This is a genomic window from Hallella seregens ATCC 51272 (assembly GCF_000518545.1).
Lineage (GTDB): Bacteria > Bacteroidota > Bacteroidia > Bacteroidales > Bacteroidaceae > Prevotella > Prevotella seregens.
Genome location: NZ_JADU01000010.1, coordinates 57,672 through 115,342 on the forward strand (window position 1 = coordinate 57,672; position 57,671 = coordinate 115,342).

Below are 57,671 nucleotides of genomic sequence, written 5' to 3' on the forward strand. Positions count from 1 at the left end.
GAGGGAAGCCGGCACGGTTCAGAGCCTCTGCCAAACGGAGATACACCATGGCACATCTGTAGATGCGCACATTGCGTCCGCTATACTTCTGGCATTCTATGAGTTTGTCTACTTTTGCACCGCTTACCGCTACGTTTACAGACCTTTCCGTATAAAAATCTGAATAGCGAAGGTCGCCACTCTTATCGTCTACCAGATTGTCGGGTGCGTATACGATTTCATTGGCAGAGTTGACATGGCAATACTTCTGCACTCCCGACAAATTTCTCAATGCCTGCGAAGATACAATGGAAGCCTGATAATTGTTACTTTCCCTTGCATTAAAATAATTCTGCAAATGGCTATAGTTGCCCTCTGATGGTATGGAGTCGCCAGGAATCACCGTGATAACCTCTGAATCGTCGGCTATGCTCTCTGTATAGAAACAATGGGTTCTCCATGTACCTAATGTGGTTTTCCACTTGGTATCGCCTTTCATCCATGAGACTTGGTAACCTCCTATTGGATAGGCCGAGTTCGCCCCGTTGCGAGTGGAAATGTATTTATAGTAGCACCATGCTGCCTGACGATAGTTGCCGGCCCAGAGATTCAAGTCTCCCATCAATACGTAGATTGGGAAGAAGAAGAGACGTGAATCATTGCTACGGATTGTACCATAGCTGGGGCGCTCCACATCTGCGTAAGGTGCGATGTCGTTGATGAAATACTCACAGATGCCTTTGATGTCTTTCATCTCATACTGCTTGTCGTTGTCGTCCTTGGTCAAGACAGGCTCCGTAACGAGTGGCACCTTGCCGTAGTTGAGCACCAACTGCAAATATGTCCAAGCCCGGAATGCCTTTACTGCGGCATACTCCTTGCGGAAGATATATTCGTTTCTGTTGTTCTTCAAAGCAGTGTCCGCATTGGCAAGGAAATAGTTGCAGTTGTTGATGACCATATAATAGTCGCGGGGCGAGTTGTATTGATTGTCGGTCGAGACATTGAAGTTGGAAATCTCTCTCAAATCGGCAGAAGTGTTGCTACGCACATCCACCAGGTCGCCACGCAATTCTCCCAAGAGGACAGTGCGGTCTGCCAAGGCCTGTATCTTGTTCATGATGCCGATTACGGAATAAAGGGTATCAGAAGCGTTGTTGAGGTGCTCCTTGTCGGAATAGATCACACGATCCGACTTCTGGTCGAGCAAGTCACCGCATGAAACAAGCACTTGTCCCAGCCCTCCACACAATACCATTAGGATGATATATAATATCTTTTTCATATCGTTTGCTTTTTAAAGTTTTCTATATGCTTGTGCAACGGTTAGAGATTGATTTTGACACCAGCCACAATATTGCAGCTCTGCGGCAACTGGCCAAGGTCTATGCCCTGACCGACGACACTGTTTGTCATCGTAAATTCAGGATCGCTTCCAAGATATTTGGTCAGCGTGAACAGATTGTTGGCCTGCACCCAGAACTGGAATCCTTGAAGCAAGGTCGAGTTGACCGGCAAGGTGTAGCTCAATGTCACGGTCTTCAGTCGGATGTAGCTTCCATCCTCGATCCATCTGTCGCTGAAACGAGAGTTGCCCATCGGGTCTTGGAAAGTTGCCTTTGGCATTTTGGTCACCTGGCCTTCGTTCTGCCAGCGGTTGGTCATGGCCAAGGTCTGGTTCATGAACCTGCAGCCCGATTCAAGCTGTTGGCGCATGTAGTTGTACACGTCATTGCCCAAGCTGTAGTTGAAGTTCATGTCGAGGCGGAAACGCTTGTAGGCAAACGATGTGAAGATGTTACCATAGATGTCAGGGTTGGGGTCACCGATAATATCACGGTCGTTCTCATTGATGACATGGTTTTTGTCCTTGTCCACAAACTTCATGTCGCCGGCACCAAAGTAGTTTTTGTCTATTCCGTTGCTTCCCATTACATAAAGTCCATCGGACTTGGCCTCCTCGCTTGTGCTGTACACACCTGCGGTACGGTAACCATAGAACAGGTTGGCAGCACTGCCCACCTGTGTACGAATGGTTGCTCCATACACCGTGTTATCGAGATGAGTTTGTCCTTCCGACAAGGACACAATTTCATTCTTGTAGTGTCCTACACTTGCCCCCAGTTCCCAACTGAAGTCTTTCGCATTGACGAGCTTGCCCTTTGCCGTGACATCAAAGCCGTTGTTCTTGAGAGAGCCGCTATTGCACCAGTTCTTCTCTATACCAGAAACATAGTTGAGCGACTGATAAGTCAATATGTCTTCGGTGCGGCTGTTGAAATAATTGAAGCGGAGATTCAGACGGTTGTTGAACAAGTTGGTCTCCAACCCGATGTTCCAGCGCCTGGTGGTTTCCCACTTCAGGTGGTTGTTGCCGATATTCTCAAAGGTCAATCCTGACACACTCTGCAAATACTTGGTGGAAGAGAAGAAGCTACGGGCAGCATAATAATCTATATCGTCATTACCACTCACGTCATAACCTGCGCTCAACTTCAAGTAATTGACTGCCGACACGTTGGCAAACCACGTTTCATTGCTGATGACCCATGATGCCTGAATACCAGGGAAGATGCCCCATGCAGCGTTGAAAGCCTTCAATGCACCGTCTGCGTCCTTGCCAAAGCGTGAGGAAGCCTCGGCCGTCAAGTTGCCTTGCAGATAGTAACGCTGCAAGTAATTGTATTCTGCTTGCGCATACCAGGCAATGGAAGTCCAGTTGTCATTGGCACCAGTGGTCTTGATATTCAATAAAGAGCTGGAGATAAACGGAGTCTTATCGTTACCGGTGTTATATCCCAACTGAGTGTTGAGCGTATAGCTTTCCCAATTGATACGCGCCCCGGCAAAAGCATAGATGGCGTGGGGGCCATATCTGTTGTTCCAATCCAAACGCGTATCGCTCATCACAGAGTTCTGCTTGGAAAACAGCGAACGCACCTCGTTCTCACGAAAGCCTCCCACACTGCTTACATAGTAATTGGGTACACCACTAATAGGAATATAAAACTTCTCATTGGTGTTCACCAAATTGTAGCTGAAATGCTCGCTCAGACAGAGATGCTTGTTGAATTGGAACTTAGGCGTAACAGCCAAGTTTACCATTGAGTTCTCCCAACGGTTCTTGTTCTCTGCATCAGCATACTCATTGATGGCATAAGGATTGCCCAGCTTGTAGTTGTAATTCTTATAGCCCGATAAAGCCTCATCAAGGTAAGATTCTGCATCCACATCCAAATAGCTGTGGCTCAAGATACCATTGGCGTAAGCATAAGGGCTGAGCATAGGACTCTTGACATATGCCAGGAAAGCCGGTGAGGTTGGAGTTCCCTCATTATAACCCTCCGGTGCTCCGTCATTACGGATGTTTCGAGTCTGATTGGCAAAAGAAGCATCGAAACGCATGCTGAATTTTTCGGTGAGATGGATGTCTGCATTGAACCGTATGTTCAGTCGATTGAGATTGTTACACTTCAATGTGGTCTGGTTGCTGATATATCCAAGACTCAAGTTATAGTCGGCAACATTGTCACCACCCTCTACATTGATGTTGTAGTTCTGGGTTAGTGCCGTGCGGTACACGCCTTTCTTCCAGTCAGTATTGTTGTGATACTGTGGATAATAGTAATAAGACGGGTCATCGTTAAGGAATTTGAAACTCGTCATCATGGTGTTGGTCGTCGAGAGCATGTCGGAAGCATAGCTCTTGTACTGTGTGGCATTCATCATGTCATAGAACTTGGGCTGCATCACGACACCTGCCGACAGACTGGCAGTGATACGCGTTGCCATACTATGACTACGCCGGGTCTCGATGATGATGACTCCGTTGGCTCCCTTTGCACCATAGAGAGCCGTTCCATTGCGGAGAACGGTTACTTTCTCTATATCGGTCGGCGAAATGTTGTTGAGAATATTGTTGTAGAAACCATCATGGAGCATCATGCGTCCATACTGTTGCTCTATGATGACACCATCAACGACAACCAAGGGTTGTGCATTGACATTGAGGGAGTTCAGACCGTTTATAAACATCACGCTTCCCGTGCCTGCATTGCCATTACGGGCTACCGTATGTACTTCTGCACCCATGCGCTTCTGGATTTCGTCCTCTACACTCACCGCATTGGAATACTGGAAACCCGAGGCCGCCTGTTGTCCCGTAACGTTGGTTCCAAAAATGTATTCTGAGGAGAAAGCAGAAGAATAGAGCTTGATGTCACGCTGACTGTCACCACGCAACAATCCTATCTTGACCAGATTGTAGTCTGGGGCCGTCACCTGCAAGGTTGATGCAAACTCTGGAACGTTGAGTTCATACTCACCTTTGTCATTGGTAAGCACGCTGTATCCCTGCATCTCACCCACACTCACCAAGGCACCGGAAACTGGCAAGTTGGTTGCGGAGCTGAGCACACGTCCCTTAACCTTTCGTGTGGGATATTGCTTGGCTGTTTTCAGAGACTTCGTATCTTTGGAGTTGACGGTCTCCGCCTCTTGCGCCATCATTGTATTGGTGCCGATCATTAAGGCCGACAAACCAAACAGTATATATCTTTTCATTGTATAAACATATTAAGTGAAATCAATAGGTTACCTTGTACTCCTTGGCTTCACTCACCGGAGCGTCATGCGGTTTCACGATGATGCAGTCGATACGCATCGTGGTCTGGTACTTGGATGTCTGATTTGTCGGCACATCCGTGTAAATTTTCACCTTTGCCTGATAATCACTTAGTCCCCATGAAGCAGTCTTGAACTTATAGTTGCTCTTGATCTTGATGGTATCGATCACATCAGCCTTAGTTGTGAAACTTGCGTTGCGTTCCCATTTGGTTACACCACTTTGCTGATAGCCCACCTGCGCCCTGAACTTTACAGGAAGGCGTTGGTCTTCCGTAGCAAGGGTGTCGTAGGCCAGTGCCGGAACGAAGATAGCATAAATGTCGTACGCCACATTGGACAGCACGTCAGGTATCTTGAATGTCACCGAAGGCTGAGCACCCAAGGCATCTGGGGAAATCTCTACAAAAAGGTTGCCTGACACCTGCCCATAGAATGGATTATTGCTCAATACAGAGCGGACAGTCATCGGATCAATGGCATTGTACAGTGTATCCTGGTATAATGTCTGCTCAGCTTCACAACTAATGGTCTTCAAGAATGTGTCAAACTTACTGATACGGAAATTTGAAGCCTTGCGTATATGTCCATTGCTTAAGGATATGTCCTTTGTGCCCTCGAATATTCCTCCAGAAGCAAAGGGCTTATAGAAGACATCACCCATGTGGGACTCTATAGACAACAGCTTACGCATCTCTGCATAGGTTGACACCGCAGAGTCCTGGAAAGCTATGTCACTCTGGCCACTACGATTGAAGAAAGCTGACCTGACGATGGCCAAACGCGCATTTGTAAACTGCAAAGAATCGCGGTCGTCCACCCTAGTGTCATAATTGAAATAAGGCGTATACTCCTCTACCAGTCTATTCCATTCCGCATTGGTAGGTGCAAGCACCCAATAAGTAGAGTCTTCACTGTTGATGTAGCCATAGAGCGTATAGAAGGCATTGTTATATACCGTAACGGAATCCAGATATTGGGTCTTGCCGTCAACAATGCCTCCAGGCACACTTTGACTTGCGTCAAACTCGTAGACTCCGAAACTCTTAACGAACTTATTGATACTGTCCAGCTCTTCGTCCGTTGCCAGATATTCTGCAATGTTAGGGGCATACGACAGCGCATTGCCTATTGTATAAAGAATGCCATTGTTGTAAAGTACATTCTTGGTCTCAAAGTTTCCCCCTCCTATTGATGTTGGGGTAAACATCTGGTACTTTCCATTCATCATCCTCAAGGAATCATTGGTGGTCGTAGACACAGACTTCTTGTAGAGTGCAATGTGGTTTTGCAGCACTTGCTTGATGACCGTATTCTCTTCATCTTTCACGCCAGCAGCCTTCTGCTTGTTGTACACGTTCACAAGACTGTCGGCCGTACTCTCACTCAAGCCACTGTTGGTCAGGGCAAACACGGTGTAGGTCTGGCTTCCGTCGAGCTTGGCGTCATATCCGCAAGCCTTGATTACCTTGGCAAAATGGCTCAAGTCTGGTTTGCTCTCTATGGCTTGCCAAAGGGTGGTATTGATGACACCATCCTTTGCCTCGCTGTAATGCTCATCCCACTTGTCGGAGCAGGATGCGCAAGACAGAGCCGCCAAGATAACGACCGCTGCTTGCTGTTTATATGATTTCTTCATTTTCATGTGTATAGAATATAGTGATGATTCTATGTCATATTTCTTTCCGTTTTTCTATGCCTGCATCAGGTTTAGAGGGGGTCTTCCATATTGCTGTCGGAAACTCCGTAGACGCTCTTCGGAACCAGTTCGAGATAGTCGAGGTCGAACTCGGTCTGGCCTGTTGACACACAGCGTATGCGCAAGTAGTGATCCTCATGGGGGTTGATGTGAACCGTACACAGGACACGGCGCAAGGTATTTTGCACTGTCACAAACTGACGGTATGTGCTGGCTCCGGCTCCATCGTAACGGTAACCGCCCATGGCCCCCCGATAGTATCCCTTGTTCTTCAGGTTTTTATAGTCGGAAGACTTGTCTGCATCACTCATGCTGGCGTAATCCTGCACCCAGTCTGATCCCAAGAGAGAGGCATCGGTCAAGAGTTTGGTCATATCCAAAGGAATGCCTTGAGGCTTGCCGTCGAAGTAAATCTGGGCTATGCCACGTGTGCTCTCGGCGGCATATCCCAAGCGAATCTGCCAGTCACCTTCGTACGGAACAGGAGGTATCTTGAAAGTAATGTCAAAATTGCCAAAGAGGTTGAACTCATCACCCTCGTAAGAGTCGTAATAGTCGTGAGGACGACGGTAGACAAAATAGCCTGTACTCTTCACATTCTTCAGATAGCCATTAGGAAAATAGTAGTTGCGACCATACTTTCCCGTCTCATCATAGTCTGGATCCTGCTGCTTCACGTTACCGTTCTGGCGAATGCCATTGGTCTCAATCTCGGGGAAGATAGTAGCAAAGTCCATGCGGATACGGCAGTTCTGAACAATGTCTCGAGTGGTCTCGTCGAAGGCAAGAATGTCGTCCACATAGAAATACCAGCCGTTGATAGCCTGATTGGAATACTCGTTCTCCACACTCTGCTGCACCATGGCTCCACGAATCTTGTACTCATCGTCACGACGACGGTTGATGTAATACTGCTTTGTCTGGTCAGCATCAGCATATTTCAGCATGGTGAGCTTCTCAACTTTCAGCATGGTATGTGGCAACAGCGTCTCATACCAGTCGACAGGATTCATCAAGTTCGTCATGATGCCTATGTCGTTGAGCGGAGTAAGGTAGTTCCAGCCCTGCATCTTGCGGTCGAGAATGTGATACTGAACAAAACGGCGAAGCGGGTTAATGCTGTCTGTCAAATGGTCATAGCCATGGCCTTCTTTGTTGACATCATCAGGATACATCACGTCGTAGATTTCGCAAGCTTTATGATAAAGGGCTTGCAGGCTGTTGATGCCATACTTTTTGTACAATACTTCATTGGTAGGAACAAACGCCGTATAACCAAACATCTTGGTATCCGGAACCGTAGCGGTTTCCTTGTTCACGTGCGAAGTGTACTTGTAGCGTGCATACTGGTCTGAATTATAGCTCGCGTCACGATAGTTTTCTTTCATCATTGTAGCCAAACCCGTCGCATTGAGAGCCTCGGTAAAAAGGCTGATGTTCTTGTTCTCCTCCATTACGTCGGGCAACATGCGGTTGCTGTTCTCCAGCACCTCGCTCACAGGCTGCATGATACCGTTCTGCACGGAATCATCCTGCAGTTCAAAGATGATATGGGAGGTTCGATTTAGGAACACCACGGCATTGCTGTCATTGTCCAGGCCATGGCTCACCTCAATGTAGCGGCGATTCATATTTGGACTAGCGATAACGCCTGTGTTCATATCGGAAGTGGCGTACATATTACTGATAAGATGGGTACGCGCGATGGTGTCGCAATCTGCCTTGGAAAGTTCCGAGACAGAAGACAAGCCCCGCCTGCTTAGGTAGCGGCTAATGGCTTCGTTGGTGGGTGGAAAACAGGTGTAAGCGCCGTATGCCGACATCTGTTTCATCATGCCTGCACGCTCTATAATGCTTGCGAACTCACTGAAATCCTTGTGGCTTTTAAGGTAATCGCTCACCATCTCACCCGTGAAAGTATAATAGTTGGAGGTGTCCGGCTCGTCAGAACAACCGGTGATAGTCATTCCCGTCAATCCAAGCCCCAAAAGGAATGCAAGCCCATATTTTATCTTTCCGTTCATAATCCTCATGTTTTAATTATTTTGTGGTAGAGTAAGATGAGTCATCAGAACCAGAGCCGTAGACCGGATTCTGCACCAAATTGCCGTTCACCTTAATTTCTTCACTGTTGTATGGCCAGTAGAGTGCATCCATCTTGGCCAGTTTGCTCTGAACGACGCCAGCGTTATCCGATCCTTTCTGTTGCACCTTGTTGACCAAGAAACTGGTTTTGCCATCCCTGCGGGACTTGCGCACAAGGTCGTACCACCGCTTGCCCTCGAACATCAGTTCGCGCTGACGCTCCAACAAGACAAGTTGTTCCATCTGCGATTTGCTGGAATAATCATTGTAAGAGATGTCTGTATAGTTGGTTGCCTTGGAAGAACGCTTCTCTATGACATTCACCAACTCGTAGGCAGCCTTGAGCAGAGAGTCGTTCTTGGTTTTCGCCTCGTCGGTCTGTGGGTCATCGCTCACCATTTGAACCAATGCCTCCGCCTTCAAGAGCATGATGTCGGCAGTGCGGTAGATAATCCATGGCGCATAGCAGTTGCTTTCTGTAAAATGGTTGCCGGTTACCTTTACATCAGATGCCGAGTTCGTAGACACTACAATGTCTTGATTGGAATACTTGCCTATACCATAGATAGAAGTGGTCACCTTTTCAATATTCTCATAATAACGCAGGTCATCCTTGTCCTTAAAGACCTTGAACAGTTCGTCTGGCACATCTGTGGCTATAAAGTTGGCAGGTTTGATGATTCCTGGGAAAGTGGTCATGTTACCGTACAGATAGCTGACACTTCCATTGGACGGCTTGTTCTTATCACTGTCAAAAAGCAGCTCAAAAATATTTTCCATAGACCCACTGGGGCCATAGATTCTATAATAGGTGTAACCATTATACCTCTCGCCAGTCCTGTCACTAAACAAAGGGTAGCCCTCAAAAAGCTTGCTGTTGCTGCCGTAGGAACTGCCCGAAGAATTCTTGGAATCCTTGAATTCTCTGGTTTTGCTTTCCAATACGATGTCGGCATACTTGACTGCACCGGCATAGTCCTGTTTCCAGAGATACATCTCACAAAGCACGGCATCAATACAGTCGCGGGTGATTCGGCCACGCTGGTAAAGCGGTTTGGTCTCTTCGTACTTGCTCACAGCATAAGGACGCACACTCTCCAAATCGGCAATCAGATTGCCGAGTATCTGGTCGAACGATGTTGCTGGCAAGTTCATCTTTTGGGTGTCATCCACAAAAGCCGTGGTGGTGTAAGGCACATCACGGAACGTACGGATGAGGTAGAAATACATCAAGTCTCGAATGGCGGAAACCTCAGCACGGGTTGCATTCAAGTCACTCTCCGAATAATTAGGATCTTTCTCTGCCACTTGCGGCGCATAGAGCAACACCAGGTTGCAGCGGTTGATGATGTCGTAGAACTCGCCCCATGTCGTGTAAGTATTCTTGGCATTGATATTCTCCTTAAAAATGTTGGACAGTGCCTCGTTGTTGGCAATGTTCGTACCTCCCACCATGTTGTCGGAACGCGACTCGCCCCAGATAATCATTCTATCGATGATGGTTTGCGACCGCATGTCGGCATAACAACCCATCACAATGTTCTCAACGTCGCTCTTGTTGGTCCAGAACTGATCCTGAACTATCTCGTTGAGCGGCTGGATGGTTAGGAAGTCGGAGCACGAGCTGAAGCCGAAGCTCAACATTCCTGCCATACTTATCGTCAATATGTTGTTTTTCAAATTCATAGTTGTTCCTTTAAAAATCGACGGTTACGCCTAATGTATAAGACTTGGCACGTGGGGTTTGACCTCTGTCTATTGATGCACCATAACTTCCATAGCTCACTTCTGGGTCGGCACCCGTGTATTTGGTCAGGCAAAAAAGGTTGTTGGCACTCAAGTAGAATCGCATTCCGCGTATGCCGAGTGTCTTGCTTATCCTTTTCTGGTCGAAAGCATAAGACAACTGCAGGTAGTTGAGACGCAAGAATGAGCCTTCTTCCACAAAGCGGTCGCTCACGAGTGTATTGTAGTTGGAGGTGGAACCATACATGGCCCTTGGAATAGAAGTCATGTCGCCCTCCTTGCGCCAACGATAGTTTACGGCTTGGCTCTGGTTATTGTTGTTGACCATTGCCTCTGCGTCCAGACGAGTCAGATTCAGAATCTTGTTGCCGATGCGATAGTTAAACTGCGCATTGAGCTTCCAGCGGTTGTAGTTGAAGTTAAAACCGAAACCACCTGTCAGTTTTGGCAAGGAGCTGCCCAAATAAACAATATCAAGCGCATCGACGTTTCCGTCATGATTCACATCCTCGTAGATGGCATCACCTCCCTTTAACTTGTAGTTCTTGGCCGTACTCCCATTGGAATAGTTGTACATCATGCGTACCGGCTTGCCCTTGTCGTCGTATATGACCGCTCCATCGTTTGCAAGTGCAATTGGGGCCGTCTTGCCAGAAGCGAGAAACGCTTGTTGCTCCTCGGTGGTCATATTGGCAAAAGTATTATACTGGTACTGATACACACCCTTGCTGCGGAACCCGTAAATGGCTCCGAACGGATTGTGTATCTGCACACGCTGCAAAGTCTCACGGTTGCCATAAGCAAAGGTCGAGTTCAATGTCTCCAGAATCTGTGGATCCATTTCAAGAATCTCATTTTTGTTGTTGCCAAGGGTTGCGTTCATGTCAATCCAGAACTTCTTGCCGATAGTAACAAGTTTGTTGGTGTTGATATTCAACTCCCAACCTGTGTTGCGCATCGAACCGACATTCTTGTATGCCAGCGTATAATAACCGGAATTGGAAGGTATGCGTACATTGTTCATCAACATATCACTGGTGGTCTCATTGTACCAATCGACTGCAACGGTCAACTTATCGTGCCAGAAGCCAAAGTCCATACCCACGTTGTATGACTTTTTCTTCTCCCATCGCAAGTCTGTCAGTTTCAAGTTGCTTGGCCGCATGGTGGAAGCATCCAGGTAGGTGCTGCCGGTCACATACTTGCTGACATACAGATAGTCGGAGCCAGGCTGGTTACCAACAACACCCCAACTTGGACGAATACTCAACATGGACAACCAGTCACTTGTACCTTTCATCCAAGGCTCGTCCACAACATTCCACCGCAAGGATACTGCAGGAAAATATCCCCAACGGCGATCGGGGCCAAACTTTGTCGTCCCATCTGCACGTACGGAGAAGTCAAACATGTAACGCCCCTTGTAAGTGTAGTGGGTTGAGAATGTATAGAACATCGAGCGCCACTGACTAAAATTGGAATTCATACCTGTAATAATACCACCAGACTCCGGGTTGACAATACCACCTGACGGGAGACCACTCCCATCCGTTGACTGTCCATTGGAGCTGCCCGATGTCAATTCAAAACGTGCCATCGCCATTAAGGAATGATCCTTGTTTTTGAAAGCAGGGATGAAAGTAAGAGTTTGTTTAGTGTTGAAAGCCGTACTCTTATTGCTACTGGCATTGGCAGAGTTCACACCATTTGTCCATGAGGTCGTAACCAGCTCGTTGGGATAGAACTTGTCCACGTACTCATTAAAGATGTTCATGTAGACGCGTCCTTGCCAGTTTAGCTGCGTATGATCCTCATCCATGCCCAAGAGGTGATAGTTTAGTTCAAACTCTGGGGTGATGTCATAAGTACGGTCGTCAAACTTGGCAAGATTGGCACTTGCCACAGGGTTTACGTACACTTTCTGGTCGTCATTGAAAACTGACGATGCCGACTGCAACATCGTGTAATATTTGTCCGTATCGACTCCAGTCACAGGTTCCTGTTCGTAGATGCCCATATTAGGCATCTTCTTGTACGCGATAGACAAGAGATCATCATAGTTTTTCTTGTTTTTTGTGTAAGTCATCGCGAAGTTGGTCGAGATTTTAATACGGTCGCTAACATAGTAGTCCAAAGCCACACGGGTAGCAAAACGATTCAGCTGCTGCTTGATGATGGAACCTGTTTCATGGTCGAAACCGCCGGCAATACGGAAAGTGGCCTTCTCTCCACCACCGGTCACAGACAAATAGTGGTTCTGGCGCAGACCGAATTGTGTCACTGCATCTACCCAGTCGGTATTGTTGTTATACTGCTCGTATTCTGAGAATGTGGGGTCATAGTTCAATTCTGGAATATTCGAGGTTTTGTCGCTTTGTTCAGGGTTGAAGTAACTTTCCTTCAATAACATGGTGTAGTCATTACCGTTCAGCAACTTATAACCCTTGGGTTGGTAAGTACCCGTAAGACGCAGTGAATAAGTGAGCTGCGGCTTACCACGGGTGCCGCGCTTTGTTGTAATCTCTATGACACCGTTGGCACCTTGCGAGCCATAAATGGCTGTAGCTGCCGCATCTTTTAACACTGTGATGCTGGAAATATCCTCTGGGTTAATGTTCAACAACTGTGAAAACTGCTCGTCGTTGGCATTCTTCACGTCAAAGCTGGTCATGTCCACATTCCAAGTATTGCCATTCACCACAATCAACGGGTTGTCACTGGTCAACGTACTTACCGACGAGGAGCCACGCAACCGCATGCTGGTTCCTGCACCCAAGTTACCAGAAACAGAAACGATGTCCAATCCCGAGATACGACCTTGCAAAGCCTCGTCTACAGTATTCAAACCCAATCCCTCGAACTCCTTGGCGGAAATCGTTTGGGCTGCATAGGAAAGCTCTCGCTCCGGAATGGCAAGACCACCCGAATTGATACGCTTCTTGGCAGTAATCGTAACCTCTTCCAACTGAAGATCAGAAGTAAGCTCTATAGTATACTCTGCCTTGTTGATAGGCATGGACACTGTCTTGTACCCTATATAGCTGAAACGAATCTTATTCTTGGCATTGCGCACCTTCATCGAGAAGTTACCATTGACATCAGTCATCGTAGACTCCACGATACGACCGTTTCCGTCAATCTCACAGACAGACGCACCTGCGATAGCCCCCAACTCATCGTTCACCACACCATGCACAGCTGTGATTTGCTGGGCTGACATTCCTAAGGCGGCTGCACAAAAGATTGCCAATATCTTATATCTTAATTTATCCTTCATATATTACCTCCTCCTCTGTTTTGCATTGGTTCCACTTTTCAGTCCCGCTACCTCTTTCCAACTGGTCTTTTGCGCAGTGTTGTAAAGCAATGCACCATCTATCAGGTGAACCACTACGTCGGAAGCATTGTAAATCTCATCATTGTCCGTATCCTTATTCTTGATCCAATACTCACGACCCTGAATATTGTAGAGTCCAGAAGTCTTGACTAATTTTCGGACTTCACCCAGCTGGTCTGTAACTGTCAGACCTGAATCATCTGAAGTTACAGTCACACTATAGAATCGCTTATTAGCTGGATTGTTGGTAAAAGTTTCATATTTTGTTGCAATATTGTTTGGCCCCCCAATAATCACAGAGTTGTCTTGAATATGATATTTCAAGAAGTTGATGATACGGGTGGACAATGCGGTTTTTGCTTTCTTGAACTTGGTATTGTCACCTCCGAAATCATCCACCTTAAGAGCTTCTATGTCTGACCAATATGGCAGATACCCCTGCTCATGCAATGCCTCTATTGACTCGTTGGTAGGCACATAGACCGTATAGTTGTAGGCATCAAACAGGCTGATATTCATGTCTGCGCAAGTATAAGCACCACTTTTGGCCTTCATCAAAGCATCCGAAGAAGAGACAGAACCTGAACCACTCATCAATTCATAGAACTTAGTGTATTCCGGGTGAGCCCTCAATATCGCATAAGTCGATTTCTGGCTGGTCATAGGCATCTGTTCGTTGAGTATGTACGACTTTCCATTGCCATCCGGCCCCATGTCTGTAATACTTTGAATTTTCACACTTCTTCCCTGCTCCTCTTGTAAGCCTCCCGCTACGGTCATCATGCTTGCATCGCCAGGGTTAGTCACTTTCAGGAAGCCACCGCTCTTGGTTTTGTAGAAGACCTTTCCATCTTCCACATCACCCACGACAATAAGGTTGTTGATCAAGTCTACCAACCGGTTCTGAACCTGATTATCCGTGGCATCGGACAAGCTCTCTCCTGGTAAAATGGTCTGGTTCGCCAAATCATACTTGTAACGATGCGCTTTGACTGTCTTGGTATTGTCATCATAGTAGAACTGGTAGAGTATCTGAGTCGTATTACCATACGAGCATGGATCTACATAGTTCAGCATTGCCATATTGGTAGGGATGAAGAAACTGTATTTAGAGTCCATGGAGTTGAGATATGGCTCAAATGAGTTATTGGGGATTCCGGAGATGCCCCAGTAGATGACGTTCATCGTCTTTTCATTGACCAAGGCAGGGAAAGACACCGATGAGTAGTCTGCCGGAGCAAACACCTTATTAGATAGGTACACGACTCCGTTGCAGCCCATGAAACAACTGTCCACGTTGGCCGGCTTGATGCCGATTGACACTTTCGTGGTGTTGTCCACAATATTGTCGAACTTGGATGGCACTGTCTCCGAGAATGAGTTGACCATGCCGATGTTGACCAATTTCACCAACACCTTGGTAGGAACGTTTTCCCAAGAACCGTACATCTCCTGAAGCACCTTGCCGCCTGCATTCCACCAAGTGTCAAGTGCTTTGTTGGACGGCACGACTATGGCACCACAGTCATAGTGCAAGTCCTTATCGGAAGAACCTGAAGTATAATACTGGTTCCATCCGGGATCAAAGAGAAGTTTCGATTCTACGACATTACCTTTCGGGTCTATGCCGACTTCTCCCTGTGCCTGTGAGCCATAGTAGCCCGTGTTGCCTGAGGATGCAAAATATTTCAGGGTGAACACAGAGTCTGAATTGTTGTAGAGGCGGTTATACTCCTTAGTGGCAGCCTCATCGTAATAGGGCGCAGAAAACCGAGAGAGCATTTTTGCAAACGTGCTCATATTGGCGTGGCTATTGATAATCTGAGCCATATTGTCCGACGGGGTCATCACTCCGTCCACCTTATGTATATAGCCATTCTTACAGGTGATGTCGCTCTCCGTAACTTTCTTGCCGTTTACCCATGAATCGGCGATGGAGTTGGACTCATGATTGGTAAGCATGTCGAGATCTCCTGAAGTAATCTTATTGGTTTGCATGTACGCCGGCAGAAAATGGATCATGGGTTTGCTGGTATTGTCACGTAGCAGGATGATGCCTCTCGCATTGCCCTTGTATTGGCTCCAGTATTCTGTATTTGGCATCTTGTCTGGCAAAATGCGCGATACGGAGTCCAATACAGACACGGCAGTCTCACGACGCATGCACAATCCTTCCTGAGGAGGATTCCCACTCAAGTTGCTCAGCAATTCTATCAAGTAGGCATTGTTGATCATCGAACCATTCAACAGGATTTTCTTCTGCCCCGTCGACAGGTCTTCATACTTGCGTACCCCCCAGCTATTGGTCCTGAAGAATTCCTCAAAAGCCGCATCGTCGGCGATGAACAGCGTCTTACTACCCGTTTGGCTCAATACAGGCGCTTGCCCCAAATCGTCAATCAGTTGTATCGTATAGGTGTAATTGCCATAGTTCTGGAGCTGCTCATAAATAGAATTGCCCAACCACAATGGTTGTCCCTCCAATACATCCTGCGTACAAGACTGGGTCAATCCCGAACCAACTAACAGGAGTATAGCCACTGCGGCAGAGGCTCCTCTCTTTCTATTCTTAGGATTTTTGTTTCTCATAAACAAACACTTATATTTTCACATTTATAATCTTTCCCTATCGGTTACTCTACGAGTATCTTCACGGCCGAACTGCTATGCCCATTGGATGCTCGGAGAACATACACGCCCTTAGAGATATTGCAAGGCACATGGTAGTCGCCATCGCGCATGAAACTCTGTGAATAGATTGCCTTGCCGGCAACAGAATACATCACTACAGGTATCTGATATCTTCCTGCTGCCTTGATGCTGAGTGGAATGTTATCACCGGGACTAACCACGGTTTTATCCAATACCAATTCAAACTTCGTTGCTTCGTTGGCAACAATGTTGTCTATTCCCGTAGACTTTTTGAAAGTAGGATCGGTCAGACTGCTGTTGTAAGCATACCACTTCATCTGCGCCTTGGCAGGCTGATATACATTTTCTCCCATCTTCAGGCGGTAATCGAAATGGTGCTTTCTGGTCTCATCGTTCACATATATATAATCTGTATTGCATACTACAGCTATCACCACGTCGTTAGCCGGCTGCTCCTGCAAGGTCATGACCACATCCCCTTCTCCCTCCACTGGCTGGGAATAGTATCTCTTTCCTCTCTTTGAACGATAGCACAACATGCAGACCATATTGGAGTCCAATGGCTTGAAATGGATACTGACTGTGTTGCCTTTCTTGCCCTCCACATGTAAAGGAATCTGGTTGGCCCCACTCCATCCCGGCGTTGTGCGATATTCCGGATAATACCACCCTACGCTGTCTGTCTCGTTACACTTGTACATATTGGCATAAGGAGTAGCCTGCCACACTTTCACACTTTTCCAATAAGGCGCCCATTCCTGCTTGATGTTTACCAACCAGTTGTCGTTGAGCAGTTTGAGACATGCATTAGCCCACACACCGACATCAAGCATGGCTTGCCTTGCACGATATTCCAAGATAAGATGGCGCATCTGATTCTCGCCAAGCGAGTCGGCCATTCCCTCGAGAACCCTACTCTTGCAATAACGCCAAATCCATGGAATGCTTCCCTTGCCGAGGATCTCACTCACGAAATGCGGGAAAAGCTCACCATACTGCACACCTCCCAAAAGGTTGCGCCAAGTACAAACCTGCTGACTTCCGTTATACATATTGACACCTTCGGCACTTGGTCCTCCAAAAGAATCGTCGAGCAACCAACCCGAGTAGCATCCTATCGGCATGAACGGAGCTATCATGTTTCCTGCACTCAAGTAACCCATACTCGTGGGGATGGTTCCTGTTTTCCTGACCTCAGCCTCGGCCTGAAGCCATGTGTTACCCGCTTCTTGGTACCAAGCAGACTGTTTGCATCCCTCAAGGTCGGCAAAAATGGCATGTATGCCTTCATGTACACAGGCGTTCTGTTGAAACGTCTGGTCTGTCACGGAACTCCCATAATACTTGTCATAAGTAAAAGCTGGATCAAAACAAGCTATCGGGTAATAGCTGATGTTCACCATCGGCCAACTTCCACCATCATACCATGTAGCCCCTTGCCACCCTCCACGAGCCGTAGAATCAGCAGGGTCACTGTAAAGTCCGCTTCCATACACATATACTGTACTGTAATAGCCATTGCGGGCACGCTTGTCGGGTGGCCAGCCCATCTCGTCACGGAAATAGGCGAAATCCTCATTCATCTTTGCAAGGAGGTTCTTCTTTGCCGTCTCCGTGACGTATTTGCTTGTTTTGTCTCCCCAAGCGACAGCCCACCAGCCATCAGCCATATATCCTTTTTGGTTATTGTTCTCCGGCAAGAACTTAGTAGGTGCCTTGAGCGCAGGATATTCACTGCGATAGTCGTAACTCAATGTCGGAGAGTAGGCTGGCCATTCGTAGGAAACCAACGGATCATACAAGGTATAGGTCAGCGAAGTCTGCCGACCGCACTCACGCTCATAGGTCACGGTGTACTTTCCGAGCCCGTCGGCAACAACGCTCGGAGTGTTGGCAACGGTGCCGTCAGGCAGCATCCATTCCCATCTGCCTTCTTCCGTTACGCCATCCGGCAACACCACCGAAGGCATAAGCGTCACAGGCTTGCCTATATAATAAGGTATGGCAGATGACGGAGCAGACAGTTTCGCAGCAATGCAACCGGCAGTCACCTCACCGTAAACATTCACCTCACGGATGCCGCACCCCTTGTCGCCTTTCATGTAAATCCTAACTCTGTTGGACGTAAAATTCAACATGGTATTCGAGACACCACGCCTGTTGATACCATCTATACCCACAGACTTTACCCACCTCTTGCCGTTCCAGTAAGCGATATATGCGTCAGTAGGAAGATTGATGTCTCCGTCTTCGGTAGCCCAGTACACCTGAATCTTGTCCAGGACACAGTTTGTCTCCCACTGCAATTCCACATATTCGTAAGTACCGTAAAAATCTTCACCATGGAGTGTGCTCCAATATGGAGCGTTGGTATTGGCGTTGCCGTCATTGATCAAACTGACAGGATTGGATTCCGATTGCACAGAAGCTCCCATTTTCCACACCTTATCGGTTATTTCCACACATGCCCCCATCGCACTCACTGCGAAAAAAGACATGGCAAGTCCCAATAGCCGATTTGCAGAATTTTGCAAAAGATTCTTTGGTCTCATCATACATTAAAGCTTTAGGTTTTGTTTTGTTCGTAAAATTAAGACCTTTTTTAGGAACGCGCAAATTATATAATCGCAAAATATTCCATTTACTAATACATATCTCCAACTATAATTTTAAAATAAGAGAATAGTCTAATTTGATAGAAAAATCATCCAAATTCCTATTTTTAAGACGATTTTCTCATGTGTTTCTTCTTTTTTTATATAGATTTGTGGTGCCATTAAGAAAGGCTATCATAACAAACGTTGATCTCAAGTCTTCTGCAGCATGAGTTCAATCTCGACTAATAACTAACATATTTATATTTTATGATGAAAACTATTACCCAAAATGTCAGACAATTCATGCTGACGGCCGTGGCAAGTCTATTGGGCTTGTCGGCAAACGCGCAGTACAGCCAGACTGTAGAGCAGTATCCCAACAAGGCTTATACCGAAGTCTATGCCAATTTCAGCTTGACAAAAGTCGCAGAAACCCTGAATACCGACACAGCCACATTGGTCAATGCCTTGAAGACATGGTATGCAGCCAACACCGCCGAAGGGGTGACAGCATCAGGTGATGCCATGTTCCAAGTAAAAGTGGCTGATGCTTATGCACCAACAGACGCATCCGGTTACAACGGAAACTTCAACGGTTTGTGGCTTGGCAAGGACGGAACTCTACAAGCATGGGGAGCTGGCGCCGTTTACCATGTCGGATCAGACTGGGATGCCAATGAGGATGCTTTCAAAATCGCATTGTGCCAGTTCCCTGACTCGCTGAAAGGCGGCGAGAGCTTATCTAACACATTTGCATTGACCTACGGCAACAAGACTGCCACATTCGATGTTATCTACAAGATTCTGGAACCTGCAGCAGTGCCAGACCCGGCAACTGTTCTCCGCTCTGAGTTCACAGAGAAGATGGCCAAAACGGGTGAGACAACCATAGAGGTAAAACGTAAAGACATTGATGGCTATACCGCCTCCAAGGTAAAGATTGATGCTGCGGAAATTGCATCTAAGTTAGGTATAGACTTGGAAAAGTTCAAGACCATGGATGTCTCCAAGTTGATTTATACCATCGAATATGATACTCACAATAGTGGTATTGCCGATGACACGTTGACCAATAAATCCACAGCAACGGCCCCCGGTTTCTGGTATCGCCAGACCATATATGCACAGGGGGAGGAAAAGCAGGGCGAAGAATCTCCCATCTTAGGTTCAGCCGCCTACGGCAGCAATGACAAAGTATACATTCAGAGCTTCGCTTTCGACGGTGACTCCATCACTTGCGACATCGGCCAGTATCCTGGCGTACTGAAAGCTGGCGACGACCTCACTGCACCTATTTATATTTTATATGGTGACAAGTACTACCTTGTGAACTATAACATCAAGTGCGAGGCTGCTGCTGTTTCCAACATTTCAGACTACACCAACACTGGAAACCTTGACATAGAACTCGAGTTCAACCAGTTCACAGGCGACTACGGTGTCGTTTACAAGGAAATCGACCTCGAGCCTATCAAGACAGCCCTCGGCATCACAGACAATTCCTCTATCCAGTTCAAGGTGGCCAAGGACGAAGACACTTTCTACCCAGGCAGTACAGATGCCGGTACCTATGGCTATTGGATGAGTGCAGAGAGTTATAAAACTACATGGAAAGATGCCAACAGCAGTCCTTTCTTCGTAACATACAAGACAACCGGCGATCCGAGCGTTATCGGCGTGGGGCTTTTTGCCGGTTTACACCAGAAAGCAGGCAACAGCTATACAGCCAAGGTTTATTACGTAGCTGGCGACAAGTACTACACCATCACGCTCAAGTGCAATGTCGTAGAGAAGCAGCAAGCCACTCACGACACATGGGAGGTTGTCTCCACCAAGAAAGTGGCCAAGCAAGTCATTGCAGGTGATACTTATATAGCAGATAACAACCAGACCGCTTTCACGCTCACAACCGCAGAGTGTGAGGAGTTGCTCGGCACATCGTCCCCAACATTGTACTGCGACTTGGCAGACAGCCTGAAAGTAGACGGCAAACTCTACGCTCCTTTTTCCGTATATCCCTGCAGTCCTACCCCTGGCGTATGGCTCGGCAAAGAAGGACAAGGGCACAACTGGAGCGGAAACGCCGAATGCCCTGTAGGCATCTGTTGGCTTCAGAGTGACGCAAACGGCTTGAAGACCGGTGACTTTGCAGTTTATCAGGTTCCGGGCGTCAACAAGGCAGGCGACACTTTCACTGCAAGTCTGTACCTTGTAAACGATGACACTTACAAGATGATCAAGATTGATTTCAACATCCAGTTTGTAAGTGAAATCAAGTCTGCCGAGACCGTAGGCACAGAAAACTACAAGGCATCCATAGGCGAAGACGACACACCCATCAACATTGACTTGACAAAGGCAGCCGCAGCTCTTGGCGTAACAGTTGAGGACTTGGTAAATGAAGATAACGGTTATTTCAAGGTTCAGCTTCTTTCCGGCATATTTACCAACACCAACGTCTCTCTCTCAAGTGGCTACACTTTCGGAATGGATGGCAATTACGATGCTGGCGGCAATGGAGCCTTGGGAATCTCATACACAGACAAGGGCTTCGTCACCTATTCCAACAGTACCATCGAGGGTACTTTCAGCATTACCACAACATTCTGCTTCGAGGTTAACGAAAAGCAATATGTATTCAATGTTACCGTAATGGATTCCAAGACCTACACTGGCATCAACGACATCAAGGCCAAGAGTGACAAGACTGGCAAGATCTACAACCTCCAAGGTATGGAAATCAAGCATCCTGTCAAGGGTCAGGTTTACATCCAGAACGGTAAAAAAGTCATCAAATAATTTCGGATCAGCTATAGAATATAATTCACATTCTATACTATAAAAGGCTATAGGGCGTGTCACTCTTTGTGACATGCCCTATTTCTTAGTTCGACCTGTACGGTTGAAAATCCCTGTACCGACATATCCCTGCTCCCTGTAATGGTATCTTGAGATTGGCTTCCTGCCCCAAATCCTCCGTAGTGCTCGGATACCCGGCCGGCCGTATAGATAAAAACAAAGGGGCCGTCACTACAATCGCAAAGACTCCTTTCCATATCATAGAGAAAAAAGAAATGTTAAAAACACTGTCTGTCTCGAAATATTATGGTAAGAATCTACATAATACAAAATAATGTAGTATCTTTGCTTTGTCTTAATAAAACAACAGATTATAAAACAAGGAAATGGAAACAATGAGGGTTACTGCCGAAGAAAGAGACCTGATTGAGCAGATGAGAAATTACAACCGTTCCTATCCTAACGGTTATCCTAAATTGCTCGAAATCATTATAGAGAAGTTCTACTCCATGCTCCGTCAACCCTATTGACTATAAAACATCGCCTACTCTCAAAGGAAGGAGTGGGCTACAAAAATGGAAAGGAAAACAGAAATGGAAACAATTATTAGAAAACCGGTAGTAGTTAGCGATATGAAGCAGCGTTTGGCAGACATCAATCTGTCAGTGTCATGGATGGATTTTGCCAACAAGTATTTCCACAAGTCATCGTCATGGTTCTATCACAAATTGAATGGAATCGACGGCAATGGTGGTACAGGTGGTTTCAACGAAGAGGAGATAGAGCATCTCCGAGGATCACTTTTCGACTTAAGCAACCGTATACGCCGTGCCGCAGAAAGCATTTAAGTCTGGGCACTTGTTGGCCATATTAAGACAAAAGTCGCCCGTAGGGCCTACGGGAACAACATTTATCATCACAGCATCTCCCTTGATGTCAGAACAGAAGAAAGATCTTTCACAGGAAAGACCTTTCAAGATGAATTATCGACACACGGCCATCATTCAACCTGAATAAAGCGGCGGAATCGTTGCACAGTTGTCCCCGTTTTCGTATTTTTGCATGGTCAAATCACTTTTGCCAATGCCCGATGCCATGAAAATACGATTACGGGGACTGCTCTTGCCCTGCCTGGCTGTCCTTGCCCTGACCATTCGTGCCGAACTGCATACCGAATGCCGCAACCTGTCCATGGAGGACGGTCTACCCTCGGATGCCGTGCGCAACATCCTGCAGGACAAATACGGCTTTATCTGGCTGGGCACCGATGCCGGACTCTGTCGCTACGACGGCACCGCCATCCAGACTTTCCGTCTGCCCCATGCGGGAACCGACCAATACATCTCTGCCCTTTGCCGCCTCGGCGACGGCATCCTCGTCGGCACGGTGCGGGGCCCGATGGTGTACAGCTACCGCACAGAACGCTTCACTCCCCTTGCCACCAGCCTCCGGCAAACGGTCACTCGCTTTGCCATTGATGCCGACCGCTACATCTGGATGGTGATGCCCGACGCCGGCATAGCCTGTTACGATGCGAACACACGGGCCATCCGCCATTACCCTACCCGCCTGTTGGGCGGCATGCCGGGCGACATCGCCATAGACGGCAACCGCCAGGTGTGGGCACTCCTGCGCACCACCACCCACCCCGGGGCCGGCACCCTGCTTCGGCTGAACAAGGCCCGCAACCGCTTCGAGCCCCAGCAGCTCGGTCTGCCTCACGCCGAAAGCAAAACCATGGACGGCAAGCATGCCGGCCCCTCACTGCCGGGCATGGCCCTGCGCCCTGCCTCAGACGGCGGTCTCTACATCGGAACCTGGGACCAGGGACTCTGGCAACTCTCCTCCAACGGCAGTCTGCGCCAGATTCTCAACCCGTCGCTCGCAGGGGTAGGCACCCACGTCCACACGCTGTTCGAGCAGTCGGCCGACCGACTGCTCATCGGTTGCGAAGAGGGTGTTGTGGCCTGCAACCCCCGCAATGGGCAGTGGGAGTTGCAACGACTGTCCAGCAACCGCGAATCCACGCCCCAGGAAAAGTTTGTCTATTCCATCATGCGCGATGCCGAGGGAGGCATCTGGTGGGGCACGTTCTACGGCGGCGTGAACTATCTCTCGCCCGTGGCCCACCGCTTTCTCACCTTTCGTAACACCGGCATGCCGGGCTCGCTGCGCGGCAACATCGTGGGCCGCTTCCGCGAAGATGCCCGTCACCGTGTATGGGTGGCCACCGACGACGGCGGACTCAACTGCCTGGTGGGCAACACTTTTATAAGCTATCCCGGCGAGCAGCAACTCTCGCGCTACAACGTGCACGCCCTATGGCCCGACGGCGACCAGCTCTGGGTGGGCACGTACAGCAAGGGCATCGTCCGGCTGGACACACGCACCGGCACGCTCAAACTCTACCGCCTCTCCGCCTCGCCGGGCAGCTGCTATGCCCTCCACATGGATATGCGCCACCAATTGTGGGCTGCCACCATGGAGGGCATCTACCGATACGACGCGCAAAGCGATGCTTTCAGGCTCGTGCGCAGCCTGGGAGCCTTGACCATGGACATCGAAGAAGACCGCCGAAACGGCACGCTCTGGTTTGCCACACAGGGCAACGGGCTGTGGAGCTACCGGCCCGCCACCCGCCGGTGGCACCACTATCTGCCCACCCGTGAGCCCTCTTCGCTCCTCTCGGCCGACATCAACTGTCTGCGACTCATCGGCCGCCAGCTCTTCATTGCCACAGCCGACGGGCTCTGCGCACTCCAGCTCCAGACGGGCAAATTCCGCCAGATTAGGCTCGACGGCACGCACTCCAACATCCGTTGCATCGTGCCCGACGGCAACGACCTGTGGCTCTCCACGGCCGGCGGCATCGTGCGCTGGCGGCCGGGAGCCGACGCACTCGTCTTCAACAAGTACGACGGCCTGCCCGGAGGCCAGTTCCAGGCCAACTCGGGCACGCGTCTTGCAGACGGGCGCATCCTCTTTGGCTCCACCCGCGGCTGCTGCGCTTTCCGCCCGGAACAGCTTCACACCAACACCATCGCGCCGCCGGTGTTCATCACGGGCCTCAGCCTTTTCAACCAACCCGTGAGCACAGGCAGCGAAAAGCTGCCCGAGCCCATCAGCCAAATAGACCACATCGACCTCTCGGCCTCCGACGACATGGTGGGCTTCGACTTCTCCTCGCTCAGCTATTGCTCGCCCGAAAAGAACCGATATGCCTACAAACTGGAGGGCTTCGACGACAACTGGCTCTATGCGGGCGGCCGCCATCATGCCACCTACACCAACCTGCCGGCCGGCTCTTACACTTTCCGCGTGAGGGCTACCAACAACGATGGCGTGTGGTGCAGCCGTGAGGCGCGGCTGCGCGTGGTGGTGCACCCACCCTTCTACTGGTCGTGGCCCGCCCGCATTCTCTACCTGCTCCTCATCGGGGCCCTCATCAACCGTTACCTCTACTGGCGGCTGCGGCGATCGGAACGACGGCATCAGGACGAACTGAACCGGCTGCGCGAGAAAAACGAAATGAAGATTCGCGACGCACGGCTGCACTTCTTCACCATGATTGCCCACGAGATACGCACCCCCATCACCCTTATCATCGGCCCCCTGGAACGGCTCAAGGAGGAGTGGCAGGACATGAGCCGCAACGCGGGCAACGACCACACGGGGCACACGCTGCAGGTCATCGACCGCAATGCGCGGCGGCTGCTCGACCTGGTGAACCAGCTGCTCGACTTCAACAAAGTGCAGCGACAGTCCATGCAGCTGCGGCCCCAGCCGGAGAATATACGCAGCATCATGCAGGGTGTGGCGGTGCGCTTCAATCCCTCGATGGAGCAACGGGGCGTCAAACTCACGGCCATCTATCCGCCCGACGACTTTACAGCCGTTGTCGACCGCGAAGCCGTCACCAAGATCATTAGCAATCTAATGAACAATGCCCTGAAGTACACACGCTCCCGCGTGGAGCTGAACTGCCGGCCCGACGGCTGCCAGGCCGACGGCCGGCCGGCTTTCTCCATCAGCGTGAGCGACGACGGCATGGGCATTGCACCCCAAGACCAGGCCCGCGTGTTCGAGGCTTTCTATCAAGCCCACGACAACAAACCGGGCACAGGCATCGGCCTGAGCATCGTGAAAGAGCTGGCACAGCTGCACCACGGCCACGTCTCGGTGGCGTCCACGCTCGGACAGGGCTCCACGTTCACCGTGACGCTGCCCATCAGCCAGCCCGACGACGTGATTGGCGAAGAGCCGCAACCACTCGCGGCCGTGGCCGACACCCCGGCACCCGCCCCTGCCGACACCACCTCCCTGCCCACTCCCCCACCCCCGTCGGACGACCGGCCCACGGTGCTCATCGTGGAAGACGACGAAGACATGCGCCACTTTCTGGCAGCCACTTTCGCCCACACCTACCAAGTGCTCACCGCCGAGGACGGACAAGCCGCGCTGGAACTGCTCACGAACCACCAGGTAACGCTCATCGTGAGCGACTGGATGATGCCGCGCATGGACGGGGCGGAGTTCTGCCGCCGTGTGCGGGCCAACCGCGAAACCAGCCATATCGCCTTCATCATGCTCACGGCCAAGACCGACAACGAGAGCAAGACGGAGAGCATGCACTGCGGAGCCGACGCCTATATCGAGAAGCCGTTCTCCACCAAATATCTGGAGGCCTGCATCGGAAACCTCATCGAAATGCGGCGCAGGCTCATGCGCAAGTTTGCCAACACCCCCTCGGAGCCCATCTCGCACATGGCCAAGACACCGGTCGACAACGACTTTCTCAACCGCGTGAACGCACTCATCGAGGACAATATGACCAATCCCGGCCTCTGTGTGCCGTTTCTGGCCGAGCGGCTGAACATCAGCCGGTCGGGCCTGTTTGCCAAAATCAAGAGCCTCACCGACGCCACCCCCAACGAGCTTATCCAGGTGGTGCGGCTGCGGCGGGCCGCCCAACTGCTGGGCGAGAACCGCTATCGCGTCAACGAAGTGTGCTTCATGGTGGGGTTCAACAGCGCCTCCTACTTCTCCAAATGCTTCCAGAAACAGTTCGGCATGAAGCCTGCCGACTGGCCGAAAACAGAATCCTCCGAAAGACGCGGGTAGCGTTCTTTCGGAGGATTCCGTCTTCACTGTCTGCCGCCCGCACCCCGGCGGGCGGGCAACGGGCAGTTTATTCTTTGTTCTGCCGCTTGCGCTCCAGATGGTCGAGCACCACCTTGCGCATGCGCATGCTCTTGGGAGTCACCTCCACATACTCGTCTTCCTTGATATATTCCAGGCATTCCTCCAGGCTCATCACGGTCTTGGGAATCACGCGGGCCTTCTCGTCCGAGCCCGAGGCACGCACGTTGGTGAGCTGCTTGGCCTTGGTGACGTTCACCACCAAGTCGTTGTCGTGCACGTGCTCGCCGATGACCTCGCCGCCGTAGACCTCTTCGCCCGGGTCGATGAAGAACTTGCCGCGCTCCTGCAACTTGTCTATCGAATAGGCGTAGGCCGTGCCATTCTCCAACGCAATCATCGAACCGTTGGTGCGTCGCACTATTTCTCCCTTGTAGGGCTGGTACTCCTTGTAGCGGTGGGCCATGATAGCCTCGCCCTGGCTGGCCGTGAGCACGTTGGTGCGCAGGCCGATGATGCCGCGCGAGGGGATGTCGAACGTGATGTTCACCCGGTCGCCCTCGGTGTCCATGCCCGTGAGCTCGCCCTTGCGGCGCGTCACCATGTCCACCATTTTGCTGGAATAATCCTGCGGCACATTGATGTCGAGCTCCTCGATAGGCTCGCACTTCACGCCGTCAATTTCCTTGTAGATCACCTGCGGCTGGCCCACCTGCAGCTCGAATCCCTCGCGGCGCATGGTCTCGATGAGCACCGAAAGGTGCAGCACGCCGCGTCCGCTCACAATCCATTTGTCGGTGGAGTCCTCCACGTTGGCCACACGCAGGGCCAGGTTCTTCTCGAGTTCGCTCTTCAGCCGGTCTCCAATCTGGCGCGAAGTGCAGAACTTGCCCTCCTTGCCAAAGAACGGAGAGTCGTTGATGGTGAAGAGCATGCTCATCGTTGGCTCGTCCACGGCGATGGGGGGCAGGGGCTCGGGGTTCTCGAAGTCGGCGATGGTATCGCCTATTTCAAACCGTTCCAGACCCACCACGGCACAGATGTCGCCGCTCGCCACGGCGTCGGTGCGCTTGTGTCCGATACCTTCAAAGGTGTGTAGCTCCTTGATTTTGGTCTTCTCCTTGCTGCCGTCGCGGTGGCAAATGGTGATGTTCATGCCGTCGCGCAGCTCGCCACGGTGCACCCGTCCCACGGCAATGCGGCCGGTATAGTTGCTGTAATCGAGCGAGGTGATGAGCATCTGGGGCGTGCCCTCGATGTGTTTCGGGCCGGGAATATCCTCGATGATGCGGTCGAGCAGGTAGTCGATGTTGTCGGTCTGAACCCTGAAGTCCTCGCTCATCCAGCCATTTTTGGCCGAGCCGTACACCACGGGGAAGTCGAGTTGGTCCTCGGTGGCGTTCAGGTCGCACATCAAATCGAACACCATTTCGTACACCTGCTCGGGCCGGCAGTTGGGTTTGTCCACCTTGTTCACCACCACAATGGGCTTCAATCCTATCTGCAAGGCCTTCTGAAGCACGAAGCGCGTCTGCGGCATAGGGCCTTCAAAGGCGTCGACCAGCAGCAGACAGCCGTCGGCCATATTGAGCACACGCTCCACTTCGCCGCCGAAATCGGAGTGGCCGGGCGTGTCGAGAATATTGATTTTAACGTCTTTCCAGTTGATAGATACGTTCTTGGAGAGGATGGTTATCCCCCGCTCGCGCTCCAAATCATTGGAGTCGAGCACCTCGCCGCTGTTATCCTGGCCGTCACGGAACAGTTTGCCGGCGAGCATCATCTTGTCAACCAGTGTCGTCTTTCCGTGGTCAACGTGCGCAATAACTGCGATGTTACGAATGTCTTGCATTGCCTTTACCTTAATTAGCTAATCTTCTGATGTCTGTAATTGCGTGCAAAATTACAAAAAAAGATTGGAGAAAAGGCTGCCGGGCCAAATCTTTTTAGTAACTTTGCACCGCATTTTCGGAAACACCGACGCATTCGATGTCGCCCTACCGTTGTGATTAAGGCGGACGGCGGCAGAGAGATGTGATGATGCAACAACATTAATCATTACAACAACATGTACTTAGACAAAGAGAAGAAAGAGGAAATCTTCGGCCAGTATGGCAAGGCAAACACCGACACGGGCTCTGCAGAGAGCCAGATTGCACTGTTCACCTATCGCATTGCACACCTGACCGAGCACGTGAAGGCCAACCACAAGGACTTCGTGACCACCCGCTCGCTGACACGTCTGGTAGGCAAGCGCCGCGCCCTGCTCAACTATCTGAAGGATCGCGACATCAGCCGTTACCGTGCCATCATCAAGGCATTGGGCCTGCGCAAGTAGTTCCTCTTCGCGGCACGGGCTCCTCTTGGAGGCGGCCCGCCCCTTTCATCAAGACAAAAACCCCGGCTGTCCATCGTGCGACAACCGGGGTTTCTTGTTTTCAGAGGGCAGGGGCCGCCGCAGGGCCGGCAAGGCAACGGCCGCACCATGGGCGGCAGACGCCGCGCGATGGCGGTGCAAACGCCATGCGACCACACCGCAAACGCAGCGCAAAAACGCCGCAATCGCAAGGCCGCCACGCCGCAAACGCAACGCGGCTACACCGCCGACGCAAGAGCCGCCGGCGGTGCACGTGCTGCGGCAGAGTCGCGGAGGCGGGAATCAGAGTGGGTAGTCGCCCAGAATTTCGCGCAGGGGCTGCATCACAAAATCGCGCTCACGCATGTGGGGATGGGGAATCTGGAGGCCGGGCTCCAAGAGATGGAGGCGGTCGTAGAGCAGGATGTCGATGTCGATAATGCGGTCGTGATAGACCCCGCCCACCGATTTCTCGCGCCGTCCCAGCCGGCGCTCTATCTGCTGCGTGGCCTGCAGCACGCGGCGCGGCGAGAGCGCCGTCTCGCAAAGGGCGCAGGCATTGATGAACAAATGCGACGAGGCGAAGCCCCACGGCTCGGTCTCGTACAGCGACGAACGCCTTGTCACGGCCCCCACCTCGCGGGCGAGCAGTGACAAGGCGTTGGCAATGTTGGCTTCCCGGTCGCCCATATTGGTGCCGAGACTGAAGTAGACGCGGTGCAAACCCATCAGTCCACGATGAGCAGACTGTCGCCGAAGCAGCCGAACATGTAGCCGTGCTTCACGGCCAGGTCATAGCAACGCATCACGTTGTCGTAGCCGCCGAAGGCCGCCGTCGACATCATGAGCGTGGATTCGGGGTGGTAGAAGTTGGCGATCATCGTGTCGGCCAGCCCGAAATCGTAGGGCGGGAAGATGAATTTGCTGGTCCATCCGTCATACTCCTTGAGCAGTCCGTCGGTGCCCACGGCCGTCTCGGTGGCCTTGACCACGCTCGTTCCCACGGCGCATACGTGGCGGCCGGCGCGCTTGGTGCGGTTCACCAGGTCGCAAGCCTCCCGGCCAATCATCATCTGCTCGGAATCCATCTTGTGCTTCGTCAGGTCTTCCACCTCAATGGGCGTGAAGTTTCCGAGGCCGCAATGCAATGTGATGAAAGCGGCATTGATGCCTTTTATCTCCATGCGCTTGAGCAGTTCGCGGCTGAAGTGCAGGCCCGTGGCCGGGGCTGTGACGGCTCCCTCGTTGCGGGCGAAGACGCACTGGAAGTTCTCCATGTCCTCGGCCGTGGCGTGGGAGCGCACGTGCATGCCGCTCATCTTGGGGTCTTCGGGGCGGCCGTTGAGGATATAGGCGGGCAGCGGAGCCTCGCCCAAGGCGAAGAGGTCGCGCTTGAACTGCTCGTGCGGGCAGTCGTAGAGAAAGCGGAGCGAGCGGCCGCGGCTCGTGGTGTTGTCGTACACCTCGGCCACCATCGTGCCCACCTCGTCGAAAAACAGCTTGTTGCCGATGCGAATCTTGCGGGCCGGCTCCACGAGCACGTCCCAGAGGTGGGTCTCTTCGTTGAGTTCGCGCAGGATGAACACCTCGATTTTGGCGTCGGTCTTCTCCTTGGTGCCGTAGAGGCGAGCGGGAAACACCTTGGTGTCGTTGAGTATAAAGGTATCGCCTTCGTCGAAATAGTCGAGCACGTTGCGGAAGTCGAGATACTGCCCCTCCACGGGATTGCCCTTGGCATCCTTGTGGAAAAGCTCTATCTCGCCCGTGGTGCGGTGGAGCACCATGAGGCGCGCCTCGTCGCGACGCGTCACCCGGAAAGAGCCCTTGGTGCCGTCGTCGTTGGTGAACTCGCGCTCGAAGCTGTGCGGATAGAGGGCCACCTGGCTCTCGGGCAGCTTGAATTTGAATTGTGATAACTTCATATATGTCTTTTTTCTGTCTTTCCGGCAGCCCGCGGCGGCCCGGAAACGGGATTGCTATGGTTGTGCGGTTTGGAGCGGCTGCGCCTCCAGCCACTGCTCGAAATGGTCGAAACCGATGCTGTCGTCCACCCTGAAGTCGCCCACGCGGGTGCGCCGCAGCTCGGTGAGAAAGGCGCCGCTGCCCAGTGCGCGGCCGATGTCGCGGGCCAGGGCACGGATGTATGTGCCCTTGCCGCAGACCACGCGGATGGACATTTGGGCCGTGGCGGGGTCGAAGCGGGTGAGCTCCACACGGTCGATGCGCACGGTCTTGGGCTTGAGTTCCACGGCCTCGCCCGAGCGGCGCAGGTGGTAGGCCCGGCGGCCGTCCACCTTGCAGGCGCTGTAGGTGGGCGGCACCTGCTCCACGTCGCCCTCGAAACGGGCGAGCGTGTCGAGCACCATCTCGCGTGTGATGTGGCGCCAGGGGTAGGTGTGGTTCACGCTGTGCTCGCGGTCGTAGCTGTCGGTCGTGGCGCCGAGCTGCAGGGTAGCCGTGTACTCCTTGGTGTGAGCCTGCAGCCGTTCTATCTGCTTGGTGCACTTTCCGGTGCAGAGAATCAGCACGCCCGTGGCCAGCGGGTCGAGCGTGCCGGCATGGCCCACCTTGACCTTGCGGCCCAGCTTGCGTGAGAGCAGGTAGCGCACATGGGCCAAAGCCCTGAAACTCGACATGCGAAAGGGCTTGTCGATGGCGATAATCTCTCCCTGAACGAAATCCATCTTGCTCTCCGTCAGCCTGTTAGTCCACCATGACCAGCGACTGGCCGGCCAGCAGCATGGCCAGGATGACGCCGCCCACGATGATGCGGTACCAGCCGAAAGCCTTGAATCCGTACTTGCCGATGAAGCCCACGAACCACTTCATGGCCAGCATGGCCACGACAAACGCCACCATACAGCCCACTGCCAGCATCGTGATGTTGTGCGGAGTGGCCCAGGCTGTGTCCTCTCCGAACATGTCGAGAAGGTCGAGCAGCGTGGCGCCGGCCATGGTGGGCACGGCAAGAAAAAAGGAAAATTCGGCCGCGTTCCTGCGGGTGAGCTTCTGCTGCATGCCGCCCACGATGGTGGACATGCTGCGGCTTACGCCGGGGATGACCGACAGACACTGGAAGCAGCCAATGAGAAACGCACGGCGTGGAGTCACCTCGTTGCGCTCGCTGCCCTTGTTGAAGATGCGGTCGCAGAAGAGCATGAACACGCCGCCAAGCACCAGCGTGACGGCCACCACGTGCACGGAGTCGAGCAGCCAGTCGAGCAAGCCGCTCTTCTTGGCGGCCAGACCGACGACCACAGCCGGCAGCACACCCACGATGAGCAGCTTGTAGAAGCGGGCCTTGGCGGCCAGCTCCTCGCGGTTGCGCATCTGGAAGAAGTGCCTCCAGTAGAGGCACACCACCGAAAGGATGGCTCCAAACTGAATGATGAACGTGAAGGCGTGGACAAACGGGTCGCCCGCCTGCACGCCCAGCAGGTTTTGCGTGATAATCATGTGGCCGGTGGACGACACCGGCAGGAACTCGGTGAGCCCCTCGACAATGGCGATAATAATCGTCTGTAACAAATCCATGGGCTGCGGGCTTACTTTTGTTCCTGATGCAACTCGTCGGCAGGGGCCTCATTCTGCAGCGGCGCGGCGGCGTCACTGTCCTTTGGCTTGTGAATCACGGCATAGATCATGGAGACAAACCCCACGAAGCAGACCACAGGAGCCACCTTGATGCGCCGTGCGCTGAAAACTTCGGGGTCGAACGCCTGCTCGGTAGAGCCCCCGCCACTCATCAGGACAAACCCGATGACTACAATTGCAAAGCCGATGGCCAACAGGATGAAGTTGGTGCGGCCCAATGCTAAGTTTCTTCTGTCCATTGAAGTATAATCGTAAAATGTAATAGGATGCGAACGACGCGTGCGGCGCGGCGGCCTCTAAATCTTATAGAGCTCGCCGGCCTTCATCTTGAGAAAACGGTTGACGGAAATGCCTGCACACAGGGCCGTGATGAGGATGCCCAGCAGCACCACAGCGGCTCCGGTGACGGCCATCTCGCGCCAAGTGACCACCGTGAGTATCTCGGGCTCGTAGCAATACAGGGCATAGACACAGCCGGCCAGCACCAGATTGGCCAGCACGGCGGCCAGCAGCCCCGTCACGACAGCCCTGCGAATGAAAGGCCGACGGATGAATCCCCATGAGGCGCCCACCAGTTTCATGGTGTGAATGGAGAACCGACGGGCATAGATGCCCAGGCGAACGGTGTTGTTGATGAGCGAGAACGAGACAAAAGTAAGCAGCACTGCCAGCACCAGCATGGCAATGCCTATCTTGGCCAAGTTGCGGTTCACGGCATCGACCAAGTCTTTTTGATAGTTGATTTCGGAGACCTTGGGGTATTTTTTCAGCTCTTGCGAGATCCATTTCAATGAGTCATTGTTGGCGTAATCGCTCTGCAACGTGAGCTCTATCGACGAGGGAAAGGGGTTCACGCCATCGGTAAACTCGGCCGGATTGGTACCCATCACCTTGGTGGCTTCGGCCAGAGCGGCATGCTTGCTGATGAAATGGATGTCCTTGATATAGGGGCGCGCGGCCAGGCTGCGGCACATGGTCTGCGCCTCGGTGTCGGCCATATCCTGCTCCAACATCATGGTGACCACGAGATTCTCCTTGACATAGGATGACAAATTGCGTCCGGCGAGCGTCGAGAATACAATCAGCCCCAACAAAATAAGCACCAAAGCCGTGCTGATACAAAGAGTGACGGCCTGCAAGCCCGAGCGTCTGCCGGCCGTTTTGCGTTTCTTTCCCATTTCCGAATTGGCGATAACCATGCAAATTTGGCACAAAAGTAGCAATTTAATAAGAATAAAACGAGCCTTTAACGTGCATTAACCAAATAATCAGCAGGTTGTCCACGGGTTTCCTAAATATTCTGTATCTTTGCCCGTCGTTCCAAGTTCACGAGACATGAGTACCATTATCTATCCCAGTCCCATCTATGGCCCCGTGCACAGTCGCCGTCTGGGCTTGAGCCTTGGCATCAACCTGATGCCGGCAGACGGCAAGATTTGCACCTTCGACTGCCTGTATTGCGAATGTGGTTTCAACGGCGATCACCGCACCCACTCGCCCTACCCCGGCCGCGAAGAGGTGGCCAAGGCCTTGGAACAACAGCTCATCCGCATGCACGAGGCGGGCCGGCAGCCCGACGTGCTGACCTTTGCGGGCAACGGAGAACCCACCGCCAACCCTCACTTTGCCGAGATCATCGACGACACCGTCAGGCTGCGCGACCTGTGGTGTACCGAAGCCAAGATCAGCGTGCTGAGCAATTCCACGTTCATCGGACGGCCCAAAGTGCGCGAGGCGCTGATGAAAGTGGACAACAATATTCTGAAACTGGACACCGTGGATGCCGACTATATCCGCAAGGTGGACCGGCCCACGCAGCCCTCGTACAGCGTGGAACGCGTCATCGAAGACATGAAATGGTTTCGCGGGCACGTCATCATCCAGACCATGTTCATGAAAGGAGACGGCACCGACAACACGGCCGACCGCTATGTGTTGCCGTGGCTGGAAGCTGTGAAAAGCATTGGGCCCGAGCGTGTGATGATTTATACCATCGACCGCGAAACGCCCGACCGACAGCTGCGCAAGGCCAGCCGCGAAGAACTCGACCGCATCTGCGGCCGCGTGACGGCCGCCGGCATACCCTGCACGGCTTCCTATTGAGGACACGCCTATGGAGACAACTGCATTCTGGAACGACAGCAAACTGTTCGAGCAAGCCATGCGGGCGGGCCGCACCAACGATGCGCGGCGACTGCTCTACCGCATGACGCAGGCCTACGGACAGATGACCGACAATGACCTTACGGCCAACAAGACCATCATTCACCATGCACTGGCCCTCGACAAGGTGATTGCCGGCTTCAACCTGGCCTATTTCGTGCCCCACGCCATGCGGCTGGCCGACAGCGACTGGAGCGGCATGCGGCACGACGGACGCGTGGTGCCGTCGCTGGGCCAGCGCATTACCAACCGCCTGATGGCGGGCATCGGCGACCGCAGCGACACTTACATCAAGGCTGTGATGCCGTTCTTTCGCAAGGCTCTGCAGATGAATCCCAGCAACAAGGACAACCTGCGACACCTGGCCCAGCTCTATACACGGGTGAAGTTGAAAGCTCAGGCCATTGCGCTCTACAAGCGGCTGTTGCAGCGTTACGACGACAGCTATCTCTATGCAGAGCTGGCCGGGCTGGTCGACGAGCCGCGCATCAAGGTGGCCCTGCTCTGCCAAGCCATCGCCCGACAGCCCCGAGAGGCCTACAACATGGGCAACCGCTACCGCCTGGCCCTGCTGCTGCAACACCCGGAACCCAAGCGGGCTGCTTTCGAGATACGCAAGAGCATGGCCGCCCGGCAGAAAGCCCAGCAGCCCATCCCGGCCGACGTGGACCGCATCAGCCGCATCCTGGCCGACTACGAGCCCGTGAGCGAGGCCGACGAACGGGCTTATTATCAACGGATGCAACCACTGGCCCAAGCTGTCATCCGGCAGGAGTAACCGCTTCGGCCCCTTTTTCAGCATCCGCATCCTTATCATTCACCCTCCCAACACCATCACCAATGCCCAAAATCAACATACAACCTGCCCGCCAAGAACAGGCTGCCGAGATAGCTACACTCATCATGCTGGCCATGAACCACGACTGTTGCCGCCACTTTGCCGGCCCCAACCGCACGCTGGACGACTTCCACCGGATGTTGACCCACCTTGTGGAACGCGAAGACAGCCAGTATTCTTACCGCAATACGCTCGTTGCCGTGACCGGCCGAGGCCGGCTGGCAGGAATCTGCGTGGGCTACGACGGCAGGGAACTGCACCGGCTGCGCGAAGCGTTCTACCAAGCCGCCGACCGGTTTTTGGGGCGCGACCTCCGCGGGATGGCCGACGAGACCCAGGCGGGCGAGTTCTATATCGACTCGCTGGCCGTGCACACGGACTTCCGTCATCAGGGCATCGCCACGCGCTTGCTGCGTGCCGCCATCGACCGCCACGGCGACAGGCAGCCCGTGGGCTTGCTCGTGGACCAGGGAAACCCCAAGGCCGAGGAGCTCTACCGCCGTATCGGCTTCCGACTCAAGGGAGAAAACGCCTGGGGAGGACACGCCATGCGCCATCTGCAATATCCGGTGAAGTGCAGCTGGTGTCGGCACAACGCCCTCTCGGAACACTACCACGACACGGAATGGGGCACGCCCGTGCACGACGAGCGCACGCATTTCATGTTCCTTCTGATGGAAGCCATGTCGTGCGGGCTCTCATGGCAGATGATGCTGGAGCGGCGCGAGGTGTTCCGTCGGTGCTTTGCCGGGTTCGATGCGGCGGCCGTGGCCCGGTTCGACGAGACCGACGTGGAGCGTATTTTGCAAACCGAAGGGATGATTCGCTCGCGCCGCAAGATTGAGGCCATGATGGCCAACGCACGGGCTTTCCGGCAGGTAGCCGACGAGTTTGGCTCTTTCGACCGTTACATCTGGAGTTTCACCCAGGGGCGTTCGCTCATTTATCCCAGCCATCAGAACGAATGGACGACCCGCAACGACCTGTCCGACCGCGTGGCCAATGACCTGAAACGGCGTGGCTTCAAGTTCGTGGGCTCCACCATTATCTACAGTCATCTTCAGGCCATCGGCCTCATCAACGACCACCACAAGCAGTGTTTCCGTTATCGGCAGCTGCAGCCCGGTTGCACCATTGTCGAAGAATAGCCCGTCGTAAATTCCCCCAAGGGCTGTACTGAAAGCCTGTACGGCAATGCCACAACACAAAAATCAACATCCCATGAAAGGTTTTCTCTTCGCGGTCTCGCTTGTCCTGCTTGCCGGCGGAGCCCATGCACAGGAGTCCGACAGTGACTTCCGCACCCGCCGCAACACCGTCACCATCTCTGCTTCGCTCTTTGCCTATGGCTCCGATCCCGCCTACGGGACGGAATGCAGCTACGCACGGTTCTTCTGTCCATACGTCGGTGTGTCGGGCGGTCTCTCCTTTCAGCACTGGCTCGACGACGTGACACCCAGTACCGACGCGAGCAGTCGGTCGGGAATATCCTACCATCTGAAAGACGACGACAGCAAGCTGGAACTGATTCAGCTTGTCGTGGGGCCCGTGTTGCGCACCCCGGACATCAGCTTTGGACGAAGCGAGCGGCTGCATCTGTTCTATCAATGCGAACCGGGACTGCTTGTCAACTTCCTCGCCAACGAGTCGTTCATCTATGCCCGAACATACGAAGACGGGCGGCATTTGCTGGAGGAGACGCAACGGGCAAGGAACCGAGGCGGGCAGACGACAGCCTGGCGCGTCAGGTCGTCCGTCATGCTGGGCACCGGACTTGGCCTTTTTGCCATCGGCTACACCCTCTCCAATCAAGACCCCTATACCGGCCGACGCCATGTTTTCTTCGACGATATGCAGCTGAAAAGCGACATGCCGTCCCGACGGTTCACGCACGAATTCTTCGTATCGGCCACTTACAGTTTCTAAGCCCGGCATCGTTTGCCCGTCTGCAAACGGCCAGCCCATCCACGCCCCGCCGCCGCTTCCGGCTCCAGCCACGCCTCAACACCCTGCCTCATACCAACAGGGAGGGCCGACCTCACGGTCAGCCCTCCCCTCATACAATGTAAAAATGTATAGGTATGAAACTACATTTTACCGATAATGCCTTTCTTGGTGGCATTGATAAAGTTCACGATGTTGCGAATCTCCGGGCCGTCGGGCACCTGTTCGTTCACTTGAAACACGGCGTCAAACACGCTATTCTGCCCGTGGAACACCAGACGGTAGGCATTGGCCACGTGTTTTTGCACCTTGGCATCCACATGAACCACATCCATCATGGTGTTGTTGGGGCCGGCATAGCCCACAGGCGTGCCGCCGGCAATGATATAAGGCGGCACATCCTTGGAGAAAGTGGTACCCGCCTGAATCATAGCCAAGTCGCCCACACGCGTGCAAGCATTCTCGATGACCGACGAAGAGAAGATAATGCCATTGCCAATCTCGCAGTCTCCGGCTATCTTTGTGCCATAGCCGAAGACGTTGCGGTCGCCAACTTTGGTGTCATGGCTGATGTGTGCACCCTCCATCAGGAAGTTGTCGTTGCCTATCACGGTCTGCCCTCCGGCGTGGGTGGCACGGTTGATGACCACATTTTCACGAATGATGTTGTTGTCACCGATAATCAGTTCCGTGCGCTCACCGACAAAGGCAAAGTCTTGCGGCAGCGCGCCAAGCACGGTACCCTGGTGCACTTTGTTGTCATTGCCCATCTTCGTACCGTTAAGAATGCTCACGAACGGGAAGATAATGCAGTTGTCGCCAATCTCCACTTCGTCCTCAATATAGACAAAAGGGAATATCTTGCAGCCGTTTCCGATCTTGGCCTTCGGAGAGATCACGGCCTTTTCACTAATTTCACTTGCCATAACGAATTGTGAATTTTGAATTATGAAATACGAAATGCTACTTCGATCCCCCGCCCAGGGCCTGGTAGAGATTCACTACTGCCTGCATCTTGGAGAAGTCGTCGCGCACCTGTGAGAGCTGCACGTTGAGCAGGTTGCTCTGTGCCGTGATGACTTCCAGATAAGAGCTGCCGGCATTGTCCATCAGGGCGCGGGTATCGTCTACATTCTTTTTCAACACGGCTATCTGTTTGGCCTCAATGGCGCTCTTCTCGGCCGAAGCGTTGTAGAGCACAAGAGCGTTGCTCACCTCCGAGCCGGCGGTCAAGATACTGTTCTGCCAGGTGTTGTAAGCCTGCTGATACTGATCCTTGGCCACACGCAGGGCGGCCGTCAACTGACCGTTCATAAAGATGGGTTGCGTGAGCGAACCCACTGCCGAGAGCAGCAGCTTGGCCGGATTCACCATGCCCGACCCGTTGCTGTAACCGCCCGTTCCCGAAATGGTGATGTTGGGATAGAAGTTGCTGCGCGCCTTTTCCACAGCATAGAAACACTGGGCCAGGGCCATCTCATTGGCGTGCACGTCGGCCCGGTTGCGCAGCAACTGGAGGCCCACGCCGGTGGAGAAGCTCTCGGGCAGACGCTGATCGGCCAGCTTTCCACGGGCTATTGCCTGGGCCGGTTCGGTCAAAAGCAGACTCAAAGAGTTCTCTGCTTCACGCACCTGCCGCATGAGATCGGCCTTCTGTGTCAGCACACTATAGTAGTTGGACTCGGCCGCCTGCACCGACGTGGAGCGATAGCCCACGTTGGCATCAAAGCGTTTCTGCATGATGTCCCACGTGTCCTTGGTGAGCTTCTCCATGTCGTTCACCAGCTCTACCTGCCGGTCGAGCATGAGCAGTGAGTAGTAGAGGTTGGCTACGCTCGACACGAGCGAGGTCTGTACACTCACCTGATAATCCTTCATTTGGAGCAGGGCCATCTGTGCCGAGCGTTTCGAGGCGGTGAGGCCACCGAAGAGCGATACGTTCCAGCTGGCATTCACCGGCAGCGTGTACGACTTGGTCGTGGCGCTATTGAACCGCGTAATGGTTCCCTGCGGGGTGAAGGCGAACTGAGGCAGAAAGGCCAGCCTGGCGGCTTTAAGCTGTGCTTCGGCAATGTCCACGTTGAGGGCGGCGTTCAGCAGGTTGGTATTATTGTCCAGCGCTTTCCGGATAAGCACTTGCAGCTGCGGGTCGGTGAACACCTCACGCCAAGGCAGATTGGCAAAGCTCGACGTGTCGCGGACGGCAAGCGTGTCGGTCAACGACACGCTGTCGCGGAACAGCCCCGCCGTCTTCACGTCCGGACGCTCATATTTTCCGTAGAGGCTCTTGCAGCCTGTCAGCGACAGAACTGCAAGCGAGCCTATGATAATGCTTCTGATTTTCATGTTATTCTTCATCAAACTGATTCTTATACGTGATCTGCTTGCAGGAATGGGCATACTGCTGGAGCTCGGCCACGGCATCGTGATTCACCTCATCCTCGAAGACCATCGGGCGGAAACGCTCCTGCAACCACTGGAAGATGACGAACAGTGCGGGCACTACAAAGAGCTGCACCAACGTGCCAATCAGCATGCCTCCGACGGCTGCTGCACCCAATGTCTGGTTGCCGTTCTTGCCCACACCAGAGGCAAACATCAGCGGCAGCAGACCGATAATCATGGCCAGCGACGTCATGAGGATAGGACGCAGACGGGCTGCCGCACCAAGGATAGCCGAGTAGCGGATGGCCATACCCGTCTCTCTACGCTCGAGGGCGAACTGCACAATCAGAATGGCATTCTTGGCCAACAGGCCGATAAGCATAATCAGCGAGATCTGCATATAGATGTCGTTGGAGTGGCCGAAGAGCATCGTAAAGATAAAGGCACCGGCCAGACCGAACGGAATCGAGAGGATCACGGAGAGCGGCAGCAGGTAACTCTCGTACTGGGCGCTCAGAATCAGATACACGAACACCAGGCAGAGGGCGAAGATCAACGCCGTGGAGTTGCTCGACTCGGCCTCAGAACGGGTCAGTCCCGAGTACTCATAGCCGTAGCCATCGGGCAGGTAATCGGCCGCCACCTCCTCGCAAGCCCTCAGCGCATCGCCCGTAGAGTAGCTGCTGTTGGGCGTAATATTGAGGTTGATGGAGGTGAAGAGGTTGAAGCGGTTGATGTTGGACGGGCCATAGACACGCCTCAGCTTCACAAACTCGCTCACCGGGGCCATGCTGCCCGAAGCCAGCCTTACATAGATGTTGCTCATCTCGTCGGGACGCATGCGACTGGCCACGCTACCCTGAATCATCACGCGGTAGAGCTTACCGTAGGCGTTGAAATTGGAGGCATACAGGCCGCCGAAGTAGCCTTGTAGCGTGGACAGCACCGAAGCTGGCGTGGTGCCGGCCTGCTTGCACTTGGCCACATCCACGTCCACCATGTACTGGGGATAATTCGGGTTGTAGGAGGTCATGGCGTTCTGAATCTCCGGACGCTTGTTGAGCTCCTTGAGATAGTCCTGCGCCACCCGGAAGAAGCGGTCGAGATCACCGCCCGTCTTATCCTGCAATGTCATTGCAACACTGTTGTTGGCCGAGAAACCGGGAATCATGGGCGGGCCGAATGCCAGTATCTGGGCATCCTTGATGGTGGCCGTCTGCTTGTAGATCATGCCGAGCACCATGTTGGCTTCTTTCGGGTTCACGAAGAGGGCGGCGGCTCCCTGGCCGGAGAGCGCATCCTTGATGCGGGCGAAGATGTTCTTCGACTCACGCTCCTCGAAAGGCTTCAGCTTGATGATGAAAGTGGCCTGGTCGGTTCCCTGGCCGGCAATGAAGTTGTAGCCCACCACGGCCTCACGGCGCTGGATGGCCGGATTGGTGGCCAGCATGCGATCCACTTGGTCGGCAATCTCCTGCGTGCGGGCCTGACTCGTACCGGGAGCAGCCGAAATAGTCACGAAGAGTGTGCCCGTATCTTCGTTGGGTACCAAGCCTGTACTCGTGAGCGACATGGTCGCCACAAGGGCCGCAATGCCCGTCACGACGGTGATGGCCGTCGCTATACGGTGGTTGATGAGCCGCTCCACACCTTTCTTATACTTGTTGGTGGCTTTCTCGAACACACGGTTGAATCCGGCGTGGAACCGGCTCACGAAAGTTGACTTCCGGTGGTCTTCCTCCTTGTGGGGCTTGAGGAACATGGCGCAGAGGGCCGGCGACAGCGTGAGGGCATTGACTGCAGAGATCACGATGGACACGGCCATGGTGACGCCGAACTCGCGATAGAACGTGCCGGAAGTGCCTCCGATGAACGACACCGGCACGAACACGGCCGACATCACCAGCGTGATGGAAATGATGGCACCTGAAATTTCATTCATGGCGTCGATGGCAGCCGTCAGCGCATTGTCGTAACCCTGGTCGAGTTTAGCGTGTACAGCCTCGACCACCACGATGGCATCGTCCACCACAATGGCGATGGCCAGCAGCAGGGCCGACAGCGTGAGCAGGTTGATGGAGAAGCCAAACACCCAGAGGAACAGGAACGTACCGATCAGAGCCACCGGCACGGCAATCATGGGAATGAGCGTGGAGCGGATGTCCTGCAGGAAGATATAGACCACGAGGAACACCAGCACCAGTGTGATAATCAGCGTGCGCACCACCTCGGCAATCGAGGCAAAGAGAAACTCTGTCACGTCCTGCTCGATGGTGTACTCCATGCCCGGCGGCATGCTCTTCTGTGCCTCGGCCAGTGCAGCTTTTACGTCGTTGGCAATATTGGTGGCGTTGGAGCCAGCAATCTGCTGCACCATGCCCATCGTGGCCTCGTGGCCGTTGTTGCGCATGTGCACATTATACTGCAAACTACCCAGTTCCATCTTGGCCACATCCTTGAGATAGAGCGTCTCTCCCGTGGTCTTGCTTGTGAGAATAATGTTCTCATACTCGGTCACCGTCGAGAGACGGCCCTTGTAGCGCAGGGTGTACTCGTAGGCTACGTCGCTCTGCTCGCCGAACGAGCCCGGGGCGGCCTCGATGTTCTGCTCGGCCAGGGCAGCCGTGACGTCGCCCGGCACGAGGCCGTATTCTTTCATCTTTCCGGGGTCGAGCCAGATGCGCATGGAATAGGTTTCGGTGGAGAAGGTCTGCACGTCGCCCACGCCATTGATACGCTTGAGCAACGGAATGATGTTGATGTTGTTGTAGTTGGTGAGGAATTTGGAGTCGTAGCGGCCGTCCTCGGTGGTCAGCGAATACATGATGACGTTCGAGGTCTGGCGTTTCGACACAGTGACACCCACGCGGGTCACCTCCGACGGCAGCAGGGCCTGGGCCTGCGACACGCGGTTCTGCACGTTCACGGCAGCCATGTTGGGGTCGGATCCCTGCTTGAAGAACACGGTTATCATGGCCATGCCGGCGTTGGTGGCCGTCGAGGTCATGTAGGCCATGTTCTCCACACCGTTGATGCTCTCCTCCAGCGGGGTAATCACGGAGTTCATCACCGTCCTGGCATCGGCGCCTTGATAGGTTGTCATCACCGAGATGGTGGGCGGAGCAATGTCCGGATACTGCTCAATGGGCAGCGAAACCAAGCCTATAGTACCCAGCAGCACGAAGAAGATGGAGATCACCGTGGACAGTACCGGGCGCTTGATAAAATTAGAAAACGACATATCTTTTTTCTTTGAGTCTCCTTATACTTACTTTCCTCCCATGGCCTTGGCAAAGTCGCCGGCATTGCCCTGGGCGGCGCCGAGCTTGGCAGCATCGTCTATCTTCTTCTGATACTGGGCCTCGGTGATGGGTTTTATCTCCATGCCGTCAGCCAGTTTGGTGATGCCTTTGGTCACAATGCGGTCGCCGGCGTGCAGGCCTCCCGTCACCACGTAGGTCTTTCCGTCGTTCTGCGGGTCTATCGTTATCTCGCTGTACTTCACCTTGTTGTCCTTGCCCACGAGATAAACAAACACTTTGTCCTGCACCTGCGAGGTGGCTTCCTGCGGAATCACGATGGAGTTGCTGCTCACGCGGGGAATGATAATCCGGCCGGCGCCGCCGCTCTTGAGCAGCTTCTGCGGATTGGCGAAATGGGCGATGAGCGAGTACGAGCCCGTGTTGGCGTCGATCACGCCGCTCATCTTCACCACCTTGCCCGGATGGTCGTAGACCGTGCCGTCGGCCAGTTGCAGCTTCACGGCCGGCAGCTGACTGATGGCGGCGGCGGCACTGCCCGAAGCCTTGGTCATGTCGAGTATCTCGCCCTCGCTCATGGAGAAGAACACCTCCATGGTCGAAACGTCAGAAACGGTGGTCAGCGCATTGGAAGCGCTCACCAGCGCGCCCACCTTGAAAGGCAGACTGCCCACCACACCGGCTGCCGGAGCCTTGACGGTGCACCATGCCAGCGTCTCCTGGGCCGATGCAAGAGCCGCCTGAGTCTGGGCCACACTGGCCTGGGCCGTGGCATAACTGTTGGCCGAGGTGGAGAGTTCGTACTGTCCGATGATGCGCTGGGCAAAGAGTTTCTTGTTGTTCTCGTAGGTCAGGTAGGCCGTATTGGCCTGTGAACGGGCCGTGTTCAGGGCGGCCTGGGCCTGGCGAACGGCGGCCCGGTAGGTCTCGCTGTCGATAGTGAACATCACCTGTCCGGCCCTCACGGCCTGGCCTTCATGCACCAGCACCTTGGTGATAAAGCCTGAAATCTTGGGGCGCACCTCCACGTCCTGAATGCCTTTGATGGTGGCAGGATAGGTGGTCTGCATGTCTGCACTCTGCGTGCCCACCGTGCGTACGGCAAACTCATTGTCCTGAAGGTCGGCCAGACTGCCGCGGCCCTTGCCGCCACACGACACGAGAGCTACGGCCATGACTGAAACGAACAAACAATTCTTAATCTTCATACCTATTTAAAATTAATATTAATATGCCCGATACACCCGTCGGCGGCAGCCTGTGCCCACGCTTGGCACCGGGGCCCCAAGCCGTCCGGGAAACAAAACTAAACTGTCTTTTTTAGTTTTTGCAGTGCAAAATTACGAAAGATTGGTGGAAACCCGACACGCGTCCGTAGTTTTTTAACAAAGATTCTTTCTTTTTAGCAGAGTGGCAGGACGAGGTGGCCGCCATGCCGCGACGGCACTGCGGCATGGCCATGAAAGGGCGGCAAGGTCTTCGCGACGGCACCGTGGCATATTGGCAACGGCGCCACGGCATTTTCATGACGGTGCAAACGCACGGCGATTGCACCGTAACGGGCGGGCGGCAACGGCGCAATCGCCGCGCGTTTACGCCGCAAAGCCAAGGCGAAAAAGCGTTGCTGAAATGCCCCCTGCCCGTTCAGGCCAGCCCCATCTGCCGGGCCTTCTCCATGAGCAGCTGCATGAGGGGCTCGCGCTCGTTGGGCACCCGGTTGTCGAGCACGGCATCCTTGAGCGTCTGCTTCAGGGTGCCCACCTCGCGCGAGGGCGGCAGATGGAACATCTCCATGATTTCGTTGCCGTCGATGCAGGGCTGCAGCTGGCGGCGGAAGTCCTTTTCCAGCAGGTCGGCTATCTTCTCGCGCACCAGCCTGAAGTTCTCCAGGAACCGCTGTTTCTTCACCCGGTTCTTGCTGGTGATGTCGGCCTCGCAGAGCATCATCAGCTCATCCACGTCGTCGTCGGCATCGTTCACCAGGCGGCGCACGGCGCTGTCGGTCACCTCTTCGTCGGCCATGGCGATAGGACGCATGTGCAAATCTACGAGCTTCTGCACATATTTCATCTTGCTGTCCATGGGCAACTTGAGCCGACGGAAGATGCCGGGCACCATCTTGGCCCCCAGATAGTTGTGGTTGTGAAAGGTCCAGCCCTGCACGTTGTCCCACCGTTTGCTGCGAGGCTTGCCTATATCGTGGAGCAAGGCGCCCCAGCGCAGCCACAGCCAATGCTCCTGCATGCGCTGCAACTCGGCGTGCAGCTGCTCGGCCTCGGGGCTGTCGGGGGGCGCGGCGGCCAGCCGCGCACGCAGGTCGGCCAGTCGCTGGCGCTGCGCCCGGCACAGGTTGTCGACCACTTCGAGCGTGTGGAAGAAGTTGTTCTTGTGGGCCCTGCCGTTGCGTGTCTCCACCACGTCGAGCGCGGCCAGCTCGGGCAGGATGAGCTTGAGCTGGCCGCAGCGGTGCAGATCGACGAAGCCGCGGCTGGGCTGGTCGGCCAGCATGATCTTGTTGAGCTCCTCCTCCACCCGCTCTCCACTGATGATCTTGATGCGGTGGGCATTGCGGCCGAGGGCCTCGAACGTCTCGTCCTCGATGTAGAACTTGAGCTGCGTGGCAAAACGCACGCAGCGCATCATGCGCAGCGGGTCGTCGGAGAAAGTGATGTCGGGGTCGAGCGGCGTGCGGATGATGCCGTCCTCGAGGTCGGCAATGCCATCGAACGGGTCGACAAGCTCGCCGAAACGCTCACGGTTCAGGCACACGGCCATGGCGTTGATGGTGAAGTCGCGGCGGTTCTGATCGTCCTCGAGGGTGCCGTCCTCCACGTGGGGCTTGCGGCTGTCGTGGCTGTAGCTCTCGCGGCGGGCACCCACAAACTCCACCTCCTGCCCACGGAACTTCACCTGCGCCGTGCCGAAATTGCGGAAAACAGCGAGGTGGGCCCTGCGCCCCAGCAGTTCCTTGAGCCGGCTGGCCACCTGGATGCCACTGCCCACGACCACCACGTCGATGTCGCTCGACGGCCTCTCCAGGAAGAGATCGCGCACGTATCCGCCCACGACATAGCACTCCAGGTGCAGGCTGTCGGCAGCCTCTGAAATAAGATGAAATATATCCTGATCGAGAAGACGGGCCAAATCGGCGTCGCTGAGTTGTCGCATGATGGTATCGTGAACTGTGAATGTCCTGTTGAAAAGCGGCTGCAAAGTTACGAAAATATTCACGATTGCGGGCCTTTCGCCGCTTTTTTCTCGGCGGCAAGCCCGTAATCTCGCAAAAATTCCGTAAGTTTGCACTCATCATGAACAACCCCCTCTCCATCCCCCGGGCCAGCTGGCGCGCCGCCGTCGCCCGCCCGGCGCTGCTGCTCTGCGCAGCCGCCGCCCTGGCGAGCTGCCAGCCCTCGGCCGACGAAAAGGCCGCCCCGCTGATGCACCGCATCGACTCGCTCTACCAGCGACAGGCCTACACCGAGACGCTGAACGCCATACGCCAGCTGCGCGACCGCCATCCACAGGCCCTGAAGTCGCGGCAACGGGCCCTGCACATCTGGCAGGAGGCCTCGCTGCGACTGGCCCAAGCCGACATCGCGCGCACCGACTCGGCCCTGCAGGCCACCATTCGGGCCTACGAGGCCGAGACCCGCATTGGGCCCAAAAACCGGCTCCGCGTGCGCCGCGACTCGCTGCAGGTGCGCTACGATGCGCTCTGCGGCATCGTGCGCGTGATTCACCGAAAGACAAAAAAATGAGAAGCGATGGGCCCCGGAGGGCAAAAAGGGGGGAGGCTTTCCCCCTTTTTCGATTAAAATCGCTATCTTTGCACCGAATTATGGCAGAACAGAACACAGACCAACAGTTTAAGGAGGTCATGGCCGAGTGCCGCGACCTCTTTACCAAGAAACTGCACGATTACGGCGCCTCGTGGCGCATCCTGCGCCCCTCGTCGCTCACCGACCAGCTCTTCATCAAGGCCATGCGCATCCGCTCGCTGGAAATCACGGGGCGGTCGCTCGTGGGCGAAGGCATCCGGCCGGAGTTTGTGGCCCTCGTGAACTATGGCATCGTGGGCCTCATCCAGCTGGAACGTGGCTTTGCCGACCGTGTGGACCTCACCCCCGACGAGGCACTGGCCCTCTACGATGCCCATGCCGCCAAGGCTTTCGACCTGATGGTGCGCAAGAACCACGACTACGGCGAGGCGTGGCGGGGCATGCGCGTGAGCAGCTACACCGACCTGATTCTGACCAAAATAGAGCGCATCAAGGAACTCGAGGACCTGCAGGGTGGGGCCTTGGTGTCCGAAGGGGTCGACGCCAACTACGCCGACATCATCAACTATGCCGTGTTTGGCGTCATCCGACTGAAAGAACAAGCCGACTGAACCCCGTGGAGCAAGAGAAACCTACAGACGGAAGACCGTCGCCGGCACAGGCCCGGAAGACTGTGTGGCTCCGCGAGCAGCTCCTGCGGCTGCCCGTCAACGCGTGCCGCCTGGTGCTGGGGCTGACGTTTGTCTTCTCGGGATTCGTCAAAGCCGTGGATCCGCTCGGCACGCAATACAAGATACAGGACTATCTGGCGGCCCTCGGACTGCAGGGACTGGTGCCCGACCTGCTCACGCTGGGCGCGTCGGTGCTGCTGTCGGCACTGGAGTTTGCGCTGGGCATTTTCGTGCTTTTCGCCATCCGCCGCCGGCTGGCCTCGCGGCTCTCGCTGGCCCTGATGGCCGTCATGACGCTCATTGCGCTGTGGCTCGTCGTGGCCAACCCGGTGAAAGACTGTGGCTGCTTCGGCGACGCCGTGAGGCTGACCAACGGCCAGACACTGCTCAAGAACGTGGTGCTGTTGGGCTGCGCCCTCGTGCTGAGCCGCTGGCCGCTCAGGATGTACCGCTTCATCTCGGAGAGCAACCAGTGGATTGCCATCAACTTCACCGTGCTCTTCATCCTGCTCACCAGCCTCTACTGCCTCTACCGGCTCCCTCTTTTCGATTTCCGCCCCTACCACATCGGGGTGAATATCAGGCAGGCCATGGAGATTCCGGAGGGTGCAGAGCAGCCGCAGTTCGAGACCACGTTCGTCATGGAGAAGAACGGCGAGCGGCGGGAGTTCTCGCTCGACGACTATCCCGACTCCACCTGGCAGTTCATCGACTCGCGCACGGTGCAGACCCGCGAGGGCTATGTGCCCCCCATACACGACTTCTCCATCCAACTGTCCGAGGGCGACGACATCACCGACGAGGTGCTCGCGCACCGCGGCTACACGTTCCTGCTCATCTCGCCACACCTTGCCACGGCCGACGATTCCAACTTCGGCAACATCGATCAAATCTACGAGTACGCCCAGCAACAGAAGATTCCGTTCTATTGTCTCACGGCTTCCAACGAGAAAGACATCCGGCACTGGGAAGACATTACGGGAGCCGAGTACCCGTTCTGCCTCACCGACGAGACCACGCTCAAGACCATGATACGCAGCAATCCGGGGCTCATGCTGCTCAAAGACGGTACCATCATCCGCAAATGGAGCCACAACGACCTGCCCCAGGAGGAGGAACTGCGGCAACCGCTCGACAAACTCGACATCGGGCACCTGCCCGACGACACCGCGGGCAAGACCATTTCCAAGGTGCTGGCCTGGTTTTTCCTGCCGCTCATCGGCCTTGCGCTGGCCGACCGCACATGGGCATGGACCCGATTCCTGCGGCGAGGCAAGAGGCTGAAAAGGAGGAACGCAAAAGACAACAGGCAGGAAGAAGCGGCCGAAAAGGCGGACAGCTGAGCCCACAACGTGCAATCATGTTATCATAGCATAAGTTTCATTTAAACAAAAGAAAGAAAATGAGAAAGAAAATCGTAGCAGGCAACTGGAAAATGAACGAGAACCTGCAGGAGGGCATCGCCCTGGCCAAGGAAATCAACGACATGCTGGTGGCAGACAAGCCCCATTGCGGCGTGGTCATCTGCACGCCGTTCATCCACCTGGCTAAGGTGGCCGATGTGCTGGACCAGCGCGTGGTGGAGCTGGGCGCCGAGAACTGCGCCGACAAGGACAAGGGCGCCTACACGGGTGAGGTGTCTGCCGCCATGGTGAAGTCCACCGGCGCACAGTATGTCATTCTGGGCCACTCCGAGCGTCGCCAGTACTACGGCGAGACCGCCGAGATTCTGAAGGAGAAGGTTCAGCTGGCTCTGGCCAACGGACTGAAAGTAATTTTCTGCTGCGGCGAGACGCTCGAGGAGCGCGAGGCAGAGAAGCAGAACGAAGTGGTAAAGGCCGAACTCGACGGCTCCGTGTTCCATCTCACGGCCGAGGAATGGAAGAACATCGTGCTGGCCTACGAGCCCATCTGGGCCATTGGCACCGGCAAGACCGCCACTTCCGACCAGGCCGAGGAGATGCTGGCCTACATCCGCTCGATCGTAGCCGACAAATACGGCAAGGACGTGGCCGAGGACACCACCATTCTCTATGGCGGCAGCTGTAAGGCCAGCAATGCTCCCGAGCTGTTTGCCAAGCCCAACATCGACGGTGGACTCATCGGCGGTGCCTCGCTGAAGGCTGCCGACTTCAAGGGCATCATCGACGCTTGGAAGAAGTAACCACCTGTTTCTCAAGACACAGGGCTTGGCACCCGGCCCCGATGCACGCACAAACGGAGCGTCGGGACGGGGCCAGGCCCCTTGTTGAGCATTGACATGAAGATGAAAAGATTCATCCTACTGACGGCGATTGCGCTGGTTTCTGCACTGACGGCACACGCGCAGACTTATCTGGAACACCTGCAACAGAGCAAGGCGGGGCAGGGCAAGGTGACCGTGACGCAGAGCAAGGCCATAGACGCGCTGGTGAACGGCACCACAAATGCAGACAAGCCGGCCGCCAAACCCGCCACGCCGGTCACGAAACCTACGGTTCCCACCACCGCCAAGACCCCGCAGGAGGCCAGGACGCCGGGCAGGAACGAGGCCGCGCGCAACGTCGAGAACACGGTGCCCACGGAAAAAGCGAATGCGGCGGAGAAGCCCCGCACGGCCGAGAAAGCCGAGAACCGAAAGCCCGACAGCGACGACGACGAGATGAGCATCCCCACCATCGACATGCGCAAAAAGGTGATGCGCGACGCCCGCAAGGTGACAGGCTACCGCGTACAGGCCTTTGCAGGAGGCAACACGCGCATGGACAAGCAGAAGGCACAGCAGATTGGCGAGGCTATCAAGATGAAATTCCCCGACCAGCCCGTCTACGTCCACTTCTATTCGCCGCGCTGGATTTGCCGCGTGGGCAACTATCGCAGCTATCAGGAGGCGGAGCACATGCTGCGGCAAGTCAAGGCGATGGGCTACAGTTCGGCCACCATTGTGAAAGGAATGATTACGATTCAGTATTAGGATAACCGGCAGACATGAATCCAGAAACAGAGTTTCGCGACGGGCTGGACGAGCTCGCCGCCCATTACCGGCAGGTGCTGGCCCTCCTGGGAGAGGATACACAGCGCGAGGGACTGCTCAAGACGCCCATGCGCGTGGCCAAGGCCATGCAGGTGCTCATGCGCGGTTACACCCAGGACGCCCACAAGGTGCTCACCGACGCACTCTTCAAGGAGGACTATAACCAGATGGTTATCGTCAAGGACATCGACTTCTACTCGATGTGCGAACACCACATGCTGCCCTTCTTCGGCAAGGCACACGTGGCCTATATCCCCAACGGATACATCACCGGACTGAGCAAAATAGCACGCGTGGTCGATATTTTCAGCCACCGTTTGCAGGTGCAGGAACGGCTCACACAGCAAATCAAGGACTGCATTCAGGACACGCTGAAGCCCCTCGGCGTGATGGTGGTGGTCGAAGCACAGCACATGTGCATGCAGATGCGGGGCGTGGAGAAGCAGAATTCCATCACCACAACCTCCGACTTCAGCGGCGCATTCAACCAGGCCAAGACGCGAGAGGAGTTCATGAACCTGCTCCGTCAAAGATAGTTTTCAGCAACAGGCAACAACCAACAAACCACAGAAACATGAAATTCATCTCTTGGAACGTCAACGGGCTGCGCGCCTGCGTCAAGCCCAAGACCGACGATGCCGGCAACGTGACCAGCAAAGGCTTCGAGGCCTACTTCAAGGAACTGGACGCAGACTTCTTCTGTCTGCAAGAGACCAAGCTGCAGACCGGACAGATCGACCTGCAGTTCGACGGCTATCGCTCCTATTGGAACTATGCCGAAAAGAAAGGTTACAGCGGCACGGCCGTCTTTACCCGCCACGAACCGCTCGGTGTGACCTACGGAATCGGCAAGGAGGAACACGACCACGAGGGACGTGTCATCACGCTGGAATACCCCGACTTCTACCTCATCACCTGTTACACGCCTAACTCGCAGGACACGATCAAGGGCGAACTGAAGCCTCGCCGGCTGGGCTACCGCATGACATGGGAGGACGACTTCCGCGAATACATGATGCGACTCGACAAGAACAAGCCCGTCATCATGTGCGGCGACCTGAACGTGGCCCACGAAGAGATGGATCTCAAAAACCCCAAAACCAACCACAACAATGCCGGATTCACCGACGAAGAACGGGAGAAGATGACCACACTGCTGGGCAGCGGCTTTCTCGACTCTTTCCGCACGCTCTACCCCGAACAGGTGACCTACAGCTGGTGGAGCTACCGCATGCGTGCCCGGGAGAAGAACACGGGCTGGCGCATTGACTATTTCATCACCTCTGACCGGCTGCGCGACCGCATTGCCGATGCCAAAATCCACACCGAAATCATGGGCAGCGACCACTGCCCGGTAGAATTGGACCTCAAATAAAACTGCCCTGCACTTTTGAATTTTGAATTATGAATTTTGAATTGAGCAGAGCCAGAGCTCAAGTAAGGCGGCCCTACAATTTTGAATTTTGAATTATGAATTTTGAATTGAGCAGAGCGGAGCTCTAATAAAACCGCCCCACACCTTATTATATATAGCTCACAGCGACGGTTCACCGGGGCGAAAACAACAATCCCGCAGATGCACAGGCACCTGCGGGATTGTTGTTGATGGATGAATGGGGTTATTTCTTCAGGTCTACGCGAATCTGAAGCTCGTCGAGCTGCTTGTCGTCGATCTGCGAGGGAGCGTCGAGCATCACGTCGCGGCCGCTGTTGTTCTTCGGAAAAGCAATGCAGTCGCGGATGCTGTCGAGCCCGGCCATGATGCTTACAAAGCGGTCGAGGCCGAAAGCCAGGCCGGCATGGGGCGGTGCGCCATACTTGAAGGCATTCATCAGGAAGCCGAACTGTGCCTCGGCACGCTCGCGCGTGAAGCCCAACACCTCGAACATGCGCTCCTGCAACCGGGTGTCATGAATACGAAGACTGCCGCCACCCACTTCGATGCCATTGCACACGAAGTCGTAAGCCTTGGCGCGCACCTGCTCGGGATGCTCGTCGAGCAAGGGAATGTCGTCGGGATGGGGCATGGTGAAAGGATGGTGCGTGGCCATGAGCCGCTGTTCCTCGTCACTCCATTCAAAGAGCGGGAAGTCGACAATCCACAGGCATTTGAACACATTTTTGTCGCGCAGGCCCAGCCGGTCGCCCATCTCCAGGCGCAGGCTGCAAAGCTGAACGCGTGTCTTGTTGGCGTTGTCGCCCGAGAGAATCAGCACCAAGTCGCCGTCCTTGGCCCCCATCTTCTCCTTGATGTCAAGCAGCACCTCGGGACTGTAGAACTTGTCGATGGAGCTCTTGACGCTGCCGTCGGTTCCGTATTTGATGAACACCAGCCCCTTGGCACCCACTTGCGGACGCTTCACAAAGTCGGTAAGCTCGTTCAATTGCTTGCGGCTGTAGTCGGCACAGCCGGGCACACAGATGCCGCCGATATAGGCAGCCTCGTCGAAAACGGAGAAGCTGCCCTTGCCGGCAAAGGCATCCTTGAGCTCCACGAACTCCATGCCGAAACGCAGGTCGGGCTTGTCGGAGCCGAAACGACGCATGGCTTCGTGCCACGTCATCTGCTCCAGCTTGGGCAGTTCCACGCCTCGAATCTCCCGGAACAGATGGCGCGCCATGTCCTCAAAGAGGTCAATCACGTCGTCCTGATCCACGAAACTCATCTCGCAGTCTATCTGCGTGAACTCCGGCTGACGGTCGGCACGCAGGTCTTCGTCACGGAAACATTTGGCAATCTGGAAGTAGCGGTCGAACCCAGCCACCATGAGCAGCTGCTTTAATGTCTGCGGACTCTGGGGCAAAGCATAGAACTGGCCGGGATTCATGCGCGAGGGCACCACGAAATCACGGGCTCCCTCGGGAGTGGAACCAATGAGAATGGGGGTCTCCACCTCCATGAACCGATGGCCGTCGAGGAAGTTACGGATGAGAATGGTCATGCGGTGGCGCAGCTCCAAGTTCTTGCGCACAGCAGCACGACGCAGGTCGAGATAGCGGTATTTCATGCGGAGGTCGTCGCCGCCGTCGGTATTGTCTTCGATGGTGAACGGGGGCGTCGCCGCCGGACTCAGCACGGAGAGCTCACGGACAATGATTTCGATGTCGCCGGTATCCATCTTGGCGTTCTTGCTCTGACGCTCGCTCACGGTGCCTTTCACCTGGATGCAGTATTCGCGGCCCAGTTTGTTGGCCTGGTCGCAGAGGGCTTTGTCGTCGGCTTCGTTGAACACAAGCTGCGTGATGCCATACCGATCGCGCAGGTCGACAAAGGTCATGCCGCCCATCTTGCGGGTGCGCTGCACCCATCCTGCCAGCGTCACGTCTTTTCCTTTATCCGAGAGCCGCAGCTCCCCACAGGTATTTGTTCTATACATATTTATAAATATGATGATATAATAATGACGCAAAATTACTACTTTTTTGCGAAAGCGGGAAAAAATAAATGCCAAACTTAGGCGGACGTATTTATTTTTCGTATCTTTGTTGCTGGTTAAAAACAAGCAAAAACATGCGAAAGAAACTGCTGCTTCTCACCTTTCTGTTCCTGTCTGCGGCCGCCATGGCCCAGACTGCGGGCGAGGTGCTGGCCACTGCACAAAAGGCCAACCGCTATTTCATGACGAAATATGCCGACCCCACGCGGCCCACCTTTGTCAAAAGAGAGCGGCCCAGCAACCTGTGGACACGTGCCGTCTATTATGAAGGGCTCATGGCCCTGCAAGAGATAAGCCCGGAACAGCAGCAAGTGGACTATGCCTTGCAGTGGGCCAACTTCCATCAGTGGTCGCCACGAAACGGGGTGACCACCACCGATGCCGACGACCAGTGCTGCGGCCAGACCTATCTGATGCTGCTGCCCTATACCGAAGAGGGCGGCTCCGGGCTGACAGACAAGCTGCGCGAGAATCTGGACCACCAGATGGCTACGGGCCGACACGACTACTGGACGTGGATAGACGCCATACAGATGGCCATGCCGCTCTATGCCATGATGTACAAATACACCGGCGAGCGCAAGTACATGGACTATGCCATGGAGAGCTATCGGTGGAGCCGCAACACCTGCGGAGGAGGCTTGTTCAACGAGGCAACGGGGCTATGGTACCGCGACAAGGACTATGTGCCGCCCTACAAGGAGCCCGACGGCAAGGAATGCTACTGGAGCCGGGGCGACGGATGGGTGTATGCCGCGCTGGTGCGCGTGCTGGAGACCATCGGCAAGAAAGACAAATACTACGATGAGCTGAAGAAAGATTTCCTGCTCATGAGTAAGGCTTTTGCCGGCTGCCAGCGCGCTGACGGACTATGGAACGCCAGCCTTGTCTCGACCAACTATGAGGGCAAGGAGCTCACGGGCTCGGCACTTTTCCTCTATGGCATGAGCTGGGGCATCAGCCAAAAACTGCTCAAAGCCAAGGGTTACCGCCCCGTCTGCGACCACACATGGAGGGCCTTGGAGCGCGACTGCGTGCATGCCGACGGCTTTCTGGGCTATGTGCAAGGCACGGGTAAAGACCCATCGGCCGGCCAGCCCGTCACCTATACCAGCGTGCCCGACTTTGAAGACTATGGCACCGGATGCTTCCTGCTGGGAGCTGCGGAATACTATAAATTAATCAAAGACGACCGAAAATGAATCAGAAACGGCCGCCGGGCCTGTAACTTTTGCTCCGGCGGCACGTCTTATCATGAATGAATCATCAAAAAGAAAGCGTATGAAAAGACTTATCATGGTAGCAATCCTCGCGATTGCGGGCTTGAATATGGCCTTCGCACAGGCACAAATCAAATTCGACAAGCTGTCTTGCGACTTGGGCTCATTCCCGGAAAGCAGCCCCGTACAGAAATGTACGTTCACCTTTACCAACGTGGGCGACCAGCCCCTCATCATCAATCAGGCCGTAGCCAGCTGCGGATGCACCGTCCCCTCCTACACCAAGACGCCTATCAAACCCGGCGAGAAGGGAACCATCTCCGTCACATACAACGGCAAGGGCAAGTTTCCCGGCCACTTTAAAAAGACCATCACCATACGCACCAACGGCGTACCAGAGATGACCCGCCTCTACATTGAGGGCAACATGAAAGAGGATCAAGGCGGCAGCAACACCCAATAACCCCGAAATCCCATGCCCTGTCTGCACCGGACGGCGGCATGGGATTCCGGATTTTACCCCTCCTCACAGCCTTAACCACAAACAACAACGACCTGACCTCGGTGGGCCGACCACCTAAACCTTGCGACCCAACCTGCCACACACAACACAAATTATCTATAAAACCTAAACTATTTACATTATGCAAGAAACCGTCAAGAAGGTTCTCACGGGCGATTTTCACAAGAAAAAAGCTTTCTGGTTCCTCCTCACCGCACTCTTTACCCTGATTGTTTGGAATCTGCCCATCGCTGTTTTCGGCATCGAGGGGCTCACCGTTGTACAGCAGCGCGTCATCGCCATCTTCGTCATGGCCGTCATGCTGTGGCTCACCGAGTCGATACCGGCCTGGGCCACCTCGGTCACCATCATCTTTGTACTGCTCTTTTGCGTGAGCGACTCCTCGTTCAAGTTCATGCAAGGCTCGGAGGGCGAATACGGGCAGCTACTCGACTCCGTAGGTATCATGGCCTGCTTTGCCGACCCTACCATCATCCTCTTCCTCGGTGGATTCATTCTGGCCATCGCCGCCACCAAGTCGGGACTGGACGTATGGATGGCCAAGACGTTGATTCGCCCGTTTGGCAAGAAGAGCGAGAATGTGTTGCTGGGCTTCCTTCTGATTACAGGTGTCTTCTCCATGTTCATCTCCAATACCGCCACGGCGGCCATGATGCTCACATTCCTCACGCCGGTGTTCAAGTCGCTGCCGGCCAACGGCAAGGGCCGCATCGCCCTGACGATGGCCATCCCCATCGGCGCCAACCTGGGCGGTATGGGCACACCCATCGGCACACCGCCGAACGCCTTTGCCTATAAAGTGCTCAACGACCCTGCCGGACTCAACATGAACATCGGTTTCGGCCAGTGGATGATGGTCATGGCCCCGCTGGTAATCATACTCCTGGCCATTGCCTGGCTACTGTTGCGCAGGTTCTTCCCGTTCTCGCAGAAAACCATCGAACTGGAAATTGCCGGCGACATGCACCGCAACTGGCGCACCGTGGTGGTGGGCGTCACCTTTGCCGCAACCATCCTGCTATGGGTTTTCGGCAAGCAGTTCGGCGTGAACGCCAATACCGTGGCCATGCTTCCCATCGCCGTGTTTGCCTTTACCGGCGTCATCACAGCCAAAGACCTGCAGGACATCGACTGGGGAGTCATCTGGATGGTGGCCGGCGGATTCGCCCTCGGCATGGCCATGAACGGCACCGGACTGGCCAAAGTGGCCATCGAGTCCATCCCCTTCGGTGATTGGAGCCCCATCGTCATCCTGATTATTTCAGGTCTGGTCTGCTTCTTCCTCTCCAACTTCATCAGCAACACCGCCACGGCGGCCCTCATGATACCCATTCTTACCGTGGTGTGCGAGGGCATGGGCGACAAGCTGAACATCATCGGCGGCACGCCTACCGTGCTCATCGGCATTGCCGTGGCAGCCTCGGCCGCCATGTCGCTGCCCATCTCCACACCGCCCAACGCCATCGCATACTCCACTGGTCTCATCCAGCAGAAAGACATGGTCAAGGCCGGTCTGGCCACGGGCCTCATCTCATTGCTCATCGGTTTCAGCTTGCTCATCGTAGTGGGAAAGGCCGGAATACTCTAAACAGATTTCCTTTCAAGACAACGGGAAGTGAACATTGACGGCCGTCAATTTGTCCAAGACAACGGGAAGTGAACGTTGACGGCCGTCGATTCGTCCAAGACAACGGGAAGTGAACATTTCCCGCAGGAAATTCGTCCAAGACAACGGGAAGTGAACATTTCTCGCGGGAAATTCGTTCAAGACAAGGGGGTGTGTCTCTACAAGCAAACCTCCGTTATCTTGTATTGACACATCCCCCTTTATC

40 protein-coding genes (1 of these 40 only partly in view) are annotated in these 57,671 nt (G+C 54.3%); 19 read left to right on the forward strand and 21 right to left on the reverse strand.

Annotation, left to right across the window (positions count from 1 at the left end; all coding sequences use genetic code 11):
- From L888_RS0104485 to L888_RS0104520, 8 genes are all read right to left on the reverse strand, one after another.
- Positions 1 to 1,264, reverse strand: partial view of a RagB/SusD family nutrient uptake outer membrane protein gene (locus tag L888_RS0104485; RefSeq protein WP_027952012.1) — the 5' portion only. It extends 497 nt beyond the left edge of the window; the window shows 1,264 of its 1,761 coding nt (coding positions 1–1,264); it begins with the start codon at positions 1,262 to 1,264; its stop codon lies beyond the left edge, outside the window.
- A 41-nt stretch (positions 1,265 to 1,305) separates the two neighbouring features.
- Positions 1,306 to 4,542, reverse strand: a complete 3,237-nt coding sequence (locus L888_RS0104490) for a SusC/RagA family TonB-linked outer membrane protein (RefSeq protein ID WP_044248624.1) — start codon at positions 4,540 to 4,542, stop codon at positions 1,306 to 1,308.
- A gap of 22 nt (positions 4,543 to 4,564) precedes the next feature.
- Positions 4,565 to 6,247 (reverse strand): fasciclin domain-containing protein, encoded by a 1,683-nt coding sequence (locus tag L888_RS0104495; RefSeq protein ID WP_027952014.1) that lies wholly within the window; start codon positions 6,245 to 6,247, stop codon positions 4,565 to 4,567.
- Positions 6,248 to 6,312: 65 nt separating this feature from the next.
- The gene (locus tag L888_RS0104500; RefSeq protein WP_245594820.1) at positions 6,313 to 8,325 is read right to left on the reverse strand and encodes a fasciclin domain-containing protein; all 2,013 of its coding nucleotides are present in this window, start codon (positions 8,323 to 8,325) and stop codon (positions 6,313 to 6,315) included.
- Between the two features lie 16 nt (positions 8,326 to 8,341).
- A complete protein-coding gene (locus L888_RS0104505; protein ID WP_027952016.1) occupies positions 8,342 to 10,072 on the reverse strand; it encodes a RagB/SusD family nutrient uptake outer membrane protein in 1,731 nt (576 codons plus the stop codon).
- A 10-nt stretch (positions 10,073 to 10,082) separates the two neighbouring features.
- Positions 10,083 to 13,409, reverse strand: coding sequence for a SusC/RagA family TonB-linked outer membrane protein (locus L888_RS0104510; protein ID WP_027952017.1), 3,327 nt, complete (start codon positions 13,407 to 13,409; stop codon positions 10,083 to 10,085).
- Positions 13,410 to 13,412: 3 nt separating this feature from the next.
- Entirely contained in the window at positions 13,413 to 16,058 is a 2,646-nt protein-coding gene (locus L888_RS0104515; RefSeq protein WP_027952018.1) for a fasciclin domain-containing protein, read from the reverse strand.
- Between the two features lie 44 nt (positions 16,059 to 16,102).
- Entirely contained in the window at positions 16,103 to 18,676 is a 2,574-nt protein-coding gene (locus tag L888_RS0104520; RefSeq protein WP_027952019.1) for a hypothetical protein, read from the reverse strand.
- Positions 18,677 to 18,985: 309 nt separating this feature from the next.
- On the opposite strand from L888_RS0104520, the gene L888_RS0104525 reads away from it, so the two are divergent.
- From L888_RS0104525 to L888_RS0104540, 4 genes are all read left to right on the forward strand, one after another.
- Positions 18,986 to 21,517 (forward strand): DUF4859 domain-containing protein, encoded by a 2,532-nt coding sequence (locus L888_RS0104525; protein ID WP_027952020.1) that lies wholly within the window; start codon positions 18,986 to 18,988, stop codon positions 21,515 to 21,517.
- 386 nt (positions 21,518 to 21,903) lie between these two features.
- On the forward strand, positions 21,904 to 22,047 hold the full coding sequence (locus L888_RS14425; protein ID WP_154648468.1) for a hypothetical protein: 144 nt from the start codon (positions 21,904 to 21,906) through the stop codon (positions 22,045 to 22,047).
- A gap of 63 nt (positions 22,048 to 22,110) precedes the next feature.
- Positions 22,111 to 22,365 carry a DUF5053 domain-containing protein gene (locus L888_RS0104535; RefSeq protein WP_015310577.1) on the forward strand — a complete coding sequence of 85 codons (255 nt, stop codon included), beginning with the start codon at positions 22,111 to 22,113 and terminating at the stop codon, positions 22,363 to 22,365.
- A gap of 247 nt (positions 22,366 to 22,612) precedes the next feature.
- Positions 22,613 to 26,638 (forward strand): hybrid sensor histidine kinase/response regulator transcription factor, encoded by a 4,026-nt coding sequence (locus L888_RS0104540; RefSeq protein WP_027952022.1) that lies wholly within the window; start codon positions 22,613 to 22,615, stop codon positions 26,636 to 26,638.
- A gap of 67 nt (positions 26,639 to 26,705) precedes the next feature.
- Here L888_RS0104540 and typA read toward each other — a convergent pair whose 3' ends face one another.
- A complete protein-coding gene (gene typA / locus L888_RS0104545; protein WP_005846029.1) occupies positions 26,706 to 28,508 on the reverse strand; it encodes a translational GTPase TypA in 1,803 nt (600 codons plus the stop codon).
- Positions 28,509 to 28,724: 216 nt separating this feature from the next.
- Between typA and rpsO the strand changes: the two genes are divergently transcribed.
- Positions 28,725 to 28,994 (forward strand): 30S ribosomal protein S15, encoded by a 270-nt coding sequence (rpsO, locus tag L888_RS0104550; RefSeq protein WP_005846028.1) that lies wholly within the window; start codon positions 28,725 to 28,727, stop codon positions 28,992 to 28,994.
- 321 nt (positions 28,995 to 29,315) lie between these two features.
- Here the strand turns inward: rpsO and folK are convergent, their stop codons facing one another.
- The 6 genes from folK to L888_RS0104580 are packed head-to-tail and all read right to left on the reverse strand — an operon-like array spanning position 29,316 to position 33,784.
- Positions 29,316 to 29,741, reverse strand: coding sequence for a 2-amino-4-hydroxy-6-hydroxymethyldihydropteridine diphosphokinase (folK, locus tag L888_RS0104555; RefSeq protein ID WP_005846026.1), 426 nt, complete (start codon positions 29,739 to 29,741; stop codon positions 29,316 to 29,318).
- Positions 29,741 to 30,934, reverse strand: coding sequence for a tRNA preQ1(34) S-adenosylmethionine ribosyltransferase-isomerase QueA (gene queA / locus L888_RS0104560; RefSeq protein WP_005846024.1), 1,194 nt, complete (start codon positions 30,932 to 30,934; stop codon positions 29,741 to 29,743). The genes folK and queA overlap by 1 nt, the downstream gene beginning before the upstream one ends.
- A gap of 54 nt (positions 30,935 to 30,988) precedes the next feature.
- Entirely contained in the window at positions 30,989 to 31,696 is a 708-nt protein-coding gene (gene truB, locus L888_RS0104565) for a tRNA pseudouridine(55) synthase TruB (RefSeq protein ID WP_005846022.1), read from the reverse strand.
- A 19-nt stretch (positions 31,697 to 31,715) separates the two neighbouring features.
- On the reverse strand, positions 31,716 to 32,546 hold the full coding sequence (locus tag L888_RS0104570) for an undecaprenyl-diphosphate phosphatase (protein ID WP_027952023.1): 831 nt from the start codon (positions 32,544 to 32,546) through the stop codon (positions 31,716 to 31,718).
- Between the two features lie 11 nt (positions 32,547 to 32,557).
- Complete coding sequence (locus L888_RS0104575) at positions 32,558 to 32,845, reverse strand: DUF3098 domain-containing protein (RefSeq protein ID WP_005846019.1); 288 nt, start codon at positions 32,843 to 32,845, stop codon at positions 32,558 to 32,560.
- A 57-nt stretch (positions 32,846 to 32,902) separates the two neighbouring features.
- Positions 32,903 to 33,784, reverse strand: a complete 882-nt coding sequence (locus L888_RS0104580; RefSeq protein WP_027952024.1) for a cell division protein FtsX — start codon at positions 33,782 to 33,784, stop codon at positions 32,903 to 32,905.
- 157 nt (positions 33,785 to 33,941) lie between these two features.
- Here L888_RS0104580 and L888_RS0104585 point away from each other — a divergent pair, with 157 nt between their 5' ends.
- From L888_RS0104585 to L888_RS0104600, 4 genes are all read left to right on the forward strand, one after another.
- Complete coding sequence (locus L888_RS0104585; protein ID WP_005846017.1) at positions 33,942 to 34,709, forward strand: radical SAM protein; 768 nt, start codon at positions 33,942 to 33,944, stop codon at positions 34,707 to 34,709.
- 10 nt (positions 34,710 to 34,719) lie between these two features.
- Positions 34,720 to 35,547, forward strand: coding sequence for a DUF7017 domain-containing protein (locus tag L888_RS0104590; protein ID WP_027952025.1), 828 nt, complete (start codon positions 34,720 to 34,722; stop codon positions 35,545 to 35,547).
- Between the two features lie 62 nt (positions 35,548 to 35,609).
- Entirely contained in the window at positions 35,610 to 36,755 is a 1,146-nt protein-coding gene (locus L888_RS15015; RefSeq protein ID WP_027952026.1) for a GNAT family N-acetyltransferase, read from the forward strand.
- Between the two features lie 73 nt (positions 36,756 to 36,828).
- The gene (locus L888_RS0104600) at positions 36,829 to 37,533 is read left to right on the forward strand and encodes a hypothetical protein (RefSeq protein WP_027952027.1); all 705 of its coding nucleotides are present in this window, start codon (positions 36,829 to 36,831) and stop codon (positions 37,531 to 37,533) included.
- Positions 37,534 to 37,694: 161 nt separating this feature from the next.
- Here L888_RS0104600 and lpxA read toward each other — a convergent pair whose 3' ends face one another.
- From lpxA to L888_RS0104625, 5 genes are all read right to left on the reverse strand, one after another.
- Positions 37,695 to 38,477: an acyl-ACP--UDP-N-acetylglucosamine O-acyltransferase gene (gene lpxA / locus L888_RS0104605; protein WP_027952028.1), complete on the reverse strand. Its 783-nt coding sequence runs from the start codon at positions 38,475 to 38,477 to the stop codon at positions 37,695 to 37,697.
- Between the two features lie 37 nt (positions 38,478 to 38,514).
- Positions 38,515 to 39,897, reverse strand: a complete 1,383-nt coding sequence (locus L888_RS0104610) for an efflux transporter outer membrane subunit (RefSeq protein ID WP_390182556.1) — start codon at positions 39,895 to 39,897, stop codon at positions 38,515 to 38,517.
- Between the two features lies 1 nt (position 39,898).
- Positions 39,899 to 43,177, reverse strand: a complete 3,279-nt coding sequence (locus L888_RS0104615; protein ID WP_027952030.1) for an efflux RND transporter permease subunit — start codon at positions 43,175 to 43,177, stop codon at positions 39,899 to 39,901.
- 27 nt (positions 43,178 to 43,204) lie between these two features.
- Entirely contained in the window at positions 43,205 to 44,404 is a 1,200-nt protein-coding gene (locus L888_RS0104620; RefSeq protein ID WP_027952031.1) for an efflux RND transporter periplasmic adaptor subunit, read from the reverse strand.
- Positions 44,405 to 44,840: 436 nt separating this feature from the next.
- Positions 44,841 to 46,364 (reverse strand): CCA tRNA nucleotidyltransferase, encoded by a 1,524-nt coding sequence (locus L888_RS0104625; protein ID WP_027952032.1) that lies wholly within the window; start codon positions 46,362 to 46,364, stop codon positions 44,841 to 44,843.
- A 140-nt stretch (positions 46,365 to 46,504) separates the two neighbouring features.
- Between L888_RS0104625 and L888_RS0104630 the strand changes: the two genes are divergently transcribed.
- The 7 genes from L888_RS0104630 to L888_RS0104660 all read left to right on the forward strand — a co-directional run bounded on the left by L888_RS0104630 (position 46,505) and on the right by L888_RS0104660 (position 52,034).
- A complete protein-coding gene (locus tag L888_RS0104630; RefSeq protein WP_245594821.1) occupies positions 46,505 to 46,954 on the forward strand; it encodes a hypothetical protein in 450 nt (149 codons plus the stop codon).
- Between the two features lie 80 nt (positions 46,955 to 47,034).
- The gene (locus L888_RS0104635; protein ID WP_005846006.1) at positions 47,035 to 47,586 is read left to right on the forward strand and encodes a DUF1599 domain-containing protein; all 552 of its coding nucleotides are present in this window, start codon (positions 47,035 to 47,037) and stop codon (positions 47,584 to 47,586) included.
- 5 nt (positions 47,587 to 47,591) lie between these two features.
- On the forward strand, positions 47,592 to 48,989 hold the full coding sequence (locus L888_RS14845) for a BT_3928 family protein (RefSeq protein ID WP_027952034.1): 1,398 nt from the start codon (positions 47,592 to 47,594) through the stop codon (positions 48,987 to 48,989).
- Positions 48,990 to 49,048: 59 nt separating this feature from the next.
- Complete coding sequence (tpiA, locus tag L888_RS14850) at positions 49,049 to 49,810, forward strand: triose-phosphate isomerase (RefSeq protein ID WP_005846002.1); 762 nt, start codon at positions 49,049 to 49,051, stop codon at positions 49,808 to 49,810.
- A gap of 102 nt (positions 49,811 to 49,912) precedes the next feature.
- On the forward strand, positions 49,913 to 50,599 hold the full coding sequence (locus L888_RS0104650) for an SPOR domain-containing protein (RefSeq protein WP_027952035.1): 687 nt from the start codon (positions 49,913 to 49,915) through the stop codon (positions 50,597 to 50,599).
- 14 nt (positions 50,600 to 50,613) lie between these two features.
- Positions 50,614 to 51,195, forward strand: a complete 582-nt coding sequence (gene folE, locus L888_RS0104655; RefSeq protein ID WP_027952036.1) for a GTP cyclohydrolase I FolE — start codon at positions 50,614 to 50,616, stop codon at positions 51,193 to 51,195.
- 38 nt (positions 51,196 to 51,233) lie between these two features.
- Complete coding sequence (locus L888_RS0104660) at positions 51,234 to 52,034, forward strand: exodeoxyribonuclease III (protein ID WP_027952037.1); 801 nt, start codon at positions 51,234 to 51,236, stop codon at positions 52,032 to 52,034.
- A gap of 244 nt (positions 52,035 to 52,278) precedes the next feature.
- Here L888_RS0104660 and aspS read toward each other — a convergent pair whose 3' ends face one another.
- Positions 52,279 to 54,036, reverse strand: coding sequence for an aspartate--tRNA ligase (aspS, locus tag L888_RS0104665; RefSeq protein WP_027952038.1), 1,758 nt, complete (start codon positions 54,034 to 54,036; stop codon positions 52,279 to 52,281).
- Positions 54,037 to 54,170: 134 nt separating this feature from the next.
- On the opposite strand from aspS, the gene L888_RS0104670 reads away from it, so the two are divergent.
- The 3 genes from L888_RS0104670 (at position 54,171) to L888_RS0104680 (ending at position 57,427) form a co-directional block, all read left to right on the forward strand.
- Positions 54,171 to 55,298 (forward strand): glycoside hydrolase family 88 protein, encoded by a 1,128-nt coding sequence (locus tag L888_RS0104670; protein WP_027952039.1) that lies wholly within the window; start codon positions 54,171 to 54,173, stop codon positions 55,296 to 55,298.
- Between the two features lie 79 nt (positions 55,299 to 55,377).
- Positions 55,378 to 55,779, forward strand: coding sequence for a DUF1573 domain-containing protein (locus tag L888_RS0104675; RefSeq protein WP_005845990.1), 402 nt, complete (start codon positions 55,378 to 55,380; stop codon positions 55,777 to 55,779).
- 181 nt (positions 55,780 to 55,960) lie between these two features.
- On the forward strand, positions 55,961 to 57,427 hold the full coding sequence (locus tag L888_RS0104680; RefSeq protein WP_027952040.1) for an SLC13 family permease: 1,467 nt from the start codon (positions 55,961 to 55,963) through the stop codon (positions 57,425 to 57,427).
- Positions 57,428 to 57,671: the final 244 nt, after the last annotated feature.

Bases quoted from the DNA above. Each gene is read 5' to 3' on its own strand.
- L888_RS0104490 (WP_044248624.1), bottom strand. From the start codon at position 4,542: ATGAAAAGATATATACTGTTTGGTTTGTCGGCCTTAATGATCGGCACC.
- L888_RS0104495 (WP_027952014.1), bottom strand. From the start codon at position 6,247: ATGAAAATGAAGAAATCATATAAACAGCAAGCAGCGGTCGTTATCTTG.
- L888_RS0104500 (WP_245594820.1), bottom strand. From the start codon at position 8,325: ATGAACGGAAAGATAAAATATGGGCTTGCATTCCTTTTGGGGCTTGGA.
- L888_RS0104505 (WP_027952016.1), bottom strand. From the start codon at position 10,072: ATGAATTTGAAAAACAACATATTGACGATAAGTATGGCAGGAATGTTG.
- L888_RS0104510 (WP_027952017.1), bottom strand. From the start codon at position 13,409: ATGAAGGATAAATTAAGATATAAGATATTGGCAATCTTTTGTGCAGCC.
- L888_RS0104515 (WP_027952018.1), bottom strand. From the start codon at position 16,058: ATGAGAAACAAAAATCCTAAGAATAGAAAGAGAGGAGCCTCTGCCGCA.
- L888_RS0104520 (WP_027952019.1), bottom strand. From the start codon at position 18,676: ATGATGAGACCAAAGAATCTTTTGCAAAATTCTGCAAATCGGCTATTG.
- L888_RS0104525 (WP_027952020.1), top strand. From the start codon at position 18,986: ATGATGAAAACTATTACCCAAAATGTCAGACAATTCATGCTGACGGCC.
- L888_RS14425 (WP_154648468.1), top strand. From the start codon at position 21,904: ATGGAAACAATGAGGGTTACTGCCGAAGAAAGAGACCTGATTGAGCAG.
- L888_RS0104535 (WP_015310577.1), top strand. From the start codon at position 22,111: ATGGAAACAATTATTAGAAAACCGGTAGTAGTTAGCGATATGAAGCAG.
- L888_RS0104540 (WP_027952022.1), top strand. From the start codon at position 22,613: ATGAAAATACGATTACGGGGACTGCTCTTGCCCTGCCTGGCTGTCCTT.
- typA (WP_005846029.1), bottom strand. From the start codon at position 28,508: ATGCAAGACATTCGTAACATCGCAGTTATTGCGCACGTTGACCACGGA.
- rpsO (WP_005846028.1), top strand. From the start codon at position 28,725: ATGTACTTAGACAAAGAGAAGAAAGAGGAAATCTTCGGCCAGTATGGC.
- folK (WP_005846026.1), bottom strand. From the start codon at position 29,741: ATGGGTTTGCACCGCGTCTACTTCAGTCTCGGCACCAATATGGGCGAC.
- queA (WP_005846024.1), bottom strand. From the start codon at position 30,934: ATGAAGTTATCACAATTCAAATTCAAGCTGCCCGAGAGCCAGGTGGCC.
- truB (WP_005846022.1), bottom strand. From the start codon at position 31,696: ATGGATTTCGTTCAGGGAGAGATTATCGCCATCGACAAGCCCTTTCGC.
- L888_RS0104570 (WP_027952023.1), bottom strand. From the start codon at position 32,546: ATGGATTTGTTACAGACGATTATTATCGCCATTGTCGAGGGGCTCACC.
- L888_RS0104575 (WP_005846019.1), bottom strand. From the start codon at position 32,845: ATGGACAGAAGAAACTTAGCATTGGGCCGCACCAACTTCATCCTGTTG.
- L888_RS0104580 (WP_027952024.1), bottom strand. From the start codon at position 33,784: ATGGGAAAGAAACGCAAAACGGCCGGCAGACGCTCGGGCTTGCAGGCC.
- L888_RS0104585 (WP_005846017.1), top strand. From the start codon at position 33,942: ATGAGTACCATTATCTATCCCAGTCCCATCTATGGCCCCGTGCACAGT.
- L888_RS0104590 (WP_027952025.1), top strand. From the start codon at position 34,720: ATGGAGACAACTGCATTCTGGAACGACAGCAAACTGTTCGAGCAAGCC.
- L888_RS15015 (WP_027952026.1), top strand. From the start codon at position 35,610: ATGCCCAAAATCAACATACAACCTGCCCGCCAAGAACAGGCTGCCGAG.
- L888_RS0104600 (WP_027952027.1), top strand. From the start codon at position 36,829: ATGAAAGGTTTTCTCTTCGCGGTCTCGCTTGTCCTGCTTGCCGGCGGA.
- lpxA (WP_027952028.1), bottom strand. From the start codon at position 38,477: ATGGCAAGTGAAATTAGTGAAAAGGCCGTGATCTCTCCGAAGGCCAAG.
- L888_RS0104610 (WP_390182556.1), bottom strand. From the start codon at position 39,897: ATGAAAATCAGAAGCATTATCATAGGCTCGCTTGCAGTTCTGTCGCTG.
- L888_RS0104615 (WP_027952030.1), bottom strand. From the start codon at position 43,177: ATGTCGTTTTCTAATTTTATCAAGCGCCCGGTACTGTCCACGGTGATC.
- L888_RS0104620 (WP_027952031.1), bottom strand. From the start codon at position 44,404: ATGAAGATTAAGAATTGTTTGTTCGTTTCAGTCATGGCCGTAGCTCTC.
- L888_RS0104625 (WP_027952032.1), bottom strand. From the start codon at position 46,364: ATGCGACAACTCAGCGACGCCGATTTGGCCCGTCTTCTCGATCAGGAT.
- L888_RS0104630 (WP_245594821.1), top strand. From the start codon at position 46,505: ATGAACAACCCCCTCTCCATCCCCCGGGCCAGCTGGCGCGCCGCCGTC.
- L888_RS0104635 (WP_005846006.1), top strand. From the start codon at position 47,035: ATGGCAGAACAGAACACAGACCAACAGTTTAAGGAGGTCATGGCCGAG.
- tpiA (WP_005846002.1), top strand. From the start codon at position 49,049: ATGAGAAAGAAAATCGTAGCAGGCAACTGGAAAATGAACGAGAACCTG.
- L888_RS0104650 (WP_027952035.1), top strand. From the start codon at position 49,913: ATGAAAAGATTCATCCTACTGACGGCGATTGCGCTGGTTTCTGCACTG.
- folE (WP_027952036.1), top strand. From the start codon at position 50,614: ATGAATCCAGAAACAGAGTTTCGCGACGGGCTGGACGAGCTCGCCGCC.
- L888_RS0104660 (WP_027952037.1), top strand. From the start codon at position 51,234: ATGAAATTCATCTCTTGGAACGTCAACGGGCTGCGCGCCTGCGTCAAG.
- aspS (WP_027952038.1), bottom strand. From the start codon at position 54,036: ATGTATAGAACAAATACCTGTGGGGAGCTGCGGCTCTCGGATAAAGGA.
- L888_RS0104670 (WP_027952039.1), top strand. From the start codon at position 54,171: ATGCGAAAGAAACTGCTGCTTCTCACCTTTCTGTTCCTGTCTGCGGCC.
- L888_RS0104675 (WP_005845990.1), top strand. From the start codon at position 55,378: ATGAAAAGACTTATCATGGTAGCAATCCTCGCGATTGCGGGCTTGAAT.
- L888_RS0104680 (WP_027952040.1), top strand. From the start codon at position 55,961: ATGCAAGAAACCGTCAAGAAGGTTCTCACGGGCGATTTTCACAAGAAA.